The 57671-nt window shown below is 38.7% G+C and carries 57 protein-coding genes, 4 tRNA genes, 2 pseudogenes and 1 other annotated feature (2 of these 64 only partly in view); of the genes and pseudogenes, 54 read left to right on the top strand and 9 right to left on the bottom strand.

Annotated elements, in window-relative coordinates; translation table 11 throughout:
* On the bottom strand, window positions 1-290 hold the 5' portion of the coding sequence (locus tag NSQ64_RS20605; RefSeq protein ID WP_039170410.1) for a peroxiredoxin family protein. Its footprint begins 235 nt before the window's first position; only the first 290 of its 525 coding nucleotides appear in the window; it begins with the start codon at window positions 288-290; the stop codon falls past the left edge of the window.
* A gap of 334 nt (window positions 291-624) precedes the next feature.
* Here NSQ64_RS20605 and NSQ64_RS20600 point away from each other — a divergent pair.
* From NSQ64_RS20600 to NSQ64_RS20550, 11 genes are all read left to right on the top strand, one after another.
* Window positions 625-700: transfer RNA gene (locus NSQ64_RS20600), tRNA-Lys, on the top strand.
* A gap of 6 nt (window positions 701-706) precedes the next feature.
* Window positions 707-778: transfer RNA gene (locus tag NSQ64_RS20595), tRNA-Glu, on the top strand.
* Window positions 779-860: 82 nt separating this feature from the next.
* Window positions 861-937, top strand: a tRNA-Asp gene (locus tag NSQ64_RS20590).
* A 27-nt stretch (window positions 938-964) separates the two neighbouring features.
* Window positions 965-1037, top strand: a tRNA-Phe gene (locus tag NSQ64_RS20585).
* Window positions 1038-1384: 347 nt separating this feature from the next.
* The gene (gene yycF / locus NSQ64_RS20580) at window positions 1385-2092 is read left to right on the top strand and encodes a response regulator YycF (RefSeq protein WP_017359978.1); all 708 of its coding nucleotides are present in this window, start codon (window positions 1385-1387) and stop codon (window positions 2090-2092) included.
* A gap of 7 nt (window positions 2093-2099) precedes the next feature.
* Window positions 2100-3938, top strand: coding sequence for a cell wall metabolism sensor histidine kinase WalK (gene walK / locus NSQ64_RS20575; protein ID WP_024718465.1), 1839 nt, complete (start codon window positions 2100-2102; stop codon window positions 3936-3938).
* The gene (gene yycH, locus NSQ64_RS20570; protein ID WP_024718466.1) at window positions 3928-5307 is read left to right on the top strand and encodes a two-component system activity regulator YycH; all 1380 of its coding nucleotides are present in this window, start codon (window positions 3928-3930) and stop codon (window positions 5305-5307) included. The genes walK and yycH overlap by 11 nt, the downstream gene beginning before the upstream one ends.
* The gene (locus NSQ64_RS20565) at window positions 5294-6157 is read left to right on the top strand and encodes a two-component system regulatory protein YycI (RefSeq protein ID WP_024718467.1); all 864 of its coding nucleotides are present in this window, start codon (window positions 5294-5296) and stop codon (window positions 6155-6157) included. The genes yycH and NSQ64_RS20565 overlap by 14 nt, the downstream gene beginning before the upstream one ends.
* A gap of 6 nt (window positions 6158-6163) precedes the next feature.
* Complete coding sequence (locus NSQ64_RS20560; RefSeq protein WP_007497388.1) at window positions 6164-6958, top strand: MBL fold metallo-hydrolase; 795 nt, start codon at window positions 6164-6166, stop codon at window positions 6956-6958.
* 81 nt (window positions 6959-7039) lie between these two features.
* Window positions 7040-8227: a S1C family serine protease gene (locus NSQ64_RS20555; protein WP_035704177.1), complete on the top strand. Its 1188-nt coding sequence runs from the start codon at window positions 7040-7042 to the stop codon at window positions 8225-8227.
* A 68-nt stretch (window positions 8228-8295) separates the two neighbouring features.
* Complete coding sequence (locus NSQ64_RS20550; RefSeq protein ID WP_017368440.1) at window positions 8296-8760, top strand: GNAT family N-acetyltransferase; 465 nt, start codon at window positions 8296-8298, stop codon at window positions 8758-8760.
* A 39-nt stretch (window positions 8761-8799) separates the two neighbouring features.
* On the opposite strand, the gene NSQ64_RS20545 is transcribed toward NSQ64_RS20550, so the two are convergent.
* Together NSQ64_RS20545 and NSQ64_RS20540 are read right to left on the bottom strand one after the other, a co-directional pair.
* Complete coding sequence (locus tag NSQ64_RS20545) at window positions 8800-9681, bottom strand: ABC transporter ATP-binding protein (RefSeq protein WP_341018138.1); 882 nt, start codon at window positions 9679-9681, stop codon at window positions 8800-8802.
* The gene (locus NSQ64_RS20540) at window positions 9682-10371 is read right to left on the bottom strand and encodes an ABC transporter permease (protein ID WP_008347476.1); all 690 of its coding nucleotides are present in this window, start codon (window positions 10369-10371) and stop codon (window positions 9682-9684) included. It abuts the gene before it with no gap.
* 192 nt (window positions 10372-10563) lie between these two features.
* Window positions 10564-10834, top strand: a binding site (T-box leader).
* Window positions 10835-10946: 112 nt separating this feature from the next.
* Between NSQ64_RS20540 and NSQ64_RS20535 the strand changes: the two genes are divergently transcribed.
* The 10 genes from NSQ64_RS20535 (at window position 10947) to NSQ64_RS20490 (ending at window position 19923) form a co-directional block, all read left to right on the top strand.
* Window positions 10947-11807: an SAM hydrolase/SAM-dependent halogenase family protein gene (locus NSQ64_RS20535; RefSeq protein WP_007497378.1), complete on the top strand. Its 861-nt coding sequence runs from the start codon at window positions 10947-10949 to the stop codon at window positions 11805-11807.
* A gap of 14 nt (window positions 11808-11821) precedes the next feature.
* Window positions 11822-12379, top strand: a complete 558-nt coding sequence (locus NSQ64_RS20530; protein ID WP_041508071.1) for an ECF-type riboflavin transporter substrate-binding protein — start codon at window positions 11822-11824, stop codon at window positions 12377-12379.
* 19 nt (window positions 12380-12398) lie between these two features.
* Entirely contained in the window at window positions 12399-14114 is a 1716-nt protein-coding gene (locus tag NSQ64_RS20525) for an ABC transporter ATP-binding protein (RefSeq protein WP_341018135.1), read from the top strand.
* Window positions 14105-14932, top strand: coding sequence for an energy-coupling factor transporter transmembrane component T family protein (locus tag NSQ64_RS20520; RefSeq protein ID WP_024718473.1), 828 nt, complete (start codon window positions 14105-14107; stop codon window positions 14930-14932). The genes NSQ64_RS20525 and NSQ64_RS20520 overlap by 10 nt, the downstream gene beginning before the upstream one ends.
* Before the next feature lie 164 nt (window positions 14933-15096).
* A complete protein-coding gene (locus NSQ64_RS20515; RefSeq protein WP_008360116.1) occupies window positions 15097-15267 on the top strand; it encodes a CxxH/CxxC protein in 171 nt (56 codons plus the stop codon).
* Between the two features lie 80 nt (window positions 15268-15347).
* Window positions 15348-15827, top strand: coding sequence for a 23S rRNA (pseudouridine(1915)-N(3))-methyltransferase RlmH (gene rlmH, locus NSQ64_RS20510; protein ID WP_041508068.1), 480 nt, complete (start codon window positions 15348-15350; stop codon window positions 15825-15827).
* A gap of 263 nt (window positions 15828-16090) precedes the next feature.
* Window positions 16091-17254, top strand: coding sequence for a hypothetical protein (locus NSQ64_RS20505; RefSeq protein ID WP_341018132.1), 1164 nt, complete (start codon window positions 16091-16093; stop codon window positions 17252-17254).
* 115 nt (window positions 17255-17369) lie between these two features.
* Window positions 17370-19010, top strand: a complete 1641-nt coding sequence (locus NSQ64_RS20500) for a class I SAM-dependent methyltransferase (RefSeq protein ID WP_341018130.1) — start codon at window positions 17370-17372, stop codon at window positions 19008-19010.
* A gap of 101 nt (window positions 19011-19111) precedes the next feature.
* Entirely contained in the window at window positions 19112-19621 is a 510-nt protein-coding gene (locus NSQ64_RS20495; protein ID WP_341018128.1) for a DUF1643 domain-containing protein, read from the top strand.
* Between the two features lie 5 nt (window positions 19622-19626).
* Window positions 19627-19923, top strand: a complete 297-nt coding sequence (locus NSQ64_RS20490; protein WP_235673264.1) for a hypothetical protein — start codon at window positions 19627-19629, stop codon at window positions 19921-19923.
* 40 nt (window positions 19924-19963) lie between these two features.
* Here the strand turns inward: NSQ64_RS20490 and NSQ64_RS20485 are convergent, their stop codons facing one another.
* Entirely contained in the window at window positions 19964-20416 is a 453-nt protein-coding gene (locus NSQ64_RS20485; protein ID WP_341018125.1) for a helix-turn-helix domain-containing protein, read from the bottom strand.
* Between the two features lie 172 nt (window positions 20417-20588).
* On the opposite strand from NSQ64_RS20485, the gene NSQ64_RS20480 reads away from it, so the two are divergent.
* The 10 genes from NSQ64_RS20480 to NSQ64_RS20435 all read left to right on the top strand — a co-directional run bounded on the left by NSQ64_RS20480 (window position 20589) and on the right by NSQ64_RS20435 (window position 31273).
* A complete protein-coding gene (locus NSQ64_RS20480; protein WP_341018123.1) occupies window positions 20589-22301 on the top strand; it encodes a DUF927 domain-containing protein in 1713 nt (570 codons plus the stop codon).
* A 96-nt stretch (window positions 22302-22397) separates the two neighbouring features.
* Window positions 22398-22523: a hypothetical protein gene (locus tag NSQ64_RS20475; RefSeq protein ID WP_260775064.1), complete on the top strand. Its 126-nt coding sequence runs from the start codon at window positions 22398-22400 to the stop codon at window positions 22521-22523.
* Complete coding sequence (locus NSQ64_RS20470; RefSeq protein ID WP_341018120.1) at window positions 22520-24208, top strand: recombinase family protein; 1689 nt, start codon at window positions 22520-22522, stop codon at window positions 24206-24208. Before NSQ64_RS20475 ends, NSQ64_RS20470 begins: the two co-directional genes overlap by 4 nt.
* Window positions 24209-24359: 151 nt before the next feature.
* Window positions 24360-25058, top strand: a complete 699-nt coding sequence (locus NSQ64_RS20465) for a helix-turn-helix transcriptional regulator (RefSeq protein WP_341018118.1) — start codon at window positions 24360-24362, stop codon at window positions 25056-25058.
* A 21-nt stretch (window positions 25059-25079) separates the two neighbouring features.
* Window positions 25080-25745, top strand: a complete 666-nt coding sequence (locus NSQ64_RS20460; RefSeq protein ID WP_144626521.1) for an EcsC family protein — start codon at window positions 25080-25082, stop codon at window positions 25743-25745.
* Window positions 25739-26605: a flagellar hook-basal body complex protein gene (locus NSQ64_RS20455; RefSeq protein WP_341018114.1), complete on the top strand. Its 867-nt coding sequence runs from the start codon at window positions 25739-25741 to the stop codon at window positions 26603-26605. The genes NSQ64_RS20460 and NSQ64_RS20455 overlap by 7 nt, the downstream gene beginning before the upstream one ends.
* A 210-nt stretch (window positions 26606-26815) precedes the next feature.
* Entirely contained in the window at window positions 26816-28420 is a 1605-nt protein-coding gene (locus tag NSQ64_RS20450; protein ID WP_445684652.1) for a ribonuclease YeeF family protein, read from the top strand.
* A 2-nt stretch (window positions 28421-28422) separates the two neighbouring features.
* A complete protein-coding gene (locus tag NSQ64_RS20445) occupies window positions 28423-28674 on the top strand; it encodes a hypothetical protein (RefSeq protein WP_058336409.1) in 252 nt (83 codons plus the stop codon).
* Window positions 28675-28723: 49 nt separating this feature from the next.
* Complete coding sequence (locus NSQ64_RS20440) at window positions 28724-29230, top strand: DNA polymerase III (protein WP_341018111.1); 507 nt, start codon at window positions 28724-28726, stop codon at window positions 29228-29230.
* A gap of 738 nt (window positions 29231-29968) precedes the next feature.
* Complete coding sequence (locus NSQ64_RS20435) at window positions 29969-31273, top strand: GTPase (RefSeq protein ID WP_341018109.1); 1305 nt, start codon at window positions 29969-29971, stop codon at window positions 31271-31273.
* 40 nt (window positions 31274-31313) lie between these two features.
* Here NSQ64_RS20435 and NSQ64_RS20430 read toward each other — a convergent pair.
* Window positions 31314-32169: pseudogene (locus NSQ64_RS20430) on the bottom strand (IS3 family transposase); the annotation flags it as partial.
* A 607-nt stretch (window positions 32170-32776) separates the two neighbouring features.
* Between NSQ64_RS20430 and NSQ64_RS20425 the strand changes: the two are divergent.
* From NSQ64_RS20425 to NSQ64_RS20395, 7 genes are all read left to right on the top strand, one after another.
* A complete protein-coding gene (locus NSQ64_RS20425) occupies window positions 32777-33319 on the top strand; it encodes a hypothetical protein (RefSeq protein WP_341018107.1) in 543 nt (180 codons plus the stop codon).
* Window positions 33320-33326: 7 nt separating this feature from the next.
* Window positions 33327-34016: an RNA-directed DNA polymerase gene (locus tag NSQ64_RS20420; RefSeq protein ID WP_341018105.1), complete on the top strand. Its 690-nt coding sequence runs from the start codon at window positions 33327-33329 to the stop codon at window positions 34014-34016.
* A gap of 570 nt (window positions 34017-34586) precedes the next feature.
* Window positions 34587-36416 (top strand): hypothetical protein, encoded by a 1830-nt coding sequence (locus NSQ64_RS20415; protein WP_341018103.1) that lies wholly within the window; start codon window positions 34587-34589, stop codon window positions 36414-36416.
* A 59-nt stretch (window positions 36417-36475) separates the two neighbouring features.
* Window positions 36476-37342 (top strand): MBL fold metallo-hydrolase, encoded by an 867-nt coding sequence (locus NSQ64_RS20410; RefSeq protein ID WP_340938802.1) that lies wholly within the window; start codon window positions 36476-36478, stop codon window positions 37340-37342.
* Between the two features lie 106 nt (window positions 37343-37448).
* Window positions 37449-39563, top strand: coding sequence for an MMPL family transporter (locus tag NSQ64_RS20405; protein WP_341018100.1), 2115 nt, complete (start codon window positions 37449-37451; stop codon window positions 39561-39563).
* On the top strand, window positions 39564-40235 hold the full coding sequence (locus tag NSQ64_RS20400; RefSeq protein WP_341018098.1) for a response regulator transcription factor: 672 nt from the start codon (window positions 39564-39566) through the stop codon (window positions 40233-40235).
* Entirely contained in the window at window positions 40232-41605 is a 1374-nt protein-coding gene (locus NSQ64_RS20395; protein ID WP_047947095.1) for a sensor histidine kinase, read from the top strand. Before NSQ64_RS20400 ends, NSQ64_RS20395 begins: the two co-directional genes overlap by 4 nt.
* 54 nt (window positions 41606-41659) lie before the next feature.
* On the opposite strand, the gene NSQ64_RS20390 is transcribed toward NSQ64_RS20395, so the two are convergent.
* Together NSQ64_RS20390 and NSQ64_RS20385 are read right to left on the bottom strand one after the other, a co-directional pair.
* Window positions 41660-41902 carry a hypothetical protein gene (locus tag NSQ64_RS20390; protein WP_024718482.1) on the bottom strand — a complete coding sequence of 81 codons (243 nt, stop codon included), beginning with the start codon at window positions 41900-41902 and terminating at the stop codon, window positions 41660-41662.
* A 14-nt stretch (window positions 41903-41916) separates the two neighbouring features.
* Entirely contained in the window at window positions 41917-42165 is a 249-nt protein-coding gene (locus NSQ64_RS20385) for a hypothetical protein (RefSeq protein WP_341018094.1), read from the bottom strand.
* Between the two features lie 100 nt (window positions 42166-42265).
* On the opposite strand from NSQ64_RS20385, the gene NSQ64_RS20380 reads away from it, so the two are divergent.
* The 5 genes from NSQ64_RS20380 to NSQ64_RS20360 all read left to right on the top strand — a co-directional run bounded on the left by NSQ64_RS20380 (window position 42266) and on the right by NSQ64_RS20360 (window position 45277).
* Entirely contained in the window at window positions 42266-42856 is a 591-nt protein-coding gene (locus NSQ64_RS20380) for a Crp/Fnr family transcriptional regulator (protein WP_212362113.1), read from the top strand.
* Between the two features lie 71 nt (window positions 42857-42927).
* Window positions 42928-43269, top strand: coding sequence for a darcynin family protein (locus NSQ64_RS20375; protein WP_039165381.1), 342 nt, complete (start codon window positions 42928-42930; stop codon window positions 43267-43269).
* 105 nt (window positions 43270-43374) lie between these two features.
* On the top strand, window positions 43375-43881 hold the full coding sequence (locus tag NSQ64_RS20370) for an LURP-one-related/scramblase family protein (protein WP_341018090.1): 507 nt from the start codon (window positions 43375-43377) through the stop codon (window positions 43879-43881).
* A 15-nt stretch (window positions 43882-43896) separates the two neighbouring features.
* Entirely contained in the window at window positions 43897-44403 is a 507-nt protein-coding gene (locus NSQ64_RS20365; protein ID WP_341018088.1) for a hypothetical protein, read from the top strand.
* A gap of 13 nt (window positions 44404-44416) precedes the next feature.
* Window positions 44417-45277, top strand: a complete 861-nt coding sequence (locus NSQ64_RS20360) for a LysR family transcriptional regulator (RefSeq protein ID WP_341018086.1) — start codon at window positions 44417-44419, stop codon at window positions 45275-45277.
* A gap of 39 nt (window positions 45278-45316) precedes the next feature.
* On the opposite strand, the gene NSQ64_RS20355 is transcribed toward NSQ64_RS20360, so the two are convergent.
* A complete protein-coding gene (locus NSQ64_RS20355) occupies window positions 45317-46213 on the bottom strand; it encodes a PhzF family phenazine biosynthesis protein (protein ID WP_341018084.1) in 897 nt (298 codons plus the stop codon).
* A gap of 322 nt (window positions 46214-46535) precedes the next feature.
* Here NSQ64_RS20355 and NSQ64_RS20350 point away from each other — a divergent pair, with 322 nt between their 5' ends.
* Entirely contained in the window at window positions 46536-47099 is a 564-nt protein-coding gene (locus NSQ64_RS20350) for an Imm64 family immunity protein (RefSeq protein ID WP_284725921.1), read from the top strand.
* Window positions 47100-47137: 38 nt separating this feature from the next.
* Here the strand turns inward: NSQ64_RS20350 and NSQ64_RS20345 are convergent, their stop codons facing one another.
* A complete protein-coding gene (locus tag NSQ64_RS20345; protein ID WP_052321090.1) occupies window positions 47138-47848 on the bottom strand; it encodes a GntR family transcriptional regulator in 711 nt (236 codons plus the stop codon).
* 154 nt (window positions 47849-48002) lie between these two features.
* Here NSQ64_RS20345 and NSQ64_RS20340 point away from each other — a divergent pair, with 154 nt between their 5' ends.
* From NSQ64_RS20340 to NSQ64_RS20290, 10 genes and pseudogenes are all read left to right on the top strand, one after another.
* A complete protein-coding gene (locus NSQ64_RS20340; RefSeq protein ID WP_341018081.1) occupies window positions 48003-49901 on the top strand; it encodes a beta-glucoside-specific PTS transporter subunit IIABC in 1899 nt (632 codons plus the stop codon).
* Window positions 49902-49910: 9 nt separating this feature from the next.
* Window positions 49911-51350: a 6-phospho-beta-glucosidase BglA gene (gene bglA / locus NSQ64_RS20335; protein ID WP_341018385.1), complete on the top strand. Its 1440-nt coding sequence runs from the start codon at window positions 49911-49913 to the stop codon at window positions 51348-51350.
* A 373-nt stretch (window positions 51351-51723) separates the two neighbouring features.
* Window positions 51724-52959 (top strand): TerD family protein, encoded by a 1236-nt coding sequence (locus tag NSQ64_RS20325; RefSeq protein ID WP_159145268.1) that lies wholly within the window; start codon window positions 51724-51726, stop codon window positions 52957-52959.
* A 240-nt stretch (window positions 52960-53199) separates the two neighbouring features.
* Window positions 53200-54924, top strand: a complete 1725-nt coding sequence (locus NSQ64_RS20320; RefSeq protein WP_445684651.1) for a T7SS effector LXG polymorphic toxin — start codon at window positions 53200-53202, stop codon at window positions 54922-54924.
* Between the two features lie 5 nt (window positions 54925-54929).
* Window positions 54930-55403, top strand: coding sequence for an immunity protein YezG family protein (locus tag NSQ64_RS20315; RefSeq protein WP_171465959.1), 474 nt, complete (start codon window positions 54930-54932; stop codon window positions 55401-55403).
* A gap of 69 nt (window positions 55404-55472) precedes the next feature.
* Window positions 55473-55865, top strand: coding sequence for a hypothetical protein (locus tag NSQ64_RS20310; RefSeq protein WP_341018073.1), 393 nt, complete (start codon window positions 55473-55475; stop codon window positions 55863-55865).
* Between the two features lie 129 nt (window positions 55866-55994).
* A pseudogene (locus NSQ64_RS20305) lies at window positions 55995-56581 on the top strand (pre-toxin TG domain-containing protein); the annotation flags it as partial.
* A complete protein-coding gene (locus tag NSQ64_RS20300; RefSeq protein ID WP_201779067.1) occupies window positions 56563-57003 on the top strand; it encodes a hypothetical protein in 441 nt (146 codons plus the stop codon). The pseudogene NSQ64_RS20305 and the gene NSQ64_RS20300, both read left to right, overlap by 19 nt.
* Window positions 57004-57007: 4 nt before the next feature.
* On the top strand, window positions 57008-57391 hold the full coding sequence (locus NSQ64_RS20295; protein ID WP_135010081.1) for an immunity 22 family protein: 384 nt from the start codon (window positions 57008-57010) through the stop codon (window positions 57389-57391).
* 146 nt (window positions 57392-57537) lie between these two features.
* On the top strand, window positions 57538-57671 hold the beginning of the coding sequence (locus NSQ64_RS20290) for an EndoU domain-containing protein (RefSeq protein WP_341018070.1). 586 nt of this gene lie beyond the right edge of the window; only the first 134 of its 720 coding nucleotides appear in the window; it begins with the start codon at window positions 57538-57540; the stop codon falls past the right edge of the window.

The following is a 57671-nucleotide window of genomic DNA, read 5'->3' as shown; positions in this document are numbered from 1 at the left end:
TCAGACATGATGGGGAAAGAAAGTCCCTCTTTGTCTGCAAATTCTTTTAAGTCTTCAGGATTATCCGTTGAGATTGTCATTAAGTGAATATCCTTTTCTTGAAAATAGGATTGCTGTTTTTCCAGCTCTTTTAATTCCTCGACACATACTGGGCACCATGATCCTCTAAAGAAAACGATAAGGTGCCAGCTTTGATGCTCCTCTAAATGTTTGTAAAACTCAATGTGATCGCCCTGCACTGTTGGCAGTGAAAAATCGGGCATTTTATCTCCTAATTTAAATGAACTCATCCTATGCTTCCTCCTTTTTCAATCACCATGCTGTTTGTTTCTTGTATAACCAATATTGGTCGGAATCAAACGTTTCTGTGTGCTGGATTGGACAGTAGCCATTAATTAAATGAAGGCGCTTTCGGATTTAGGCGATGTAACAGAAGATATCAAATCCGACATTTTTTTTAAAAAAATGTCGAAAAACGTATTGCCATATGTAATTATTCTATGATATTATAAATCTCGTTGTTGCAAAGGTCTCTGAAACTTGTTAAGATGCGATGTTCCAGCTTTTTTAAAGCGATTGGTTTGACGCAATACAGCTTCTTCAGATTCACTTTTCACAAACCGAGAGCCATTAGCTCAGTTGGTAGAGCATCTGACTTTTAATCAGAGGGTCGAAGGTTCGAGTCCTTCATGGCTCACCATATATTGGCCCGTTGGTCAAGCGGTTAAGACACCGCCCTTTCACGGCGGTAACACGGGTTCGAATCCCGTACGGGTCATTGATTTACTTTAGCGTTAAGCTAATTTTTTCCTCACTTGCTTGAAGGAGCACCACGATTGCTTTTTCGGGCAAGTTACTGAGGTCCGGTAGTTCAGTTGGTTAGAATGCCTGCCTGTCACGCAGGAGGTCGCGGGTTCGAGTCCCGTCCGGACCGCCATTTATACATATTCATCTTTTTGATGATGGCTCGGTAGCTCAGTTGGTAGAGCAACGGACTGAAAATCCGTGTGTCGGCGGTTCGATTCCGTCCCGAGCCACTTCCAAACGCATCTGCAATCGCAGGTGCGTTTTTATTATGAAAAGAAGGCATAAAAAGGGAGAAGCCGGACCTAGGTAGGGCCCGGCTCCATAAGAAGAAGACGTTACATGTATATAGACGTTTGGTGACTGGAAAAGTTTCAATAAAAAAGGAAAAAGTCATCAAATCTTTTGGGTGAAGTTCTTCTATCCAACGTTTACTAGCAAAGAAAGCCGTTATTATTTTTATCTTTGCCTCGTAAAACGTTATAATAGACAGTGAGCCTTTTTTTCGTAAATGAAAAAGGTGTAATGAGACATGCAAAATGGAATGACATAGATGCTAAAAATGCAGGAGGAAATCACAATGGAAAAAAAGATTCTTGTCGTAGATGATGAAAAGCCGATTGCGGATATATTGGAATTTAATTTAAGGAAAGAGGGCTATGAGGTTCATTGTGCATATGATGGAAACGAAGCCCTTGAAATGGTAGAAGAAATCAAGCCGGACATTATTCTGCTCGACATTATGCTGCCGAATAAAGATGGTGTTGAAGTATGCCGTGAAGTGAGAAAGAAATATGACATGCCGATTATCATGCTGACAGCAAAAGACTCTGAAATCGATAAAGTCATTGGTCTTGAGCTTGGCGCAGACGATTATGTCACAAAGCCATTCAGTACACGCGAGCTGCTTGCACGTGTAAAAGCAAATTTAAGAAGACAGACGGCTGCTCCGCAATCAGAGGAAGAATCTGAATCAAATGATATCGAGATTGGTTCACTTGTGATCTACCCAGATGCGTATGTCGTGTCTAAGCGTGACGAGACGATTGAGTTAACGCATCGTGAGTTCGAATTGCTTCATTACTTAGCGAAACATATTGGACAAGTCATGACACGTGAGCACTTACTGCAAACGGTTTGGGGCTACGATTACTTCGGAGATGTCCGGACAGTAGACGTGACAGTCCGCCGTCTTCGTGAAAAAATTGAAGACAACCCTAGCCACCCGAGCTGGATCGTAACAAGACGAGGCGTCGGCTACTATTTAAGAAACCCAGAGCAGGACTAAGATTCTTATGAGTAAAGTAGGTTTTTTTCGCTCGATTCACTTTAAATTGACCTTGATTTATGTGCTGCTGATCATTGTCGCCATGCAGATTATTGGCGTGTACTTTGTGAAGCAGCTAGAGCAGTCCTTAATTAATTCCTATGATAATTCCTTGAATCAGCGAATCTACTCGTTATCGTATTACCTAGAACAAGATTCATCGAAAAGCAAGGCAGAATTAAAAGAGGATGCTCAAAAGATATTAAACGATTTTAACAACAAAGATGAGTCTAATGAAATTTCTGAAGTCAGCTATATTGACGAAAGCAGAGAGGTCATTGCCTCTGTGAATAACGGCAGTCAAGAGATTGCCGGGAAGAAAATCACAGATCAAATCATTAGCCGTATTTTCGCGGTTGGCAAAGACTACGAGAAAAAATTCTATGACCCAGAATCGAATAAACGAGTCCGCATATCAGCGACAGCCGTGAAAAATGAGAACCAAGAAACCGTTGGTGTCATTTATGTGGTCTCATCCATGGAAAGTGTTTTTAACCAAATGCGAACGATCAACACCATTTTGGCGACGGGTACACTCATCGCACTTGGGACGACCGCTCTACTTGGTATATTCATATTCAGAACCATTACACACCCAATTTCGGATATGAGAAAGCAAGCGATCGAGCTCGCCAAAGGGAACTTTTCCAGAAAGGTCCGAAAGTATGGACATGATGAGATTGGTCAGCTAGCGACGACATTTAACCATCTGACGAGAGAGCTGGAGGAAGCGCAGCTGATGACAGAGGGTGAGAGGAAAAAGCTTTCTTCTGTTATCGCCTATATGACCGATGGCGTCATTGCCACGAATCAAAACGGGGCCATTATTCTATTAAACAGCCCGGCACTAGAGCTTTTGAATGTTTCACGTGAAACAGCTCTAGAGATGCCGATCACATCCTTGCTTGGCTTAGAAGAAACTCATACATTTGAAGATCTAGTCGAAAATCAAGACTCCATGCTGTTAGAAATTGAACGTGAAGATCAACTGTCTGTTTTGCGTGTCAATTTCTCAGTGATTCAGAAAGAGCATGGGAAAATTGATGGTTTAATTGCAGTCATTTATGACGTAACCGAGCAGGAAAAAATTGATGCGGAACGTCGTGAATTCGTGGCGAACGTATCGCATGAGCTGCGCACACCGCTTACGACGATGCGAAGCTATCTTGAGGCACTCGCTGAAGGTGCGATTGGTGATAAAGAGCTTGCGCCAAGGTTCCTCAGTGTCACGCAAAATGAAACAGAGCGCATGATTAGACTTGTGAATGACCTGCTTCAGCTGTCTAAATTCGACAGCAAGGATTATCAATTCAATCGTGAGTGGACGAATTTTATCAGGTTTATCTCGCTCGTCATTGATCGTTTTGAAATGACGAAGGAGCAGCATGTCGATTTCATCCGCAACTTGCCGCAGCGTGAAATATATGTGGAAATTGATCAAGATAAAATCACTCAGGTGCTCGATAATATCATTTCCAATGCTATGAAATACTCGCCAGAGGGTGGACACATTACGTTCACTGTCGATTTGGATGAGGAGCAAAGTCTTGTGTTATTCAGTGTCAAAGATGAAGGAATCGGTATTCCGAAGAAGGATATGGATAAAATCTTTGAACGTTTTTATCGAGTGGATAAGGCAAGAACAAGAAAGCTTGGCGGAACCGGCCTAGGTCTTGCGATTGCAAAAGAAATGGTTCAGGCTCATGGCGGAGATATTTGGGCTGACAGCATTGAAGGAAAAGGAACAACGGTAACCTTTACCCTTCCGTACAATGAAGAACAAGAGGATGATTGGGATGAAGCGTGAGACCTTTAAAACCATTATATTGACAATCCTAATTGCGATCAGTCTTGTGTTTACGTGGAATATTTGGATGTTCCAGCCCGTCATGCAGGATCAGGCGGATGCCGGCACACAGGTCGTGGAAACGAAGAAGATTTCAAGCGACGAGCCTCGGAGTCTCATTGATGTCGTGAAGCCGCGTGAGATGTTCATCCATTCCAATGGAGAGCATTTCAAAGTGGATCAAAAGGAACTCTTCCAAAACTTTTGGAATGATGTGAGCCTGTGGGATGTCAAAGAGATTGCTGATGTGTCGGACCAATATTCCGAGCAGAAATTTAAGAATTTCTTCTATGGACGCGAGGGGCAAGGCAAAACATTGGATCTTGTGTTCAATGATCCGATTCCGATTGATATTTTCCAAGCGCTGTTTAAATGGCCGAATAAATCCATTGAATACAACTCGTTTGACCGGATGATTGTGCCGTTCGCTCAGCCGGATAAGGCCAATAAGAAAGTCTATTTGGTTTCATACAGCAAGGAATCGGTGCTTGAGCTAACGATTGAATCAGCCAACTATCGTAATCTGATGGATAGTATTGCAGCCGCTCAAAACGAGATGCCGCGCTATGATCTATATACTTTCTCTACGAATTCAAAACGAGATTTCCTTCTGCCGCAGAAGCAAAAGCAGCTTGAAGCGAAAATGTTCTTTATCGAAACGATTAAGACAAGCAAATTCAAGGACGCTTTGTTTACAGACCCAAGTCTAGTTGGGGAGGAGTCTAATTTAAACCGGACGGTGTATACAGATGGAACGAGTCGTCTTGAAGCAAATCAAAAAGACCACCGCATCCAATATCAGCATCGTAATATCAATTCTAGTACCGTATTCCAAACGGGGGATTTGATCAAGCGAAGCGTGAAGTATTTCAATGATACCGGAAGTTTTACCGATAATTATCAATACTTCGGCATTAACAGCAACCAGCAGCTGTCCTTTAATATGTTTATGGATGGACTGCCGATCGTCAACAGCACAAAACATCCATTTGGTATGACATCACTTGAAGTACAATGGGCGAATGATGACATCTTAAGTTATAAGCGTCCAAACTACATTCTCGGCAACAAAGCGAGTCAGAGTGAACAGGTCAAACTGATGAATGGGACAGAGCTGAAAAACTTGATCATCAAGCAGACGAAGTATGATGACTTAGAGAAAATTGAACAGATTTTCCCTGCCTATCAAGCGACATCCACGGCATCAGATCAGGATCAAGCGATGTTTGTCTGGCTAGAGCCGGTATGGTGTATGAAATATAACGGAAAAACCGTCATTTTATCGAATGATTTGCTGACAGAGGGGAGCGAGAATCATGGAGTGGAATAAGACCAAAACGATCTTTATCCTAGCCTTTCTCGTTCTCGATATCTTTCTAGGTTTTCAATACTTTGAAAAGCGATCAACCGATCATTTTGCGATTATCGAAAAAACAGATACGCTGGAAGAAATGAAGGCAGACGGAATCAAATATGGCAATCTATCAGATGAAGCGAAGATTGGATACCGCATTACAGCTGAGAAAAAGCAATATACGAAAAAGGATGTCGACGGATTAGCTGATCAAAAGACGAAAAGTACATTCCCGAAAACCGAGAAAGATGATCCTGTCACCCTGCTTGAAATGACCTTCAATAAACCAGTCGCATTGCCGAAAAAAGATATGAAAACAGCAGCGACCAATCTTGTGAGCCAGCGTTTACTGGATGGCAAGAATTATAAGCTCTGGAGCATCGATGAAGAAACAGGTGAAATCGTCTTTTTCCAAACGTATAAAGGAAAATACATCTTCCAAGAAGGTCTTGATGACACCGAAACCATCGGGAAGATCACATTGGATGTGAACGATCAAAACGAGGTCGTATCGTATCGGCAGTCGATGGTGACATCGATTAATGAAGTGAGAAAAGAAACCCTTGTCCCGGCGCTTGAAACGGTGAAGGACTTATATACACAAAATATGCTGAGCCAAAACACGACAGTGAAAAAAGTGGAGCTTGGCTACTACACGCAATACCCAGGTGCAAGCACTCAAGTAATGGTTCCTGTATGGCGAGTAGAGATTGAAGGCGTGGCAACTGGTTCAAAGAAAAAGACAGAAGAAGAATATTTGATCAATGCCATTGATGGCTCAACACTTGATCATATAGAGAAAGAAGACAAATCTTCATTGGAGTGAGAGAACATGAGCTTGCAGTTCAGTGTACTAGCGAGCGGAAGTACGGGGAACGCTTTTTATTTAGAAACCGATGAGCATGCTTTTTTAGTAGATGCAGGCTTAAGCGGCAAACAGATGGTGGAGCTGCTTGGTCAAATCGATCGCAAGCCGGAAGACTTGGACGGAATTTTTGTCACACACGAGCACTCAGATCATATTAAAGGACTCGGTGTGATGGCAAGAAAGTACAAGCTTCCTGTCTATGCAAATGCAAAAACATGGAAGGCGATGGAGTCACATATTGGGAAAGTGGATACGGAGCAGAAATTCCACTTTGATATGGAGACGGTTCAATCATTCGGCGGTCTCGATGTTGAATCATTTGGCGTATCACATGATGCGGCAGAGCCCATGTTTTACGTATTCCATTATGGCGGGCGTAAACTTGCCCTTATGACGGATACAGGCTATGTGAGTGACCGGATGAAAGGGATTATTAAATCAGCCAATACGTTCGTATTTGAGAGCAACCATGATGTCGGCATGCTGCAAATGGGGCGCTACCCATGGAGTATTAAACGCAGAATTTTGAGCGATGTCGGACACGTATCCAATGAAGATGCAGCTCTTGCTATGACAGACGTGATTGGAGACGCCACCTCACGCATTTATTTGGCCCACTTGAGTCAAGACAACAACATGAAGGACTTAGCCCGTATGGCGGTCCAGCAGACGCTTGAAATGAAGGGCTTTGTTGTAGGGGACGGCTTTGATTTATATGATACGGACCCGAAAAAAGCAACCCCGCTTTGCGCCGTATGATTTTTACAATCGTATGATTAAGATAAGAGCTTCTTACCAACACTATATACATCATCTATTCACTGAAAGGAAGGAAACATAGTGGATTATCGCGATGTAGAGTGGAAGCCGAGACGAAGCAGAAAAGGATATTTCCTATCTGGTCTGATCGGTGTATTGGTAGGAGCTTTTTTAATGGGATTCTTTTTCCCCTATGTGTCAGGACAAAGCGGCAGCCCCTTTGGCTGGCAGTCAGCTGGAGATCAGCAGGCATCAGATGGCCCTTTAAAGACCGTCAATGTGAACGTGAATGATGCGGTCACAAAAGTGGTATCGAGTATGTCGGATACGGTTGTCGGCGTCATTAACATTCAAAAGTCGAGCTTTTGGGAAGAAGGCGGTGAAGCAGGCAGCGGGTCAGGTGTGATTTATAAAAAAAAGGGTGACACCTTTTATATCGTGACCAACCATCATGTCATCAAAGGCGCAAACCAGCTTGAAGTGAGCCTTCAGGACGGGACAAGGATCGGGGCAAATCTTGTCGGCAGTGATCAGCTTATGGATTTAGCGGTACTCACGGTCAAAAGTGATAAGATCAAGAAAACCGCCGCCTTCGGCAATTCAGACCATGTCAAACCAGGTGAGCCTGTCATCGCCATTGGAAATCCATTAGGCCTTGAATTTGCTGGCTCCGTCACACAAGGTGTGATTTCTGGAACGGAGCGTGCGATCCCTGTTGATTCTAATGGGGATGGACAGACGGATTGGAATGCAGAAGTTTTGCAAACGGATGCCGCCATTAATCCTGGGAACAGCGGCGGAGCCTTGATCAATATGGACGGCAAAGTGATCGGCATCAATTCAATGAAGATTGCTGAGTCAGAGGTGGAAGGGATTGGGCTGTCTATTCCTGCGAACCTGGTGATCCCTGTCATAGAGGATTTAGAGCGCTATGGAGAGGTGAAGCGTCCGTACCTTGGTGTTGGGATGAAATCACTAGCAGATATTGCGAGCTATCATTGGCAGGAAACGTTAAAACTGCCATCAAAGGTCACAACCGGAGTCGTCGTGATGAGTGTCGAGCCTTTGTCTCCAGCAGGGAAAGCAGGGTTAAAAGAGCTGGATGTCGTGACGTCGTTTGACGGCAAGGAAGTACAAAATATCGTCGATCTGCGTAAATATCTTTATCAAAAGAAAGTCGGCGACAAGGTAAAGGTGCAATTTTACCGAAGCGGAAAGAAAAAATCAGTCGAGATCAAACTCTCCCAAACCGATCAGTTCGGTGGCTAGCCAGTTCCTATAAGGGACTGGCTTTTTTTACATGCCCGGCATATGATAAAGAAAAGGGGGAGATACGATTGGTCACATTACTACCAATGTCGCAAACAGATTATGACGTCTTGATAGAGAAGGCCATTAAGCGGTACGCAGAAGAAAAGGTACACGCAGGGACATGGAATCAGGAAGAAGCGCAAAAGAACGCAGAGGAACAATTTGACCGGCTGCTTCCTGAAGGACTTCAGACAGAAGATCATGAGTTGTGGAACATCTTACATGGAGAAGAAGCCATTGGATGGGTATGGCTTTGCTATGATCCAGATCATCCCCAGCATGAAGGATTTATTTATAATTTTATTTTGTTTGAAGCGTATCGAGGAAAAGGATTGGCAAAACAGGCCATGACGGCATTAGAAGAGCAGGCAAAGTCATTAGGTGTGAAGAAACTATCGCTGCATGTCTTTGCCCATAATCAAATCGCCCGCTCACTTTATGAGAAAACGGGATTTGCTGAGACTGGGATTTACATGAGCAAGCCTTTATAAAAAAAGAGAAGTACCGTGCAGTGAGCGTACGGTACTTTTTTATGTGGACATCATGGCATCTTGCGCCGTGACTCGGTATAGGTCGACTTTGCATTTCACAAACGCACGGATGATGGCTGGGACTTGAGCTTCTGAACGAATCAACAATGAGGTCTCGTCATCACTGATCACAAGGTCTGTTCCCACACTTTGTAAGTACTGCGTGAGAACAGGTTTCACCTCATCATCAATCCATGCATGCTTGAAGGTGGCACGAATGGTTGAGGACGTGATGGTTTTCTCTTGAGGATGAGTACTTGAGGACACGACTTTTCCTTCAGATATGAAAGCTGTTTTGGTACAAATAGGTTGGGTGAACCTTGGCTCGTCTGCTGTTAAAAAGACGGTTTTTCCTTCGAATTTTAACGAGTCAATCACCCGCTGGATATGTAAGATAGAATCTGCATCAATATCCGCAAAAGGCTCATCAAGTAAAATAAAGTCAGGCTGATGAGCGATGGCCTGAGCCATTCCGAGCCGCTTCTTCATCCCAGGTGTAAAGGCACCGACTTTCTCTTGATGATAACGATGTAAGCCAACAAATTCGAGTAATTCTTCATAATAGCTCGTTTTCTGGCGAGTACCCGTAATTTTCGATAAATAGGCAATATGCTCAATAGCAGTCAGCCCTTCATATAAATCTGTATATTCAGGCAGAACACCGATATGATGACGTACTTTTTTTAACGACGTCATGTTCATCATGATAAACGTGCCAGAGGTGGGGCGGGAGATCCCTGTAATGATATTAAAGAAGGTTGTCTTACCAGCACCCTTCGGTCCAATGAGGCCGAAGATATCCCCTTGATGGATATCAAGATCAATATGATCTATTGCGACTTTTGTCCGATATTTTTTTGTGAGCCCTTTTGTGTGAAGCACTTAGACATCCCTCCTCTGAAACAGTAGTGCAGTTCCAACGAGTAAGACAACAGTCAATGCGGCATTCATCAGCACATAGGTCAGCGGTTCACTCCAGCGCGCATAATAATAAGGCGTCACGTATTGGAACCAGTGAATCAACCGTTCTGAAGAAAGAACAGACATCATGCTCATGATTGGAAATAGAAAGGAAAACAACATGCCAACAAACATCGATTTCTGTGGTGTTGGAAAGAGCATGGACAAAAACAAAGCACAGGAGATGCCGACACTGATAAACGTTAATATTTTTAAGGCATCAGAGAACAGAAAACGATGTGAAATCACCATATTTAATATATATGTGGTCATAATGCAACTGAGCCAAAACAGCATCAGCCCAAGATATTTCCCGATGACAATGTTTAAACGGGTCGTTTTGCTGACGAGAAAACGAATGGTTTTCAAATGAATTTCGCGGCTCAAAATATCATGAGATAATAAAAAAATAAGGAAGAAACCAAATAACGAAATCACTAGTTCATTCCCAATGGAATAAGGGTCCTTTGCCTGTTCCCACTTTCCTTGATAAGCAGCTATAAATGGAAGACTTGATACAAAAGTAGATAAAATGAAAATAATAACAATTGTTAAGATGGATTTTGTGCTTTTGAAGAGCTGCTTAAATTCATTCATACAGATGGTCCACACACACTGTACCTCCCTTCATCTTTATTATACCGCTAGAAAAGAAAGACACCATATCTCGCTCTTTAACATTTGCTTAAATTTTATAAAAAAGAAGACTCTTCCAGAACAGTTAACTCATTTTTAAAAATGTTCAGAAAAATATCTTGATTTATCAAAAAACATCATGTATGATAGCTTTAATTCAAGATAGTTAAACAGGCAATGACGAGAGAAAGTACAATCATCAATTTTTCCACAGAGAGCTTCGGCAGCTGAAAAGAAGCAAAAATAATGATTCGAAAAATGGTCTCTGAGCCTCGTGCTGAACATATCCATGATATTAGTAGGCGACGACGAGAGTTGGTACTCGTTATCAAAACCACAGTATATGAGCCAAATTGGAGCTTTGTACTTGTAGAGGCTGTTTAGCGCGAGCAAACAGTAAATAAAGGTGGTACCACGAGACAAATACCTCGTCCTTATGATTCATAGATAAGGATGGGGTATTTTTTATTGTCCACTTTTTTTTCATACAAATGTTCAAATGTTCCACGTGAAACACCACAACCATTTTTTCAAATGAAAGGGAGATTAACATGAGTGAACATGCATTGGTTTTACAATCAGATTTCGGTATTGATGATGGAGCGGTCAGCGCAATGTACGGCGTAGCCAATACAGTGAGCAGCGGCATCCGCATTTTTGATTTAACTCACAACATTCCCCAATATGACATTTGGGAAGCGTCTTATCGCTTGCTTCAGACGGTTACATATTGGCCGGAAGAAACGGTATTTGTCTCCGTTGTTGATCCAGGCGTTGGATCAGAGCGAAAGAGCCTTGTCGTCAAAACAACAAGCTCACACTACATCATCACACCTGATAATGGGACACTTACGCATGTCGCACAGGATATTGGCATCGTGGAGGCTCGGTATTTAGATGAAACCATCAATCGTCTGCCGAAGTCAGGAAAATCACATACATTCCATGGTAGAGACATTTACGCCTATACAGGCGCGAGAATTGCTTCAGGTGTGATTTCTTTTGAAGAGGTCGGGCCAAAGGCGAATATAGAGGACATTATTCACCTTCCAGTCGTACAAGCTTATGCGGAAGAAGAAGTGATCACAGGGACGATTGATATTTTAGATGTTCGGTTCGGAAACCTATGGACAAACATTCATCATACGTTATTTGAACAGCTTTCAATCAATTATGGGGATGCAATAGAAGTTACCATTGCCAACGGGCCAAAAAATGTGTATAAAAATATCATGACCTATGGACGATCTTTTGCCGATTTAAAGGTAGGCGAACCACTCGTATATGTCAATTCACTCGATCATTTAGGCGTGGCGATCAATCAAGGGTCATTTGCAAAGGCTTATAACATCGGTACAGGCACAGGCTGGCGCCTTTCGATTCGCAAAGCTCCGCGCATTATATATGAATAAGAGGAGGAAACATCATGGCAGGTAAACAACTTTCAACGAAAACTGTCGTTGCCATCGGAATTGGCGCAGCCGTCTTTGTCATTTTAGGACGCTTCGTCTCCATTCCAACTGGGATTCCGAATACACAAATTGAAACATCGTACGCGTTCCTTGCATTAATGGCCGTGCTATTTGGTCCTGTTGCAGGCGCATTGATTGGATTTATTGGCCATCTCATTAAAGATGCCACCACATTTGGACCTTGGTGGAGCTGGATTATCGTTTCGGGTGTTGTTGGTTTATTGATCGGCCTTATTTCGAACCGTTTAAAAGTAGAAGAGGGCGACTTTGGCTGGAAAAAAATCACGCTCTTCAACGCCGTCCAAGCTGGCGCACAAGCATTAGGCTGGTTTGTCATTGCGCCGGTACTCGACATTGTGATCTATGCAGAACCTGCAAATAAAGTGTTTGTTCAAGGCATCGTAGCAGGAATCTCAAACATCATCACAGTCGGTGTACTAGGCACCATCATTATTGCGGCTTATGCGAAAACAAGAAGCAAAAGCGGCAGTCTATCGAAAGAAACATCATGAAGCAAGGTGGAACACATAAATGAAGAAACCGATGATTCAATTCGAACATTTCGGATTCAAGTATCGCAGTCAGGCAGAACCAACATTGAAAGATATCAACCTGACCATCTATGAAGGAGAAAAAGTCCTCATCGCAGGCCCGTCTGGATCGGGAAAAAGCACACTAGCCCATTGTATCAATGGGCTAGTTCCTGCGTCTTATAAAGGTTCTATGGAAGGAAGTCTTCACATCGGCGGGAAAAATGCAGAGAAAGAGAACATTTTCTCCCTCTCACAGCTCGTCGGAACGGTGCTGCAAGATCCTGATGGACAATTTATCGGGCTGACCGTTGGAGAAGATATCGCGTTCACACTAGAAAATGATCAAGTCACACGCGAAGAAATGAAAACACGTGTCGAGAAAGCGGCAAAATTAACAGAGGTAGACGGCAAACTGGCATCATCCGTGCATGAGCTGTCAGGCGGTCAAAAACAACGTGTCGCTATCGCAGGCGTACTTGTCAACGATGTCGACATTTTGCTGTTTGATGAACCACTGGCAAGCCTTGATCCCGCAACAGGCAAAGAAGTGATCGATCTCATTGACCGTCTGCAAAAAGAAACGAAAAAAACGGTCGTGATGGTGGAACATCGATTGGAAGACGTCCTCTTCCGCCATGTCGACCGCATCATCGTTGTCAATGACGGCACGATTGCAGCGGATATGACACCAGATGAATTGCTCGCCTCAAATGTATTAGAAGCGGCGTATTTACGTGAGCCTTTATATGTGAGAGCGATGAAATATGCAGGAATTCCGATTGCAGCAGGAGATCAGATCGCTAATTTACAGCATCTCACCTTAAATGACGAGGCAAAAGAGAAAATCGAACAATGGATGGAAGCATCTGAGCCATCAGTCGAGCAGAATGAAGCGCCGGATTTACTAGAAGTGCGTGAGCTGAGCTTTGATTATCCGACAAGACCAAACACGCTGAGCAACATCTCTTTTACCGTCAAAAAAGGAGAAATGATTAGCATCGCCGGTGCCAATGGCGCAGGCAAGACGACACTATCCAAGGTGCTCTGCGCATTTGAAAAGCCAACAAAAGGGACAATCCTTTTAAATGGCGATGACATCACCGGAGACACCATCAAACAGCGCTCCGAACGAATCGGTGTCGTCATGCAAAACCCAAATCAAATGATTTCGAAACAAATGATTTTTGATGAAGTCGCCCTCGGGCTCGTTTTAAGAGGTGTGAAGGAAGACGACATCAAGGAACGAGTGGAGCGAGTCCTGAAAGTGTGCGGGCTGTATCCATTTCGGAACTGGCCGATCTCAGCCCTCAGCTTTGGACAGAAAAAGCGCGTCACCATTGCATCCATTCTTGTGTTAGAACCAGAAATCATCATTTTAGATGAGCCAACGGCCGGTCAAGATTTTAGACATTACACAGAGATGATGACGTTTTTAGAGCAATTAAATCAGCAGGGCGTCACGATTTTGATGATCACCCATGATATGCATTTGATGCTCGAATACACAACAAGAACCATTGTCATTTCAAATGGAGAAAAAATCGCAGATGATACACCAGCCAAAGTGCTGACAGATCAGCTGCTAGTCCAAAAGGCGAGCTTAAAAGAAACGTCGCTCTATGAACTGGCGCTAAAAGCAGACTGGCCAAATCCAAATGAACTCGTGGATCGCTTCATTGAGGTTGACAGAAAGGAACGAATGACATGGCTGTAGACATGCTGTCTTATATCGATCGCCCGTCGCCAATTCACCGGCTGACAGGGGCAACCAAACTCATTTGCTTTATCCTCTGGTCATCCGCAGCGATGCTCACATATGATACAGGCGTATTAGTGTTTATGCTAGTTGCCAGTATCGTGTTCTTTCAGCTATCAAACGTACGATTTCGTGATATCTCTTTCGTAGTGATTGTCTTGGCGATTTTTCTTGTCATCAATAACATCGCCATTTACGTCTTTGCGCCTCAGCAAGGTGTCGCCATCTATGGAGCGAAGCACGAGCTGTTTCACATTGCAGGCTGGTACAATGTCACGCTTGAACAGCTTTTCTATCAATTGAACATTACACTGAAATACGTGACTGTGATGCCAGCAGCGCTTTTGTTTATCGTGACAACAAATCCAAGTGAATTCGCCTCATCGCTCAGCCGAATCGGGGTCAGCTACCGGATTTCGTATGCGGTAGCGATTGCTCTGCGCTATATTCCAGATATTCAGCGTGATTTTCGAACGATCGCGATTTCTCAGCAAGCAAGAGGCATTGATTTATCGAAGAATGAAAAACTGGGAAAACGGATTAAAAATGCGCTGTCGATTGTGATGCCGCTGATTTTCTCCAGCCTAGAGCGGATTGAAACGATCAGCAATGCGATGGAACTGCGCGGGTTTGGAAAGCATAAAAAGCGCACATGGTTTACGGCGAAAGACTTTCAAAAAGCAGATTATGCGGCGTTAATCTTTGTTGGAGCGGTACTGATTGTGTCGCTAGTGATTACATTTGTTAGAGGAACGAGATTTTATAATCCGTTTTGATAGAAGGAAGCCTTCACAGGAGTGGAGGCTTTTTTATTTGGTTTGTGGATAAAAGGTGTGGAAAATGGTAAAAGACTATTAACATGTGAATAAATCGGTTATATTGAACAATGAGCGAAACACTTGTGAATAACCAAACAACATATTGGAGGAATTAGAAACTTATGAACAAATCACTTTATGCTTGTGCAGAACATATAGAAACCGTACTAGACATGTACATAGATGATCACGAAACACCGCCAGAATTCAGAAAAATCGAACATACACACAGCTTATCCACAACCTGTGAATTGTGCGATGAACCTGCAATATATATAGTGGGGAACGAATGATCGGACACAAAATACACAAATTTTATCCACAATTGTTGATAACTTATATGAATAACTTGTTCTTAAGGTGGGGATGACCTGTGAATATATCAATTATCACAGTAGGAAAATTAAAAGAGAAGTATTTAAAGCAAGGCATAGCCGAATACACAAAACGATTACAGGCATACGCAAAAATCGAGATCATTGAGCTCGCAGACGAAAAAGCACCCGAGAATCTCAGCGAGCAAGACATGAAAATCATCAAAGACAAAGAAGGCGAACGCATCCTAAGCAAAATCAACCCAGACGCCCACGTCATCGCCCTCGCCATCGAAGGAAAAATGAAAAGTTCCGAAGAATTAGCCGATACAATAGATAAGCTGGCAACATACGGAAAAAGTAAGGTGTGTTTCGTCATAGGCGGATCCCTTGGGTTAAGCGATGCTGTGATGCAGCGGGCGAATGAGAAACTATCGTTTTCGAGGATGACGTTCCCGCATCAGTTGATGAGGTTGGTGTTGGTGGAGCAGATTTATCGGGCGTTTCGGATTGTGCGGGGGGAACCGTACCATAAGTAAATGAGGTTTAAAAATTAAAGTATGATTTTCTTAAATGAAGATGGATAGTTTGTGGCATATCTTCGTTATCAGCTACCTATTTCGGTTCATATTCTACAGTGATAAACAATGAGGATTCATTTTATTTCTACAGTGATCATAATTATTTTTTGTGAAAAACCTTATTTATTAAGCATCTTTGTTTATTTTTTCTGCAGTAATTATTGACTTTATTTCGTTTGTGTTTTATTATTTCTACAGAAAACGAAATGGAGTGATTACTGATGGCAAAAGTTAAATATTTGATGCAGGGTTTAAGTAAAAGAGAGAATCATAGAAATTACCTTGAAACGCTAATTGGTTTAGAGGATGCCAATGAGATAATTTTAAGTGTGGCATTTTTAACGAGCGAAGGTGTCTATGTACTTGAAGAATCTTTGAAAAAAAACAGAGAAAAAATTACCTTCTATGTTGGCTGCAGAAATGGTGTAACTTCTCTACAGGGTATTATCAGCCTACTTAATATTGGTATAAATCCTATTTTAGTGGATACAGGAAGCAACAATTTTATATTCCATCCCAAAGTCTTTTTTGCACAGTCTAATAATCAAGCTTTATCGATTGTTGGCAGTGCAAATTTTACTTATGGAGGACTCATAAAAAATCTTGAATCAAGTGCTCTATTAGAATTAGATTTTAGCGTAATTGAAGATAAGGTCTATGTTGATGACCTATTATCAACTTTTAATACACTTTCTTCTTCCTTCCCTGAAAATGTATTTCAGATCAAAACAGTTGATGAGGCACAATTGCTTTTTGAAGAAGGACGTTTAATTAACGAGAAGACCTCCAAAGTTGTAGTAAAAGGAAAAAGTAAAGGCAGTAAACGTGTGGCACCTTCAATGCAATTAGAACATGATCATGTCAATGTTCCAAAAAGAGAAAAAACTTCACTTGTTGGCTCTAAGGATGATGAAAAGTCAGAGACTGTAATTGTACAAGATAAGGGCTTGAATTTAGTGGAAGTATGGAAAAGTAAAGAGTTGACTAAGAGAGACTTGAATATTCAAACAGGCGGTAAGACTAATGTTACTGGGTCGATGTTATTGAAGAAAGGTACCTATAAAGTAGATCAACAAGTTTATTTTAGAGAAAAGGTATTTGCTGATTTAGAATGGCAGCCAAAAGAAGGGAAACCTTCATATTTCCATTATGCTAATGCAACATTTTATTTTATAGTTGAGGGTGTTGATTTTGGTAGTTACTTGCTTGAAATGAAACATGATACTCGAACTAACACAAAAACGTACCATCAGAGACAACCTATGACACATCTATTCTGGGGAGAATCTAGACATTTGATTTCAAACCCTCATTTGTTGGGGAAAACCTTGAGATTAATGAAAGTAAGAAACTCAAAATCGGAGTTCTTACTCGAAATTAATTAATAAAAAGCTCACTTCGCTAGCAACAAGCGAGGTGAGCTTTTTAAAATGAAAAATAAAACACCCAATATGAACGTATGTTCCACGTTATGTGGTAGAATATAAAAAGGTGATTAATATGAAATTAAAAGAAAATGCAACTGCTGAAAAATTAAGAGGTGCTTACTATACCCCTCCTGAGCTCGCTAAGTTTATTGTGGAATGGGGTATGGATAATAATATAAACAAAGTCTTGGAACCGAGTTGTGGCGATGGAGTTTTTTTAGACCAATTAAGACAAAAGAAGGCTGACTTTAATTGTCTAGCCGTAGAATTGTTCCAATCAGAAGCGGAAAAGGCAATTGATTCTGTAAAAGATGATAAGCGTTTTAATATTATAATTAATGATTTTTATGCAGAATATCATGACAACCTAAGAAATTCTGAGTTTGATTTAATTATTGGAAATCCACCATATATTAGATATCAGTATTTAACTAGTGAGCAGAGAGATGAACAAGCTCGAATTTTAACATCTAATGACATGAATTCAAATAGATTAATAAATGCTTGGGTTTCGTTTACTGTAGCTTGTGTACAAATGTTAAATGAAAATGGGAAAATAGGATTTGTAATACCAGCTGAATTGCTGCAGGTAAAGTATGCTGAAAATTTAAGAATGTATTTAATGGAGCATCTGAATAAAATTACAGTTGTGACATTTAAAACTCTTATATTTCCTGGTGTAGAGCAAGAAGTTGTTGTATTACTTGGTGAAAAAGATGAAAGACATGAAGGAGAGCACCTTATAAAAATTCTTGAATTCAATGATATACAGGAATTGTTAATGAAATTTGATGATGAAAACAGACAAGTTCCTTATAAAGAAATAGATTTCACCACAAGTAAGTGGACGAGATATTTTTTAACACAAACCCAAAATGAAGCTATTAACTTAATAAACGAAGACAACAGGTTTTATAACTTTGGTAATATAGCAGAAGTCGATGTGGGTATTACAACAGGTAATAATAAGTTTTTTAGTGTCAACAAAGAAACAATTGATCAGTATCAACTTCAAGATGTAAGTATCCCATTAATTGCAAGAAGTGTAAATATTCCCGGTATTTTATTTAATAAAGAAGATTGGATTAATAACGTTCGATCAGGCGCAAGGACATATTTATTGAACTTTAATCTAAAAGAAGATGATCAGTTAACGGAACTAGAAAAAAGATATATAAGAGAGGGAGAAGAGAGAGGAGAACATAAGGGTTATAAATGTAGGTTGAGAAACAGATGGTACAAAATCCCATCAATATGGGAACCTGATGCTTTTTTCTTAAGGCGTAACCATCTTTATCCAAAATTTGTGTTGAATAATATAAATGCTGTCAGCACTGATACAATGCATAGAATATCTTTTTCTATGTTGGTTGATAGACGAAAAGCAATAATAGCTTACTATAATAGTATTGGACTAGCTTATACTGAACTCGAAGCACGAAGTTACGGGGGCGGCGTCTTAGAAATACTACCAAGAGAATTAGAAGGTGTTGTAATCCCAAACCTTGAAGAAATAGATATTAGTGATGAATTAATTAATGAATTAATCTCAGAGATAGATAAAATTACTAGAAAAAGTACAGATATTGTCGAAGTATTAAATTTAGTAGATAAGCGAATTCTCATTAATATTCTTGGTATGTCTCCAGAGTTGGTTAAGACGTTTAATGAAATTTGGCTTACTCTTAGAAATCGAAGACTTGGACGAGCGTAATTAAAACTTTGTTGAAAAATATATTATTAATTAGAGCCTCGGAGTATATTACTTCGAGGTTTTTCTGTAGTTAACATAATGAAAACCAATAGGAGTGGAAAATGAGAATAAAAAAAAGCACAATTGTGACAGAAGTCGTTTTTGATAATGAAATGAACAATAAGTTTTTATTAAGGAAGGAATGGAATCTTAATAAGAAAAAGGCACTTGTCATCATGAAAAAGGCAGGACAAGCTAATGAAATATTGTTAGATCGCACAACCATGTATGTTATGAATAATCTTTCCAGGTTGGGATATGGTGGTGTGAATATAGTGAATCTTTTCCCCACTGTTAAAGGAAAAGAAACAAAAGAAGCTATCAGAGGCAATTTAAAATGCATCCAAGAAGCATTCGAAAGTTCGGATGATGTAATTATTGCTGTTGGGAAAGGGGTAGAAACAAATATAAAGGCCATTAAACGTCTCAAATCAATTCTAGGTAAACTACTAGATAAGAAAGCTAAGATTTTTGAAATAGAATCGAATTCTGGAAGAAAAGGTTTTCATCCTCTATATCCAGAATTACAGAATCAATGGAAGTTAGTTCCCTATAGTAGAGAGAAGGAATAAGTACATTGTATACAGAGCAATTAATTAATTTATTTAAAAAGAAGTTTGGAGTCAAAATGGAATCAAATAATTTAGGAAATGAGACGGTTTTGCTGTATCATGACGAACTTGATACTGCCCTTTTTCCAAATCATTTGTTAGAATTATTTCCGAATCCTGTTTTGATTCACACATATACTTATAAAGAAGACTCAGAGTGGTTGATTGGTATTGCATTAAAGGCAATAACAAATCAGCCACTCTATTTTATTTGCTTAAAAGATGGGAAGAAAGTTGATGAGCAAATATTCAACACAGATTAACAAGTATTAATGGATGTTCTAAAGTTGATCACTAATGAAATCAGAGTCCATTTTCATGAATGTTACTTTTCATTTTTCTGACAATTTTATAAAAATAATCAAGAGAGAAGTCCGTAATAATATTGGACTTCTCTTTATGAAGTGATTGGAATTGTGCAAAGAGTTCTTTAATGTTTAATCCGTCAATTGATCCAATTCTATTAAGTTTCTCGTTATGAATAACTAACTCTTCAATAGCGCATAAAGTATCTTCATTTAATTTATAAGGTTTTCGTTTTCTGTGTATTGTGGAGCTTACATCAATCATATTTATGTATTCTGATAGATCAGCATCTACATTTAGATTGAGTTCAAGAATTTTTTTCTGATACCTTTTGATAATTTTTTGAACCGTTCCTCGACTAATCCTCAACTGGCGACTAATTTCCCGCTGTGTTAAGCGTTTAATAAACCATAAGTTATAAATTTCTTTTTTTTTGTCTATTGAAATCAAAATATATCCTCCTTCTCAGCATCATTATTTAATTGTAAAGTGGATCAATTTAAAAGTACAATATGGCATTCATCTAATTATATTGATTATAAAAGAACAATATATTATAGGCACCTTTCTAGAATTATGATTTTGAGTATGGTGTTTTTGATTTTATTAAGGAGGGATTTTAGTGATACGTAAAGATTGTGAACCAGTTATACTAGTACCACCCAGTGAGGACATTGAATTATTCCCTTATCGTGTTCAAGGGAATCAGTTATGTAAATTTGATAAAAAAACGGAGGAATATAAATATATCTCTAAAGCAGCTAAAATTAAATCCATAGAACGCTGTTTAGAGACAGGCGAATTAAAAATGAAAATCATTTTTTGGTCAATTGATCGTTATATCACAATGGATATTGAAAGAGCGGATTTAGATGGAAAAAGCATAAAGAAATTCTTGAATCAAGGCATGGATATTATTGGTGATAAAAAGACAAAAGAAGTCTTTTCATTCCTTAGTGAGCATGAGAAGAGCATCCATCCAAGTAATTTCCATACAGGATTAGGATGGGATCGAATAAACGGATTTATGAACTATAAAAGCCATTCACTTATCAATAATAATGGAATTGAATCAAGATATTCGGGTGAAATCAATTTACAACCAAAGGGATCTCTTGAAGGGTATGAAGATTTATTAAAAGAGTACGTTTTAGGACATGCTCCTCTCGAGCTAATGTTTTGCATAGGTCTCTCTGCTTCATTGTTAGGATTTCTTAATCAGTCAGGTGAATCATTATGGGATTGGTCGCTTATGTGTCACATCCATGGGTTCTCATCTACTGGCAAGACTACCGCTAGTATGCTTGCAGTATCACCTTTTGGTAATCCAAACAGTAGTCATCAAGGTCTTATCCGTTCTTTTAATGGAACAAAAAATGCTCTCATCTCCTCGTTAAATGGCAACTTTGGAATGCCAATTGTCTTCGATGAAACAACGATGAATGAAATGGAAAGGAAGGAATTAAGCTCCCTTCTTTATGAATTTTCACAAAATCAAGAGCGAACACGCCTTAATCAAGATTCCACCATGAAGAAAAGTGGCACGTGGTGTACAACGATTATAACCACTGGAGAGCAATCCATTATTAATAGAGCAGAAAAAAATGCTGGGCTTCGGGTTCGTTTGTTTGAATTTGAAGGGATCAACTGGTTTAAAGATGCCAATCATGCAGAAAATGTGAAAAAGGCAGTGAATCAAAACTATGGATTCTTTGGAGAAGCATTTGCAAGACTCCTTAATCGTTATCCATCTAGGGAATTGGAAGAGTTGCTAGAAAGAAATAAAGAAGAATTAAAAAAAGAGATGCCTGTTAGTCATTTAGTTGACCGCATTTCTGGAAAAATGTCTCTTATATTAACAACTGTTGATCTTTTAGAAAAAGGATTTGGATATAAATTATGTCGTAATCAGATTAAGAGTATGCTAATTGATCAAGAGAAAAAATCTTGTGAAGATCGAAATATTGGTGAAAATTTTCATAGACAGTTTATGGACCATGTCATTCAACATAGTAGAAAATATTATCAAAAAGGATCTAGTGGAGGTGTCTCTGAAGTTTGGGGCACAATTGAATACGAAAAAGGTAAAACATACGTATACACTTTGTCCAACGTATTTAAAGAAGCTGTAACTCATTTGGGGTATCCAAATGACAAATCGGTACTACTTGCATTAAAAGAAAAAGGTGTGCTACATCACGAAAATAACAAATTGAAAATTCGGAAAAATATCAAGGGAGCGAGTAATCAATCAAAAAATGGTGTTTATACGATCTGTATTGTTTTTTCTGAGGATATTTTATCTTTAGAAAAGCCATATGAGAATTTTATATGAGAAGCAGCAGGGGGGATTTTCCCCCATTCCCCCGTTTATTTAACTGAATGAATTAATATATTGTTCAAATATATATCATAAAAAAGGATGAGGATAATGGATTTATTTTACGAAGATAAGAATAAAGATTTTGATATTGTTATAGAAATGATGACTCATGTTGTAAGAGAAGCGATTAGTGATATTGACAAAGAATCAAAGAAAAGTGAGGAAGGAAGATGAATAATTCGACAAAAGAAATAATGGATCTAAATACGACATTAGAACGGAAAAAGGCTGCGTTATATGTGAGAGTATCAACAACAGAGCAAGCGGAGGAAGGCTATAGTATTGAAGAACAAATTAGAGTTTTGAAAGAAATGTGTGATCGTGAAGGATATGAAGTTTTCAAAATTTATGATGATAGAGGTATAAGTGGCAAATCAATAAAAGGCAGACCTGCATTACAGCAATTACTTAGAGATGCAAATGAACATGCCTTTGATATGGTTCTTGTTTGGAAAATGAATCGATTTTCAAGGAAAACGTTAGATTTGTTAACTATCGTTGATTTGTTGAAGAAGAAGCATATTTCATTTCGTTCTTTAACAGAGCGTCATGAAACCGAAACGCCATCTGGTGTTATGCAATTCCAAATGATGGCGATTATAGCCGAGTTTGAAAGAGCAAACATAGCAGAGAACGTAAAGATGGGAATGATTGCAAGAGCAAGAGAAGGATCATGGAACGGTGGACAGGTTCTTGGCTACGATGTGGTTGGTCATTTTGATGATAACCGTAAAAGAAAACAATCTAAATTGGTCATCAATGAGGAAGAAGCGTCAATAGTAAGAGAAATATTTCACATGTATACCACAGGTCATGGCTATAAATCTATTGCTAATCATTTGAATAAAAAAGGTTTCACAACTAAAAAGAATAAATCATTTTCAATATCAGCGATAAAAACAATTTTAACAAATCCATTATATGTAGGCATGATTCGTTTTAATGTAAGAAGAGATTGGGAAGAAAAGAGACGCAATAATATTAATCCTCATCCAGTCATAGAGAAAGGCAAACATCAGCCAATCATTACCGAAGAAACATGGGAAAAGACAAAATCTATTATGAAAAGTAAATCGGGAAAACCAAATCGAATCCATAATGGCAAATTCCCTTTAACGGGCATTATGAAATGTCCTGTTTGCGGGTCAGGAATGGTTATAGGAAGAACAACCAATAAGAGAAAAGATGGAACAAAAAGAATATTAGAATATTATGTTTGTGGTGCGTGGGAGAATAAAGGGTCTACTGTATGTCAATCAAATGGAGTGCGTGCTGATTATGCAGACAAATATGTTTTGAATCAGATTTCTAAAGTGGCGAATAATGAGAAGGTTATTAATGCTATTCTTTCTAAACTCAATAATAGTGAAAAGAATGAAATGCCTGAATTAGAGAAACAATATAGACAGTTGAAAATTGATCTATCAAACCTGCAATCAAAGAAACAAAAAGTAATTGGGATTTACGAGGACGGGACAATTACTAAATTAGATTTGCAAAATCGATTGAAAAACATCAATTCTGAACAAGAAAAGCTAGAGGAAAGAATGCGCCTCATTACAGAGAAGTTAGGTGAAAGCCACACGAAACCAATAGATTATAATGTTGTAGCAGCTATAATGAAAGAGTTTCATAAGAGATTAAAAAAACAATTGACCAACGAACAAATGAAACAGTTAATGAGGTTGATGATTGATCAAATCACAATATCTGATAAAAGGGAAATTGAAAGTATTCAAATAACGTTGAATCATCGAGTCTTAAAATATTTTCATAACGAAAAAGGAGTAGCGGAGTCATCCAATGAGGATGATTTTGCTACTCCTTTTTCTATTTGTTTTGATATCTGTCATTTGTGAGAGGAAGTGATGTTTGAAGGTATGTTTCAGAATCATAGGGGGAATGGGGGAATTTTAAACAGTCTAATGATTTTTTGGAATGGACATGTTGTGTCCATGTATTTGGTTATAGTAAAAAACAACCAACATAATTGCAGAAAAGGTGTATGTGTTGAAATTTGAAAGAAACAAAACTAATCGGATGCTGTTCTTGTATGAAAAACTTTTAAACAAAGAAGTGATTAAAAAGCAAGTAGAATCAGATCGTTTTCAAGTGACGCTCAAGACGATACAAAGAGACGTTGCTGATCTGAAATATTATATTGAAAGGTTCCATTATCAATTAGAACTCATCTATGATCGGCGTTTAGGAGGCTATACTCTGTCAATCAACGAGAGTATGCAATTACATAAAGGTGAAATGATGGCTCTTTTTAAAATTTTATTAGAGAGTAGCAGCTTAACATCAAATGAATCAAGAAAATTATTAGAAAAGATTCTCTTCTTAATCCCTAGCCAAGATCAACAAACAACTCAATTTTTCTCAAAGTACTTGCATGAATGTGATACTGAAAAAGATGCAACGTCAGTATTGAACACCTTAAAATTGTTGACTGAGGCAATTGAAAAGAAAAAATGGATACAATTATCAAGCACAGAAAAGGGAAAGATAGTCTTTGCACCAGTAGATATTCTATTACACCAAAACTCTTTCTATCTTACAGGATTTTTGAAAGAAAAAATAACAAAAGAGCGTTTACCAAATGTTTTTCTCATACAGAAGGAGATGAAGATTGATGTATTATCGGAAAAATTTCAGGTCCCTTCTCATTTTAGAGTTGATGGAGAAATGCTAAAGAAAATGATTTAGATATAGAAAGGTGTAAATTCTATGGGGAAAGAATTAACTCAACACAAAATGGTGCAGCTACTTGACTGGTGTTTTGAGAAATCATTGAATGGTTTTTCAACCTCACTTTCTGCAAAGCAGTTAGCGGAGGATTATTTGAAAAAGCATCGATCTAGAGAAGATGCAGTAAACGCTTTAATACGTTGGCAGACCGCAAAAGTCGGTGCAACTGGGTTTTTAACTGGTGTGGGTGGTGTAATGACTCTGCCTGTTGCTGTCCCAACAGATATGGTAACTAATTTATATAATCAAATTCGTATGATTGCGTGTATTGCTTATTTAAGAGGATACGACTTGCAAGACGATAAAGTGAAAACATTTGTATACATTTGTTTAATTGGAAAGAGTGGAATAGAACTAATCGAAAAATTGAGTTTAACTATAGGAGGAAAATTGGTTGTAACTACAATACACAAAGTCCCTAGACAACTACTAGTGAAGATTAATCAAAAAGTTGGTTTTAGACTTGTAACAAAGTTCGGATCAAAAGGTGCTGTAAACTTAATTAAACTTGTCCCAATTGCTGGTGGTGTGATTAATGGTTCGTTTAATGCTAGTGGAAATATGATCATTGCAAAGGTAGCAAAAGAAGTATTTGTTCCTTTTGACACATTACGAGAAAAAGCAGAGGGGGAAGAGACGTGTTAAGGTCAATGTATTCTGGTGTTTCTGGTTTAAAAGCCTTTCAAACAAAACTTGATGTTATAAGTAATAATGTTGCCAATGTAAACACTGTATCTTATAAGAAAGATCAGGTTACTTTTAAAGATATAATGAGCCAAACACTGGAAACTGCTTCATTAAACAAGAATTCTAAACAAGTTGGATTAGGTGTATCTGTAGGTGCAATTCATACTAAACATGCTCCAAACAGTCTTGAAACCACGGGAAGAACACTAGATGTATCTATCCAAGGAGAAGGGTATTTTATAGTTCAAAAAGGAGCGGATGATACAAGAACATTTACAAGAGCAGGTAACTTCTATATTGGAGCTGATGGTGTACTTGTGAATCAAGATGGTGTTCCGATTAAAGGATTAGCTAGAAATAATCAAACAGGTGAAATATTGCCACCATTTAATAACACGATTCTTCTAGAATCTATTATAATTCCAAAGCCATCTGATTGGGATGCTACTTCTGGAGAGGAACGCCCAAATGTTAATATTCAATCAATTGGGAAAGATGGAACGGTTTATTATACGATTGTCGGTGATGAAGGTACATTAAGAGAAGCAGGACCTATTGTTCTAGCAACCTTCAATAATCCAGCAGGACTGGACAAGATCGGTGGAAACCTATATCGTAAAACTGCAAGTTCTGGTGATGAGCAATATGATCCAAATGATGATAGCAAATTGAGATCAGGTACATTAGAAATGTCTAATGTAGATTTATCGGATGAGATGACCGAGATGATTATCTCTCAACGGGGGTTTCAATCAAACGCAAGAACACTGACAACCTCTGATGATGTATTGGCTGAACTTATGCAGCTTAAGAGATGATGTGAAGTAGGACAAAGTCGAATCCAGTGAAAACCTAAAAGTCACAAAAGGCTGCACAGCTTTAGCGTGTGGCTTTTTGCTATTTTTGTTAATGAACTCGAAATATTTCCAATTAATAGATAGAGATAGTAAAATAATACATGTGAATTAAATAAAGGGTGGTGACTTTCCCTGAATAAAATACTTGATGCAAAAGCACTTACAAAAGCCATGGATACAAGAGCAAAACACTATCAGGAACTTCGCGAACAAATGGTCGATTTAAAAAAGGCATTACAAGGTGTCGCAAACCTCGGTGATGACTTCACTGGGAAAGGTGCAGATAACATTAAAAGCTTTTATAAAGAGCTTGCTGGAAATGTAGACATGTTTATTAGCTTCATTGATAAGCAAAAAGCCTTTCATGAAGGTGTTTCTGGGACACTTGATGATACGAGCTTTGGCGGCGATACCTTTGTAGAAGAACACTTTTTAGACAACGCAGTACATATGGGCATCAAGAATGCCAAAAGCATTGTAAAGGATCAGAAAAAAGCACTCAAAACAATTTTTGAAGACATTGATGATCTCATTTCTCTAGAGGTATTTGATAGCCAAACCTTTGATGAAAAGATTGCAGATGCGGAAGACGAGCGAAAAAAGACGGTTAAGGATTTAATAGAGCTTGATCAAAATTTAAAAGATGAATATGCTTTGTCAGAAACGGAACAGCAAGCTACAATGGCATTGTACGCTGAAATGATCAATGCGACAAATGACGGAAAAGCGATTTCGCCTATGAATTTTGACAAAAAAGCGTTTCAAGATAGTGAAATCTACAAGGAAAAAAGCGATATTGAAAAGCAAACTTCTGAATATCTGAAAATCAAAAAAGAACAAGGAGAAGCACGCAAGATAGCAAAGGAACAAGAAGCACTCGCCAACCGTCCTTGGTATGAAAAAGCCCTGGACTATGGAGGAAACATCGTGAATGAACTGACTGGCGTGAACGATGCAAAACGTGCCGCAACAGGCGTTGACCCAATCACAGGTGAAGAGCTCACCGCAGGACAGCGAGTCGCTGCAGGCGGCATGGCAGCAGCGGGTTATATCCCAATCGTCGGTTGGGCAGGACGCATTTTCAAAGGCGGGAAAGCTGTCTATAAAACCACCCAAGCCACATCAGCCGCAGTTAGGGCAGTCGACATCTACAAGACGTCCCAAAAGTCCTTTGATACCTTAAAAACATCTCAAAAAGGTTTATATGGCCTTACCGCCACGAACGGCTTCAGCGAAGCGATTACAGGGAGAGACATGTTTGGAAATAAGATCTCGAAAGAACAGCAGGAAGCGAGTATGAATGCGGCGCTTGGAATGCTTTTGCCGTTTGGGACGAAAGGGTTTCAGGGGAAGATGGGGACTAAGGGTACAAGTGGGATTCAAACTGGTGGTAGGGAAATTTCAATCGATGATTATCTAAAACAACTTGATAGAGCAGAAGAAATGTATGCTAATTTTAGAAAATCTAAAATTGATGTTCAGTTAATTTCTAAAAATACAGGAATGACTAAAGAAAGAGTTCAAAGAATTAAAGAGCATTTATTTATTAAGGAACACATAAAGGAGCATGGTGTCGGACGCTTTGATCCTGATTATGAAATTGCACAGGCATGGGACAGGCTACAAAAAGGAAGTTATAATAAGAATGATATTGCACTATTAAATCATGAAATATTTGAATCAAAGTTCGAGGGGATTTTTAAAACTAATTATAGGACAGCACATGATAAAACAGTAGAGTCTGGTCGTCCTTGGTATCCATTAAAGGAGGAATGAAGATGGCTTCATACGTCTTGTTACTAAAAGAATTTGAAAGTAAAGATGCAGTCATATATAGATTTGGTCCAAATGAAAATAGTATGGGGAAAATTGAATTGAATAAATTGACGAGAAAAGTTTCAGAAATAGAAGCTATACCAGATGAGAATATTCCCTCAAAATTTTATTTTGATAGAGCTGCTCAAAGGTTAGCAGTTTGCCTAATCAGAGAGGGAGGAGTATTCCCAGAAAGAACTGCTTTTGAGTCATAAAAAAGGTTCAATCAAAACTCATATATCAAGAAATAAGAAGATGAGATACATGAGTGACTTACTATACCATGCATATTTTCCCGAGAGTCATGAGTTTCATGTTTCACAGCAGGATGTCATGAACAGTGGAATTAAATATTCCACGAAGTCTAATCATAGATATAGTAATGGTGGAAGAGTGAAATTAGAGATAACAGAAAACTTAAGACCTTCGGATATTCCTAAATGGATTAATTTCAAAGAAGCAATAGGCGCTGATATAAACAATCGTTTTTCCGAGTCTTTTTGTTTCCCTATATTTACGGACAAGATATTTGTATTTGATAGTGAAATTTCACTTTCTATTTATGATCAAGCATTCTATGAAGATATGAAAGAGTTTGATGAGGAAGCTTTAAATTTTGACACTGGAGAGACGATTGATTATTGGATTGAGCAGTACTGGAAAAGTATGATCCCACTCAAAGATTATTTGAGGAAAAGGCCTTATCCAGAGCCAGAGGTATTAATATTTGAACCTGTACCGAAGGAAATCATTAGTTTTTGTGAAGAGTGATAAGCACTTTCTAATTTAAATGTAGTTCTAGAGATCTTCTAACATAAAATAATATTTTAGAACCTTGGTAGAGGTTGGTCTCCACCAAGGTTTTTTAATAACCTCATTTAAAGGCATCACGGTGAGCCTTATCATAAGTGAGAATAAAATAGAAAGGAACTTAAACGTCTCCCTTATCTATTTATTCGTTTGTTTTTGTGTATCCTAGGTAGATAAGTCAACGTTCTGATCAAAAGCATAGCTTTCTATTTTCCTTATAGGATCTTTTGTTGACTTTTTTACACCAGCTGTCGTGAAATCAAATTTAAGTATATCTTGTCTATTTGTCTCCCTTCATTTCGAGAGGGAGACGTAGGTGTGATTTCGATTTCTTACGAAGTAAATCAGAATCATCAAGTTTATTGGTTTACTTGTTATATCGGCTAACTTTTCTACTGTTTTTTCTAGTTGCTGCTGATTAGCAAGTTTGACTTGTTGTTCTTCTAATTTTTCAGCGATGGTAGTCATCAAATCAGGATCTTTCATTAATTTGTCAGTGATATTTGTGATATACCTTTTCCATTTTTTTAATTCAGATTCTAAGTGTTTCTTTTTTCCTCCATTACTAAGTTTGAGCAGAAAAGAAGCATCTGCCTAATTTCTGACCTATCCAACAAAAGTATGTTGACTAAAAAAATTATTTAGAGGTAATTATTGTGTGGTAATATTGATCTATAAAAATGTGGAGGATGAATGTGAATGATAGATAAGAAACTTTTTGAAACAAGATTAAATAGAATAATAAACCTATATGACGATCTAGATAATCTTATAAAAACACTTCCTATAAAGCTTCCTAAAGGCGCTAAAGAACAGGTGAAGGAAATCATTTTTAGCAATAAAGAAATAAACGACGTTATTGCTGGATTTAAAGAAAGAAGACCTCCGAGACTTATTCTAGTAGGTAGAACGGGAGTTGGGAAAAGTAGCTTAATTAATGCGTTATTTGGAAAATACATTGCTAAAACTAGCCCGGTAGAAATTGGAACGAATCAATTGAGTAGATATAACTATCAAATTGATGGGGATATACTTTTTGAAGTTATAGATACAAGGGGGATTGCCGAATCTACTAATATAAAAGAAACTACGGCAGAGGAAGATTTCAAAAATGCAATCGAGGGGTTTGACCCAGATGCTGTTCTTTTTATATCGGATGCCACAGAGCGGGCGAGAATGGATGAAGATGTAGATTATATTAAAAAGCTATATAAAGAAATCGGTACAGAAATCCCATTGGTTACTGTGCTCACTCACGTTGATGACTTAGAACCATCAAGGATAAAAGAACCCGAAAAATACACAAAATCGAAATTAAGAAATATACAAGATAAAAAAGTACAGATGGAAAACTTACTCAAGAACTTAAATGTTGTTTGTTCAACGGTAATACCTGTATCGACTTATATAGAATGGAACAAAGAAGACCCCCATTTATTAAGCATCCAAGAACAACAAGAACTTACAATTGAATTTGATGGAAGGTACAATATTGGAAAATTAATAGATTTTTTGGAAAATAATATAGATTTCCGTGCTTCCATTTATTTAATGATGACAACAAGAATTGATACCGCAATTAGAAAAATATCTAATCTAATTATCAATGGTTTTGCTATCGCAAGCTCAACTATAGCACTTACTCCAATTCCATTTAGTGATATCGCAATACTAGTGCCACTACAATTAATACTAGTAATATTTATTGCATATTTAAGTGGAACCGATATTGATAAGGATGCTGCAAAGGAATTTTTACTTAGTATTGGTGGTGTCGGTGCTCTTGGTTACGGATTGAGAACATTTGCTCAACAAGGAGGAAAGTTCCTTAACCTAGTTATACCAGGGTCGGGTAGTGCAGTGAGCGGCACACTGGCTTTTTCAGGTACTTATGCAATTGGAAAAACAGCACAGTCATATTATATTGATAAAAAAGGGGCAGACGAGTTAGATACAATTATGAAAAAAGCAAATGAGGAAGGTAAAGATAAAGCATTTGAATAAGGGACTGACCCCCGTTTTTGAGACAGTAATCAAAACACCTTTATACAGCCAATTGCCGATAGTTTATCGGTGATTGGTTGTTTAGTTTCGTTTGAATACGAATGTTGTTATAATAATAAATGTATTCTTTGACAGTGCGTTCTACGATGGTGGTCGTAGTGCGATCAATCCTGTTAAGATAGAACGTTTCAGACTTTAGTGAGGAATGAAACGATTCGATGGAGGCATTATCAGCGGGCGTCCCTTTACGGGACATGCTCATGGTAATGCCTTTTATATGAACAGCTTTCTGATACTCGTAAGATGTATACACAGAACCTTGATCGCTATGTAACACGCAATTCTCAGGAAGTGCTGGGAGCTGATTAAGTGTGTTTAAGATAAAGTCTGTGTCCTGCTTATCACCAATTGTAAAAGCAATCACTTCTCCATTATATAAATCCAATATACTGGAAAGGTACAATTGTTTCTGTCCATAAGGCAAATACGTGATGTCCGTGACTAGTTTTTCAAGAGGGCGATCAGACTGAAAATTCCGATCCAGTATATTACCAGCCACGGCATAGGGCTGCCCATTCTTCTTACGCCTAAGTCAAATCCTTTTTCCATCTATAATACGAAGTACGTGAGATGCCTAAATGGACACAGATGTCCTGTACCGTCATCGTTTTGCGCAATTCTTCTACCAGTTTGATTGTCGTTTCCTTATCAACTTCCTTTCCAATTCACTTTTTTAAAACTTCATTCTGTTGACTCAAATAGCGATTTTCTGCCTGTAGTCTCTCTAATTCAGAAGAATACTCGGAGCCCTTTCCATAGGTATATTGTTTTCCAAAAGGTTGTTCGAACTTGTGTGTATCCCCAGCTTTATGCCACCTTACCCATGTCAGTATTCTACGAAGTCAAATCATAGATATAGTAATGGTGGAAGAGTGGAATTAGAGATAACAGAAAACAGAAAACTTATGACCTTCTGATATTTCTAAATGGATTAATTTCAAAGAAGCAATCGGCGCTGATATAATCAATCGTTTTCCGAGTCTTTTTGTTTCCCTATATTTACGGAGAAGATATTTGTATTAAATCATGGAATTTCGCTTTCTATTTATGATCAAGCATTTTATGAAGATATGAAAGAGTTTGATGAGGAATCCTTAAATTTTGACACTGGAGAAACGATAGAATATTGGATTGAGCAGTACTGGAAAAGTATGATCCCACTCAAAGATTATTTGAGGAAAAGACCTTATCCAAAGCCAGAGGTATTAATTTGAACCTGTACCGAAGGAAATCATTAGTTTTTGTGAAAAGTGATAAGCAATTTCTAAATAGTTCTAGAGATCTTCCAACATAAAATAATAATTTAAGAACCTTGGTAGAGGTTGGTCTCCACCAAGGTTTTTTAATAACCTCATTTAAAGGCATCACGGTGAGCCTTATCATAAGTAATAGTGAAATTACGATTTAATCATGAACTCTTAGAGGAAAAGGGGGGGTTCTTAATTGAGTTATGCGGTAAGTGATGACGTTCTAGAGAAGGTAATTCTTGACCTGAAATTTAAAGGGTTATTTTCAGAGTATCTCCCCAGTAACTTTAATTTAAAAAGTGAGACATACAATATATTTAAGGACTTCCCGGTGCCTCCCAGTATTGATTACATAGAACCTTATAAATTTACTATGAGTCGGTCTAAAGATAGTGGGCTTCGAAGAGTAATTCAACTTCCAGAAATAACTGCTTATGTCTCAGCGGTTAACTATATGGAGGAAAACGGAATAATTAAAGAGTTGATTAACTTCTCAGCTGAAAGCGAAAACTCATTTTCTAAAATAATAAGAGAAGATGGTGAAATTCTTAAGCACGAAACAATATATGGAAATGCTGAAGAGGAGGGATTTTTCAATAGAGATATAAAATCAAATTATATACCGAATGTAATTGAAAAGGTTAAGCGAGCTCAAGGGGCGAAGGGAATTTTATACTTAGATATATCTAATTTTTATGGTAGCGTTTATACTCATATCTTTCCTGCTATTTGGTTATGAGGAGGCAATGAACCAATATAAATACTTTTTAAGTGATAGTACCGATACACGGGTTACACATACTTACAAGAAATATGAGGTTTTAGATAAAAAGGTAAGAGGATTAAATTCTAATAGAACTAACGGTTTACTTACGGGTCCTCTACTTTCATTTTTCCTTGCTGAAGCTATATTAACGCGTATCGATAAAGAGATAAAGGGTGCTGGAGTTAGCTTTGTAAGATTTGTAGATGACTTCGAAATTTTTATTTATGAAGAGAGTGATATAGAACGAAGTAAAAGAATAATTTCTGATATACTAGGAAACTATTATCTAACAATTAATAGTGAGAAATCTAAATTTGTAAAATTCCCATATTATGTTGTTGAAAACCTTCAAGATATTTATGAGGAGTATATAAAAGGAAGTACCAATTCTGTTGATTTAATTAAGCTCTTCAATAATTATTTTAATTTAGAGAATAATGGTACTAAGGGTGCTATTAGTTACCTTGTAAAATCCATTGATAGTAAATTTAAGGTGAGTGATCCTGAACTTTATGCCTCTTATTTGTTTAATATCCTAGTTAATGATGGTCGGTCATTGATTAAAGTGTATGAATTGATAATAAAGAAGAAGATCGATTTTAATATCGATCAGGTGGATATGATGAAGAAATTGTTAATCCAATGCATAAGGGATGAAAAGGACTTATAGGTTATTTGGTTGGTATATCTACTGAAAAACATAGGAGTAAATAATCTCGGAAAAGATATCATAAAGAAAATAGTACATAGTAGGAATGATTTAGCAATTATTATAATAATTAACGAGTATGAGGAAGAGATAGACGGAGATATTTTTGAAGAAATCACCTTATCAGCGAATTCATGGATACTGCTATACCAATTGTTTCTTAAGAATTTTATTATTGAAGATGATTTAGTAAGACGTGTTAGCTTAAAAAGGAGCAAAAGTTTCTATAGTAAGCTAAAGTATGAGAAATTCACCTTTTATAAACCGATTAGCGAAGAGGGATAATTACCCTTTTAAAAGAGTACTTATCAATATCTTATTCAGGCGTCTCTTCGTTTACTCAGTATTTTGAAGATACAAAGCAAAAAGAATATTTAAATAGTAAAAGGTATGGGAATTTATTAATTTCCCATACTTTTTTTATGTAAGAAGAAAAGAAGACTCTTTGTAATAAATATCGTATTATATATAATGGAAACTTTGTTCAAAACGATCACATAATCAATCTACAATTACTTAAAGGAGACTTCCATGAGTTTTAAAGATGACTTTAAACGTGAAATGCGTAACATAGTAAAAGACGTAGAAAAAGAAATAAATAAAACATGGAAAATTGAATATAAAGGGCATTCTATAGAAATTACAAACCAAATAAAAGAAGAGCAACTAATCATTGATGGTGTGACAGTTGATAAAAAACAACGAAAAAGTTTATTGACTCATATGATCCCTTATTCAAAATTGTCAGGGATATTGGAGCTTCAAGATGGTACAAAACACAAAGTGTCCGTTAAACTTGGTGGGTATGTACGATTTCGTTGTATGGTGAAAGTAGATCATGAAACGGTTTTAGATGAATCAATGAAGATAGACTTTCTCCCATGGGATCATAAAGAGAAAATCGTTCCCTTTATTCAACGACAAATTCAAGCACATCATAAAATAGTAGATGATCGTTTACCTGATGAAGATTATTTATTTGACGAAAATGAACCACGATTGGCTCCCGGTTTATCTGATTATTATGTAGATGAACGACCTGCCCCTTTTTATGTGAAGAAACTATTGAAGCTTTTTGAAATACAACTGAATCATCCTACAAACGAAACTAGAAAAAAAACATATGAAAAAATCATTTCTAACAATATGGCGAGTCGCAACAGTGAGTTAATTGACCGATTTCAACAAACACAATGGGATGAGTCTCTTGTACAGCAAGAAGCGTTATGGCTTCTTGAGCATGCAGCGCATCGGGAGGTCGTCAAATTTGCAGTCATGATACTGGGATGTACGAACTGTGAAAAATACAAAGAGCTTTTATTCACAATAGGTATGCATGAAGAATTTACTTCTTATGTCGTGTTTGCATTGAAGAATGGCACAATTCAAGGAAACGAACATGTTTGGCGTCTTGCAAAGTCCGTCGATGGATGGGGAAAAATTTCGGCTGTTGAGCAATTGGAAGCTTCGACGCCAGAAATAAAACGTTGGTTACTAACAAAGGGCTGCGAAAATACAATCATGAATGAATACTTAGCCTATACTTGCGCTCTTAATGGTGATCTGGAAACAGCTTTATCAGAAGATGAAATTTCCAAAGAATTATATGATGGAGCGAGTCTCATCATTCAAGCATTATTAGAAGATGAGGTTTCTATCTACGGAATCGATGAGTATTCAAATGCAAGCTCAGTTCTCTGCCGATTTATTCACCATGCTCATAAGCACTGCCAAACAATTGAGGATTTTTATCCAATATTGGAAATAAATGAGTTTTTAAATGATGAACAAGAGATTTGGGAAGACCGATTGAATGATTCATGGAAACAGGACGATTATAAGGCTATCCAGGAAGCTGTTCAACCGTTTATCAATGACAGTAGATGGCCAAAGCTTGCAACCGATTCGTTACAACAGGGTTTTAGCTCCCAAGCACTTGAGATCGCTCTCTTTTATCGTTTAGATGTGACTGAGCATCTATTTGCTTTACTTGAGAAAGATCCGACAAATAGTGAAATATACTTTGCTGTGATGGACACAAATCATCACCAGCATATTAGAGAGCTTTGTACATTTGCAGAAACACATTTATCGTTATCAAACCTCTCAGATGATGAAGTGGCTTGTCTACAATATATTGTGCAAGATTTATATGAACACGAAGGTGTAGGATTGCCATTGATTCAAGCTGCACTTAGATCAGATGATGGAAATTTACAGTATCATGCTTTAAGTGTATTAAACGAATGGTCTCCTTCGTATTCGCAGCAAGCGGCCACAAGAGAATTGATTAAACATATTGCCGTGAAGACAAAGGATAAGGAAGATCGAAAGTTATCCAAATACTTATTAAAGAAATAGGATTCGGTTTACCTTCGCCCTACGAGAATAAAATCTAAATATTAGAAAGCAGGCACACCATGCACACAATCAAAAAAATAGGCAAAACCTTCTCTTACATCACACCAGTATCACTCACCGACCGCCCCATCCTAGGCATGGTCGTAGGCAATAACAAAACATTAATGATCGATGCCGGTAATTCAGAAGATCATGCGAACTATTTTATCCAAAAGACCTTAAAACAAGAGAACGCCACGCCCGATCTCGTTGTCCTCACGCATTGGCATTGGGATCATATTTTTGGTCTGCCGGCGCTTCCTGATTCGGTTTCAATTGCTTCTGCAAGAACCAGAAAGGAAATGGAGAAGCTTCTTCCGTTTTCTTGGTCAGATGAGGCGATTGATGAGCGGGTGAGGGAAGGAACGGAGATTGAGTTTTGCGCGAAGGCCATCAAAGAAGAATATAAGAATCATCGAGAGATTCAGGTGGTTTTACCGGATGTCACATTTGACCGTCGGATGGAGATTGATCTTGGCGGGGTCACTTGTGTTGTGCAGCATGTTGGGGGCGATCATGCTGCTGATTCAGTGATCGTGTATGTGAAAGAAGAGAAAATCCTTTTTCTTGGTGATTGCATTTATCCGAAAATGTATGCAGAAAAAGTACATTTTACGGTAAAAGAAATTGTGCGTCTTTTAGATGAGTTAGATGCTTTTGATGCGGAGACGTATATTCCATCGCACCAAAGACCGTGGACAAAAGAGGAGTTTCGTCAAGAAAGAGACAAGCTTCGGATGATGGCGAAATACACTGATCTTTATGGGGGAGATCAGAAGAGAATCAAGAGTGAATATCAAACACATGTGAACAGAGAACTAAAAGAAGATGAGTTAGAGACGATCGCTTATTTTGTAAATGGTTATGAAGGATTAGCAGAGGGATAAACCTCTGCTTTTTTTATTTTCATGGCTCGTCCTTTTCCCTGAGTTTATATCAAGTTTATATACAGGCGATATACTCGAACCGGTGAGAAAAGGAGGAGAACGATTAATGAAAGTATTCAGATCATTTATTGATAAAATGTCTACAAAAAAAGGAGCTTGGCTGACTGTTATCATTTGGCTTGTTTTCATGATCGGGTTGAGTGCTGGGCCTAAATTGGGCGATCATAAAGTGAGCAATTTTCAATCTTTACCTAGTGATGCTCAGTCCATCGTGACACAAAAGAAGTTAGATCAGTATTTCCCAAATGATAAAGGGACTCCGGGATTATATGTGTTCCATAACCCTAATGGAAAGCTGGTTATTCAAGATGTAAAAACGATCATTCAAGGAATCAAAGAGGCAAAGATTGAGGGGATTGAAGATATTGTCGATGTGTCCGCATTGCCTCCTCAAGCGTTATCCGCTTTTTTATCAGAAGATGAAACGACCATGATTGTGCCAATGAATTTGAAAGCGGGATTAGGCAATGCTGATTATGCAAAGATTAATGATGAGACAACGGATGTCGGTACAAACATAGCGAAAGGGCTAGATGCTGATTTTTATATTACGGGTCCAGCAGGTATAGCGGGGGATACGGTGAAGCTGTTTGAATCTGCCGACTTGAAACTGCTATTAGCTACTGTTGCAATCATTTTGGTTTTATTGATCGTCATTTACCGTTCTCCGCTATTAGCGATCATTCCATTGTTCGCAACGGTCATTGTCTATCAAGTGGTGAATCAAGTTGTGGCTTTACTTGGCGTGGGTGGACTTGAAATCAATAACTCAACCACCTCGATTATGAGTATTTTGTTATTTGCTGCTGTGATTGATTATTCATTGTTTGTTTTCTCGCGTTATCGTGAGGAGTTACAACATCATGAAAATCAATTTGAAGCGATGAAAGTAGCGATGCGTTCAACAGCCAAACCGGTATTATTTGCAGGCGGTACAGTATTTGCGGCGATGATCATATTATTTGTGGCGGATTTCCGTGATTATCAAAACTTTGCGCCAATCTTTGGTGCTGCGATGGTGGTCATTATGATGGCTTCTGTCACACTGATTCCAGCCTTGTTTGCATTATTTGGCCGCAAAGCATTTTGGCCGAAAGTGCCGACATATGGTGAAGCAAAAGAAGCAAAACATGGCATATGGGGACCTCTTGCCAAATTCGTGGTTAGAAAACCAGGATTAATTGGTGGTGCGGTCTTGCTATTTTTACTTGTGACAGGTGCGAATATTTTCAATTTACATTATGAATTTAACTCGGTGAAAAATTTCCCGAAGGATTTACCTTCTCGTGTTGCATTTGAAATCGTCGAGGAAAAATTTAATAAAGGTGATCTAGCCCAGACAACAGTACTTGTGACTGGTCAAAAGCTAACTCAGGAACATTTACAAGAAATCTCCGCCCAATTCTCAGGAAATGAAGAGATAGGATCGGCTCGTCCTTCGGGGGTAACCAAAGATGGAGAGCACGGCAAAATGACGATATCATTAAAAGTGAATCCATACAGTATAGAGGCCATTGAATTTTTAGGAGATTTCCGTACAGATCAAGCCATCTATCGATTATCAGATGGTCAAAAGGTTCAGTTATCTTTTGCTGGCACAACAGCTAAATTAGTGGATGAGCAACAAGTGAATCAATCCGATATTAAAAAGATCGTATTACTGGAAACATTACTCATTCTGATCTTATTACTCGTTTTGACACGCTCCATGAAAATGTCGATTTATATGATGGCGACGATTTTAATCTCATTTGTATCTGCATTAGGCTTAGGTATTTTCTTAGTCGATGTGTTATTTGGATATGATGCGATTTCAACTCGTGCCCCTGTGTATGCCTTTATCTTTCTCGTGGCATTAGGAATTGATTATAACATCATCCTTGTGAGCCGTTTCTTAGAAGAACGCCAAACGTTACACGTCAAAGCTGCATTAGAAGTAGCGATACGAAATACAGGCGGGGTGATTTCTTCAGCGGGGATCATTCTTGCTGCAACATTTGCCGCATTAATGACCATGCCGATTACGGATTTATTTATCTTTGGATTTATTGTCGCTATTGGGATTATCATCGATACATTTTTCGTGCGAGGAATGTTGCTGCCGTCACTCATATTATTCTTTGAAAAAGACAAAGCTAAGGAAATAAAGGAGGAAGGATAATTGCATGTATTGGTTGTGGATGATGATGAAGCCATTTTGCAATTAGTGTCCATCCATTTAGAGCAGGCGGGGTACCAAGTGAAAAAAGCAAGCAATGCTGAGGCAGCGCTTGCTTTTTTGCAACAACAGTCATTTGATCTCATGATTATTGATGTGATGATGCCTGGGATGGATGGCTTTCAGCTGGCGAACATTGTGACGAAACAATATGAACTGCCTGTCATTATGCTGACAGCGAAAGGGCAGATTGAAGATAAGCAACAAGGATTTGAACAAGGGATTGATGATTATATCGTCAAACCATTTGAAACGAAAGAACTGCTATTTCGTGTAAATGCGATTTTACGACGATATCGTAAATCTATAGAAGCTATAACGACTGCGGGAAATGTTCAAATTGATACGAACCGTTGGGAATTAACGATTGCGAATCAGCAATATATCTGGCCCATGCGGGAATTAGAAATTCTGTATTATCTGCTGCAGCGGGCAAACCGCAATGTAAGCCGCTGGGATTTAATTGATGACATTTGGGGGGATACGTTAGATCAACCCGAATTCACATTAAACACGCATATTAACCGCATACGAGAACGTTTAAAAAGGGCGGAAGCGACGGTTGAAATTGTCACAATACGTGGTTTCGGCTATCAACTTGAGGTAAAAGAATGAAACTACAACAACGTTTTATGCTATATACGTGTTTGATTGTTTTGATTAGTATCTTCATTGGATTTATTTGTTCTAACTTGATTTACAATCATGTTGTCAAAGAGCAAATGAATGATCGATATTTAGCCATTGCCGAGCAGTTATCTAAACAAATCAAAGAACATGAAATTACCTTGCGGGCCTCTTCTGATTTTTTGCAAACCATGAGCGATCTAGGGTACCAAATCGCTTTGGTTAAAGAAGATGGGGAGATGAAGATGTTTGGCGAACCATTTAAAACGAAAAAATGGAATGGCCAAATGCATGCCTTATTTGAAGGCGGTAAAGCGTACAACGGGATCAAATCCTTTAAAAATTCATACTTAATCATGAGTCATTTCGCAAATGATATACAAAATACAGTGGGGACGAAAATAGAAATTGACGGGGAAGAATGGGGCTTATTTTTACGCCCGAATAATATCAGTTTCTTTACAGAGTTCCATCTGATTATTTTTGGATTTATCTTCGCCGTTTTTGTGAGCAGTATCATTGGCATTTTATTCATGTCTCGAAAGGTCACCCAATCTCTTTCAGAATTGACGAGTGCGACGCAAGAGATGGCAAACCATAATTTTCAGTATCCATTAATGATCAATCGAAAAGATGAAATTGGTCAGCTTGCTGATCGTTTTCGGATGATGCAGCAGAAATTAGAGAATACCGATCAAGCAAGGAAGAAATTTGTGAATAACGTCTCGCACGATTTTCAGTCACCACTATTAAATATACGAGGGTATTCTGAATTACTAAATGAGGAGATTTCATCAAGCGAAGGGAAAAAATACAACCACATTATTCAAACAGAAGCAAAGCGATTATCTAACTTAACGAAACAACTTCTCATTTTAACCTCTATTGATCAAGGGACATATCCAACGAATAAACAAATCGTCAGGGTGGATGAGCAGCTTCATCAAGTGGTCCATTCGATGCTATGGCGGATAGAAGAGAAAGGTCTAGAAATTAAGTTGGATCTACAGCCTGTTTCGGTATATGCGGATCGGACTTTGTTGATCAATGTTTGGGAGAATTTAATTGGCAATGCCATTAAGTACAACAAAGAGTTTGGGGAAATCAGTATTCATTGTAATGAAAATCAATCGGAAGCGGTCGTGACAATTAGAGATACGGGGATTGGCATAGAACAACACACATTAGAAAAAATATTTGAACGTTTTTACCGGGTAGATCAGGCACGAAATAAAGAGGGAATGGGTCTTGGATTATCCATTGTGCAAGAAGTACTGTCATATCACAATGCTTCTATTGAAGTAGAAAGCAATGAAAAAGAAGGAACGACTTTTACGACGGTTTTTCCAAAGAAATAGTATTTGAGAAAAGTCTCGTTTGCGTGTGTCAAATGAGACTTTTCTTTTTAATGTTTATGGTAAACCTACAAAGTCTTCTGCATCACGAACTGTGATAGACATCTGTTTTGCATTTACAATAATGACACAATCCCATGTCGGCTTTATTTGCAGTTCATCATTTTCATCAATACGGATCATTCCTTTAAATTCAACCGTTTGTTCTAGAAAAACCATTTTCTTTTCTGTATCATCTTTGACTGCTGTTAAATGGTCAGGATAGTGAATCGTCCAATCATAAAAAGCGGTTTTCTTCATAGTTCCTCCTATTTTCATTCGTACACATCTCCGAATACTTCTTTTGTTTGCCGAATTGTCAGTGATTTATTGGTTGGATCAATTGAAATGACACAATCCCAAGTAGGTTTGATTTGTAGCTCGTTGTTGTCATCCATCCAGATGATGCTATTTAGTTCAATGGATGGCTCTAAAATGACCATTTTCTTTTCATAATGATCGGTAATCGCTGTTAAGTCCGCTTGTAAATGGACGGTCCAGTCAAAAAAAGTGATTCTTTTCATTGTTTCTCCTCTCATCATCGCTTATATTTCCATTATAACTTGAGTGTTTCCTGATACAATTTTTTATCAAGTCTTCCATTACTAGAGAGGTAACTTACAGATGGATAAAATAACTAACCCATACGACACGTTCAAAACCAAAATATCGAAATATCTTATTGAACATAAGCATTGGCAAGCCTTTAAAGATGGAACAACGATTAAACAATTAAAAGCGGGTACATGCATAATCAAGGCTGGCGATCCAGTGAAGCATGCCTATTTCTGCATAACAGGTCTCTTCCGTCTCTTCTATTTGTTACCGGATGGAAGGGAGTACAACGTGGCTTTTACGTTGGAAGATGATTTTGCTACTTCTTATGCAAGTATGATCAATGGGCAGCCTTCTCCTTATTCGATTGAAGCGATGGAGGATTCTATTGTGATTGAAATTCCGTATGATCTACTTCAAATGTTGATGGACAGCAGTCATATGTGGGAGCGGTTTGTTCGGGTGAGTGTAGAAAGGCTGTATACGAGAAAGGAAGAGCGTGAGAGGGAACTGCTATATTTGCCAGCCATTGAGCGATATCAGGCGTTTTTATTGAAATATCCCGGGTTACATCAACGTATCGCTCAATATCATATTGCCTCATATATCGGTATTTCTCCAGTTTCGCTGAGCAGGCTGCTGCATCCTGCTGAACATTAACCTATGTTAATGCGCATTCTCTAGATCTGGCGTACAATCATCACATCATAGAAGAATCGAGGGGCTTGATGATGAAATATATGATGGTTGTTTTATTAGAGTTCTATCCATCTTGGCTTGCTTTACCACGAGAGGAGCGCAGAACCCATGCGGCTTCGCTGCAAGAGTTGATGCAGAAATATGAGGAACATGTGACGGTGCGCTTTTTTGATGCTGAGGCTCTTCCAGGTAAGGATTACACAGATTTTGTGATGTGTGAAACAGATGACCTGAAGTTCTATCATTTTATGTGGGAAGAGATTAGAGATTCTATTCCTTACACAAGTGGTTATGTCAAAATGAAAGAGGTCATCATGGGAATGGAAGATGCTTTTCAAACATATGAAAAAGAATCTCTGAAAATGGATCAGTAATCGAAAACCACCTGATAGCAGGTGGTTTTTTGCACATTCTATTATTTGGTATAATCAGGGGTAAGGTAAGAACGGATAAATTTTTGAACTGAATCGGAGGTACTTATGAAGCAGCTGTATATGAAGCAAAAGGTATTTAGTCTGAGCGGCAGGTTTACGGTAAAGGACCAACAGGAGAATGATGTATATGTGGTCGAAGGCAGCTTTATGAAGGTGCCAAAGACGTTCACCATTTTGAATACAGAACGAGACGTCATCGCTGTAATTACGAAGAAAATGTTTAGCTTTTTACCAAATTTTTTAGTAGAAGTCGGTGGGCAAGAGGTATTGACGATCAAAAAAGAGTTTACGTTCTTCAAAGCAAAATATTCAATTGATGCTGCTGGTATCGAAGTACAAGGAAACTGGTGGGATATGAATTTCCAAGTGCTGCAAAGCGGCGAAGTAATCGGTCAGGTAAAGAAGGAATGGTTTACTTGGGGGGATAGTTACAAGGTGGATATTTTGAAAGAAGAGATGGAGCCTGTGATGATTGCATTGGTTGTTGCGATTGATTGTGTGAAAGCGGATGAAGCGGCGTCTAGGTCTTCGTCGACGACGATGAATAATTAATTGGAGGGTTTAAAGTTGGACAATCTCACCCGCATTTTAAGATTAAGAGATGCAGAGATATGGGAGTATGAATTTCTCGATAATAAAGACATCATCGTCTATTTCTCGATTACAGATTTAAATAGAAAAGCAACGATTCATGATAACCCTCTAGCCACTCAAGAAGAACTGGATGAAAGAGATAATTACATATCAATGGATGTGCACAGCCATCTAGATCTCAAGAAAACGCTAGAAGAAGATATATTTGATGACTTTATCACCAATATCTCAGCTTTAGTAGAGCATATGAATGATTTTCACAATGCGCATGTTTTTATTCATATGCATGTTCATGACAAAATCGATTTAACAGATTTTCAGTTAGAAAAAGATGAAGAGATGCATGGCGATGAAAAAGAACAACTCTATACATTTAAACGTTTATGGATTCAGCAGGCATGTTTTCAATTGGTCGAACAACAATTAAATCGAAAAATCACAGACATGTCTAACAGTAGGTTTTGCCAAGATCTAAAGTGAGGTGAGCAAACGAATGACATTCCCATACAAAGTATTTCAAACAGTCGTCGAATGCGGCAGTTTTACAAAAGCCGGTGAGAAGCTTGGGCTGACGCAGTCTGGGGTGAGTCATAATATGGCGAAGCTTGAGTCAGAGCTTGGGATTGTGCTGCTTCATCGGAATCGAAACGGGCTGTCGCTGACAGATGCAGGTGAGCGATTGATGCCCCATATTCGCCAAATCATTCATCATGCGTCATTGCTTGAGCAGGAGGCGGCGTTGATTCAAGGGATGGAAGTGGGGAGTATCAAGATCGGCACGTTCTCTAGTTTTTCTTCAAAAATGCTTCCGCAGCTCATTCATCGTTTTACGAAAAGTTATCCCAATATCCAATTGGAATTATATGAAGGCGGCTATGAAGAGATTGAAGAGTGGATCGCATCTGGCACAGTTGATCTTGGGTTTTTAACACAGCCATCTAGAGATTTGGAAACTGTTCCACTGTTTCAAGATGAATTGGTGGTGCTCATGCAAGAGAGTCATCGTTTCCATACAAAGAAGGTGATGGAAGTGGCTTCGTTCCAAGATGAACCATTTATTATGCCAAAAGCGGGCTGTGATCGACTCATTAAGAAATTATTAAAAGAAAGAGGCGTAAAACCCCATGTTTTATTTGAGATTGGGGACAACAATACGATTATCTCTATGGTTCAGGAAGGCCTTGGGCTCACGATCATTCCGAAGTTGATTTTGCCGCCTCAGGTGCCTCATGCGAACGTAATTCCACTTGAGACCCGTGTTTATCGCGAAATCAATATGGCGTTTAAATCTTTTAACGCAGCCTCTCCCTCTACTAAAAGATGGATTGAAGCGGTCAAAGATCATTTTAAATAGATTCAGCTTGAACGAGAGTCTCTATTCAAGCTGATCAATTTATAGCGTGATCACCCCACGAATGGTAATAATCGCTGCACCAGCTACTTTAATGATCGGCTTTGCTTCATTCGGAATGACCGTGATACGAAGCAATCCTGGTCTGCCGATTGCATCACCTTGGGCAATGCGCAGATGAGTGGTTTCTTGCTGAGGAATGATCCCTTCCAAATACAGATATCCGGCCAATGCCCCGTTTGCTGCTCCCGTTACAGGATCTTCGGGTATGCCAATGCCAGGTGCAAAATCCCTTGTATAAAGATCACAGTCTTTTGTGGATTGAAACGTATAAAGATGAGTCGTTGTGATATCCTGCTCTTTATTCATTTTTCCTAAAGCTGCTAGGTTTGGTGCTGCTTGATCAATGTCATGCTGGTGTTTCAGCGGAACCAGGAGATGCCAGTTTCCGGTGTTTGCTAATTTTATAGGATAGGATGGATCAATCCTGTCACTGCTTATACCGAGAATATCACTAAGCTCTTCTACATCGATGATAAAATCTCGCGTCTTTGGCGTGACCTGTGTCATCTCGACATCCACAACTTTGCCATTCTCTTCGTGCCATACAACGGGAACATGGCCGATCTTTGTTTCTAACACCACCCCTGATTTTTCTTTAGCCATCCCTAGCTCCGTCGCTAAAAGCCAAGTCAACCCAACCGTCGCATGCCCGCAGAAATTGACCTCTTCCGTTGGAGTGAAATATTTCACTCGATAATCGGCTTTCTCATCATGTGCCGGCAGCAAGAAAACGGACTCGGGTAAGTTCAACTCCTTGGCGATATTCTGCATCTCATCCTCCGTTAACCATTCCCCATCCAACACCACCCCAGCGGCATTACCTCCAAATTTCTCAGTTGTAAACGCATCGACATGATACACCCTAATATCTTTCATCTGACGAATCCTCCTAAACATGTTGTTATGTTCATCATAAGTGTGTAGGATGCATTCGTAAAATGAATCTTTTTGATGTGATGAATTGGAATTGTTCATGCAATACAATATCAAACAACTAGGCACTAAGGGCGGGAAAGTCTTACCGTTACAGGAAAAGGAATGTCAGAGAGTGGTAAGACGGTAAAGATGTTTAAGGGAAAAAATAATGATGGATCAAAAGGGAGGTACGAAGGAACCTGCTTTTTTGTAGTATGCTTGAACAAAACAAAAAGAAGGCGAGGGATTCAGCATAGCTTTAGGAGGATATATCAATATTGGATTGGTATTCTATGATGACATTCATTTAATAACCACTTTTCACAAACTGACTGACTATTTAACAAAAAAAGGAATGTCAATAACGAAAGTAAAGTTTAGTCAAGACGCTAATGGCGATGCATGGATCGAACATGATGTAAAAGAGAATAAAATCAAAAACAATTACTTGGAAGGTTTTTATACAGAATTTGAATTGGAGGGGACATGTCTAAAACATACAACCATGAACATACAAAAAGAAGCTGGTTTTGTTGGGTTCGTGCTGTGTTTAAATTGGACAGAGGTTTTTTCACATGATGTCGTTCGTATTCAACAGGAGATCGTACAGTGTCTTGTAGAACTTTATCATACTCTTCCGTTTGAGTATGCATTCATTGGTCATGAAATGGAAGTCGAGCTTCATCCAGATGATGTTGAAAAGAGTATGCAAGAACATCATGCTTTTCCAGTTGTTCTTATAGGTAAAGGGGATTATTTAGTCATTTTTTATGGTGATACTCTCATTGACGGGCTAACTACTCAAGAGAGAGGGAAGAAATATTTAAAGGTTAAAAGAGAACAGTAGAAAAGCCTCCTGAATGTATCAGGGGCTTTTTCCTTTCATCACCCATAATAATTATTCGCCTGAATAAAAAATTGGGATTGCATGTAGTTATATGTGATTTTCGAGAAGTCGAAGGGCTGTCCGTTTGTGAGATGGAAAACGGTCTCGACGCGGAGGGCAGGATCGTCTTGTTTAAGTCCGAGGTGCTTCGCTTCAGTTTCGTTTAGTTTGCCAACTTGCAGGTACATGTCAGAAAAGCCCACTTTAAGACCAAGGCCTTCACTAATGAATTTAAATACAGAATCGGCTGCAATTTCTGTGTTGAGGTAAGGAATAATGGTTTTCCGGTAATAGGACTCTTCTAAACATAAAGTTTGTCCATTGATGTAACGAATGCGTTTAAGGTAGAAAACATCCTCATCTAGTTCAATGTTTAAATTCAGCGCAGCTTCTTCTGGCGGTTTGACGGTATCTAACGTGAGAACTTCTGATGTCAGTTGAAATTCCTCTAAATCTTTTTTAAACCCTTGGTTGGATAATAGGCTAATATAGCCTTTGCGCCTATGCCTTCTCACAAAGATGCCGCTGCCCCTCACCTGATAGACAATCCCTTTTCTTTCGAGTAAATCTAATGATTTGATAATTGTACTTTTGCTCACAGCAAATTGATTCATGAGCGTCTCAAGCACAGGGAGTTTGTCTCCTTGCTGCAGCTCATGTGTGACAATATATTTTTCAATATCGCTCGCAATTTGTTGATACTTTAACATAGCCATTCCTCTTTGTTTTCACGATTTATTGTCTTTGTATTATAGCACATCCCGATTTCTCTTTGACATGCAAACTCAAATTATATATGTATTGATAAATTGTACCGGTATAATTATAATGTACATATACTAGTAGCGATAAAGGGGGGGTTATATGTCAAAAGTGAGGGATTATCAAAAGCTTGCAGAAGACATCTTAGAAGCAGTTGGCGGAGAAGAAAATGTGGTGAGTGCCGCTAGATGCGCCACGAGGCTGCGTTTGGTGCTGAAGCGTTCTAATCCAAAGGCAAAAGAAGCAGTCAACGCCATGCCTGGCGTCATTACAGTGGTGGAAAACGGTGGTCAGTTTCAGGTTGTGATCGGTCAGCATGTAGGTGAGGTATATGAGCATTTTTCCAACCTTGTTCAGCTCCAAACGTCGGATGATGACCAGCCGAATGAAAACAAAGGAACGATACTGAATCGGGTCATTGCGACCATGTCCGCTGTGTTTGCGCCATTTGTGTATATTTTAGCCGCAGCTGGTATTTTGCAAGGTGCACTTATCTTAATAAATTTGATATTTCCAAGCTTCTCGAAAACAGGCACTTATGAAGTGTTTAGCTTTATTTCTTGGGCACCGTTTACGTTCTTGCCCATTTTTATTGCGATAACTGCAGCCAAGCATTTCAAAACGAATATGTATATTGCGGTTGCTTGTACAGCAGCGCTTGTCAGTCCTTCTTGGACAGAGATTGCTGGACGTGTAGCATCAGGGGAAGGTGTGACCTTTTTAGGGATTGCGTTATCTGAAACGGTTTATACATCATCCGTCTTGCCACCGCTTTTCTTAGTATGGATTCTTTCCTATGTAGAAAAATTCTTAAACAAACGAATTCATGAGGTCGTCAAACCGCTATTTGTCCCATTTTTATGTATGGTCGTCATGGTTCCGTTAACCATTCTATTAATCGGTCCTCTTTCGACAGCAGGTGCAAATGGGATTGCAAACGGATACAATGTTTTAGCTGAAAATGTACCAGCTCTGGCAGGGGCCATTATCGGCGGTTTCTGGCAAGTACTCGTGATTTTCGGTGTTCACTGGGGCATCACGCCAATGGTACTTGCGAACTTTGAACAATATGGACGTGACTCCTTTCAGGCATATCAAACCATCGCTGTTATCGCTCAAGTCGGTGCGGTGCTGGGAGTTATTTTAAAAGCAAGAAATCGGGAAACACGGAAAGTTGGGGTTTCAGCTGGAATTACAGGACTCTTCGGTATTACGGAGCCTGCGATTTACGGTGTCACCTTACGTTTTAAAAAGCCGTTTATTTTTGGGTGTATTTCTGGAGCGGTCGGTGCCGTTGTAGCCAGCTTCTTTACGCCTTATTACTTTGCATATGCAGGGCTGCCTGGCCCGCTGACCATTGTGAACGGAATCAGTGCAGAATATCCAACGTCTATCATTGGTATTTTGATTGGTGTGGCCATTGCGCTCATTTTACCAGTTGTGCTTATTCAAATGTTCGGATATGGAGAAGATACAGTAGAACAGTCAGCTGGTGAAACACCTGTTAAAGATCAAGACGGAGAAACGCCAAATACTTCTATAAACAATGAAGAAATGATCACGGCTCCACTTACAGGAAAGGTGCTTTCGTTATCTGAAGTGCCAGATGCCGTATTTAGCTCTGGGGCGATGGGGAAAGGTTTTGCCATTCATCCGACCGATAACAAACTGTTTGCACCGTTTGACGGCAGTATCGTCATGCTTGCACCAACAAAACATGCGATTGGTCTGCGTTCTGAATTTGGTGTAGAGTTACTTGTTCATGTAGGAATTGATACGGTTTCTCTAGATGGATCGGCATTTACACTCAATATCAAAGAAGGCGACAAGGTGAAAAAGGGTGACTTGTTGATGACATTTGATCAGGAAGCAATTGAAAGCAAAGGATTACAAACAATCACACCTGTTATCCTTACCAATACCCAAGCATACGAAGATGTGATTGTAGAGAAACGTTCGACATGTCAGCCAACTGACGTGATGATGACAATTGTGAAATAGGAGGAATAGATAATGACTTTACCAAAAGATTTCTTATGGGGCGGGGCATTAGCCGCTCATCAATTCGAAGGTGGATGGAATGCAGCTGGCAAAGGGCCGAGTGTTGTAGATGTGATGACAGCAGGTGCTCATGGTGTACCAAGACAGATCACGGAAACGATAGAAGAAGGAACTTTTTATCCAAACCATGAAGCCATTGATTTCTACCATCGTTACAAAGAAGATATCGCCATGTTTGCTGAAATGGGATTAAAATGCTTGCGAACATCGATCGGCTGGAGCCGAATTTTCCCTAAAGGGGATGAAGAAGAGCCGAATGAAGCAGGCTTACAGTTTTATGATGATGTGTTTGATGAACTGGTTAAACATGGAATCGAGCCTGTCATTACGTTGTCTCACTTTGAAATGCCCCTTCATTTGGCAAGAGAATACGGCGGATTCCGAAGCAGAAAAGTCGCTGAATATTTCGCGAAATTCGCGGAAGTATGCTTCAATCGTTACAAGAACAAGGTCACGTACTGGATGACATTTAATGAAATCAATAACAAAATGGACGTCAACAACCCGTTGTTCCTTTGGACAAATTCAGGGGTATCTGTCAAAGAAGGCGAAAATGCCAAAGAAGTCATGTATCAAGCGGGCCATCATGAATTGCTTGCAAGTGCATGGGCAGTGGCAAAAGGAAAAGAGATCAATCCGTCCTTTCAAATTGGAGCGATGGTGTCCCACGTGCCAATTTATCCTTATTCCTCAAACCCAGAGGATGTCATGCTGGCAGAAGAATATATGAGACAGCGCTATTTCTTCCCAGATGTCCAAGTGCGTGGCTACTATCCAAGCTACGCGTTAAAAGAATTTGAACGCGAAGGCTATCACATTCCATTTGAAGAAGGCGATGAAGAAAGTTTAAGAAAAGGAAAAGTAGATTACCTTGGCTTTAGCTACTACATGTCTACAACGGTCAAAAGCGATGCAGTATCTGATCACAACGGAGACATTGTCAATGGAGCACTGCCACATGGTGTAGAAAATCCGTATATCAATTCAAGCGACTGGGGCTGGTCCATTGATCCGACAGGCTTAAGATATACATTGAATCGTTTTTACGATCGCTATCAAATCCCGCTATTCATTGTGGAAAATGGCTTTGGTGCCATTGATCAAGTGGAAGAAGACGGCTCTATTCATGACCCAGAGCGAATTCAATATCTCGCTTCTCATATTCAAGCACTGAAAAAAGCGGTTGAATATGACGGTGTGGACCTCATCGGCTACACACCTTGGGGCATCATTGATATCGTGTCATTCACAACCGGTGAAATGAAAAAACGCTACGGCATGATTTATGTTGACCGCGATAACGAAGGTAATGGTTCAATGAATCGTCTTAAAAAAGATTCGTTTACTTGGTATCAAAACGTCATCGCAACGAATGGTGAAGAAGTGTAATAAAGAAATGACTGGCCCGGATGAGCGTGGGATTCGCTTGTTCGGGTTTTTTTATTTCCTATGCTTCAATGTAGCCTGAATACAAAGAAAAAAGAGAGTGATCACAATAAAATAATTCATTGGATTGTGGAAGACATTGATACTAAATGCTAATTGAAGAAGAATCCAAAAACCGAATATCACTGTAACAGCTGGGATGATTTTTTTATACACATTGATTCTCCTTTCGAGAGTAGTTTGTTTTTAGGTGGCATTGTCTCATATCATTGCAGAGATGAAAAGAGAGAAAGATATTAATAGGTTCTATTGCACTATTTGGTATAATTGGTCTATAAAAACGATAAATGGTAGATAAAGAATAGGAGTTGTTGAAATGAATCAAACTCTGCAAATGGGTGCCAATACCGTACTAAACTCTCCAAAGGGGCAATTATCCATCAGTTATGAAGTGTCATCTGCAATTGATATTTCTTTAACGGCGTTTCTCTTAACAGATTCAAATCTAGTTCAAGGAGATAATGGCATTATTTTTTACAATCAGCCGGAGAGTGCTACGGGTGTCGCGACACTTTTACCAGCAGAGATATCAGATCAGTTGAAAAGACATCAATTGAATTTTGATATGAGCAAAGTGCCTGTCGGAATCACAAAGATGGCTATTACACTAACAGAGGATCGAGGAATCGGCTTTTCTCATGTGAAGAATCTGCAAGCAGAAATTCGAACAGGTGATGAGGTCCTATACCTAACACCAGTAAGCTTTACAAATGAAAAGGGCATTGTCGTAGTAGAGCTATACATAAGAAATAGTGAAACGAAAGCACGATCCATCTGGCGTGGCTTCGATTCTGGATTGGAAGGGCTATGCAAGCTTTATGGGGTGGAGGTTGAACCTGATGAACAGGATGTTTCTACACCTCCTCCAATGGTTTCTGAAAAACAAATTAATGAGCCTGCTCCAATGAACACAGCCGCTAAAGAGAAAGTCGCTGCACCTATTAGCTTAGAGAAAGTTCAAGGTAAAATTAGTCTAGACAAAGGTCATAAACCGATCATCATTGAAAAAACACCAGAGATTACGGCTACAGTATCTTGGGAGTCTGGAACCGATTATGATATTTACGCATTGGTCTATACGAAGTCAGGAAAACAAATAGATGTGGCCATGTTTGGCGCAAAAGGTGTTCCCGCTCTCAAAAGTTACGGTAACGGGGCAGTTGAGCATATGGGAGATGTCGGTAGAGATCGTGAATCAATGAAAACAGAAGTCATTAAACTAAGGTTAAATGATGATATCCTTGCGGTGGTACCCGTTGTTTACTCTGCTCAATCAAATGGAACAGGTTCTTTCTATAGATATAGAGTGTCTATGAGTATCGATAATCATCAAGGAACGTCTGTCACGATTCACGCGAAACATGCAAATGACAATGATCGAATTTATTCTTGTGTTCCAGGTATACTTCAAAACACAAATGATGGCGTGATCATCCGTCCACTAGAGCTTTACAGTAAACCAAACTCTGAGCGTAGACCGAAGTTAAAAATGAAATATTCAAATGAGATCGATGTTTTGATGGATAAAGGACCAATCAATGATTATAAGTAACGTGAACATGTGGCTAGACAGAGTATAATGGACTGTCTGGCCTTTTCTATATCTCTACAATGGATAAACTCGTTTATCCAAATGAGAGGGTAAATTGAATAGAGAGTTCATTCCATTTTTTATGTCATTTAGCCTATTTTTCCGTTTTGGAGGTCACGGTAAAATAGACTTTATGATCAATAATGGAGGGAGTGGCTTAATCTGGGCAAGATACTTGATGCAAAAGCACTAACCAGTGCCATGGATACAAGGGCAAAACACTATCAGGAACTCCGTGAACAAATGATAGATTTAAAAAAGGCATTACAAGGTGTTGCCAACCTCGGTGACGACTTCACTGGAAAAGGTGCCGATAACATTAAAAGCTTCTACAAAGAACTCGCCGGAAATGTGGACATGTTTATTAGCTTCATTGATAAACAAAAAGCCTTTCATGAAGGTGTTTCTGGGACACTCGATGATACAAATTTTGGCGGCGACACCTTTGTAGAAGAACACTTTTTAGACAACGCTGTACATATGGGAATCAAGAATGCCAAAAGCATCGTGAAGGATCAAAAAAAGGCACTCAAAACGATTTTTCAAGATATTGATGACCTCATTTCTCTGGAGGTATTTGATAGTAAAACTTTTGACGAAAAGATTGCAGATGCGGAAGATGAACGGAAGAAAACGGTTAAAGATTTAATAGAACTTGATCAAAATCTAAAAGATGAATATGCTTTGTCAGAGACTGAGGAGAAGGCTACAATGGCATTGTACGCAGAAATGATCAATGCCACAAATGACGGAAAATCCATTTCGCCTATGAATTTTGACAAGAAAGCGTATCAAAATAGCGAAATCTACAAGGCAAAAAGCGATATTGAGAAGCAAACTTCTGAATATCTAAAAATCAAAAAAGATCAAGAAGAAGCCCGCAAGATCGCAAAGGAACAAGAAGCGCTCGCCAACCGTCCGTGGTATGAAAAAGCTCTTGATTACGGAGGAAATATCGTCAATGAACTGACAGGCGTGAACGATGCAAAACGTGCCGCAACAGGTGTCGATCCGATCACAGGTGAAGAACTCACCGCAGGCCAGCGAGTCGCCGCAGGCGGCATGGCAGCAGCAGGATACATCCCAATCGTCGGCTGGGCAGGACGCATTTTTAAAGGCGGTAAAGCCGTCTATAAAACGACTCAAGCCACGTCCGCCGCATTCAGAGCGGTCGACATTTACAAGACATCACAGAAGTCTTTCGATGCGTTGAAAACATCGCAAAAAGGTTTATACGGCATCACCGCAACCAATGGCTTCAGCGAAGCGATCACAGGCCGAGATATGTTTGGAAATAAGATCTCGAAAGAACAGCAGGAAGCGAGTATGAATGCGGCGCTGGGGATGCTTTTGCCATTTGGGGCGAAAGGATTTCATGGGAAGATGGGAGTTAAGGGTACGGTAAAAGGGAATAAACTTAAAGAAGTTAAGGAAATTGACTTTGGAAGGCATATAGTAAAAGGTCAAAATGGCAAGAAGCAACTTATCCCAAATACAAAGTATGTAACCAACGATAACTACAAATATACTACTGATGAACTTGGACGTATTAAAAATGTAAATGCTCCCGAACTTGTATTGAAAAAGGCTGATAGAAATAAATATGCTCAGGCAAATGTAGGAGGAAGAGACAGATTACCGGATGATGATGGTGGACATTTGATAGGAGCTCAATTTAACGGTCCACCTGATATCGACAATCTTGTTCCACAAAATAGCCAGATTAATAGGAGGGGTGGGGTTTGGTATGAAATGGAGACTGAGTGGGCTAATGCATTGAAAGAGGTACCGCCCAAAAAGGTCTCTGTTAATATTGACCCGAACTATTCTAATAAATCAATGCGACCTGATTCATTTATGGTCGAATATGAAATTGAAGGGCAATTCCCAGTTATTCGCGAGATTGCAAACAAACCAGGAGGCTGATATTAATGAGTTTTGAAACAGAATTAAACCGGTTATATAAAGAAATTGCACAACAGGTTAATGATATGATTCCAACTGAATGGGATAACTTCTGGTTTAATGGTGAGGTTAAGGATGAAGAAGGAGGAGTTTTCTTCTTTTTCAAGCCTAAAGGTGAGGAACAGCACATTTATTCACATTATATTCCGAAACTATACAGTGTAGACAAGAGGGCATATAATAATGAGTTACATAGACTATTCCAACTTACTGTTGAACTTCAAAAAGTTTTTATTGATAATGACCAAGAACCATGGTTTTCAGTAACATTAATTTTAGATCATACAGGTAAATTAAACGTACATTTTGATTATACAAACTGGCATGAAAGTGGATTTGGACCAACAGATAGAATTAAGTATTTTGAATATAAATATATAAACCAAAATGAAGCACAGCAAGATTTAATAGAAAGAATGCAGAAATTTGAAGAAGAGTAAGCAGAAAGCACTTGGTTGCCGATAGGCAACAGGTGCTTTTTGACGTTTTTTCTATAGGGAGGAAAACTCATGATTGTATACAATGGACCAGTTGAAAACCCAGGAGAAGAATTTATTAAAAATATTTTCTTTGAAAAAGAAGCGGATTATTGGAAACAAGGAAGTGGAGATTCTTGTTTTGAGGTAGAAGGAGAAGATGAATGGCTTATTTTCTTTTATGATGAGCCATATGGATTCTTTATCATGAGACATCCTGATTATTTAGTCCCTTTGAAAAAGGATGTTGAAATAGAAACAATAGAGCATTTGGTTGGTGGAGAACCAATGAAAGTACCATCATGCAGTTATGTAAGTCGAGAAGAAGCATATAGAATTGTTCACCACTTTTTAAGTACAAAAACTATGCCTGATTTTGTTGAATGGGTTGATTTATATGACATCGATTTTGAATATGATTTTTAAAACTAGAGTGTCCATCTTTATGGGCACTTTTTTATTTGCATTGCAGAGAAAGAGCCGAGAAAAAGCCGACAAAAAGGGGATTTTTTTTCCTGAGTGGATCATCGTATGATAGAGACAAGCAAAACGAACGCATTGAGCACTATTGAGAAGCAAACTTCTGAATATCTAAAAATCAAAAAAGATCAAGAAGAAGCCCGCAAGATCGCAAAGGAACAAGAAGCGCTCGCCAACCGTCCTTGGTATGAAAAAGCTCTTGATTACGGAGGAAATATCGTCAATGAGCTGACAGGCGTGAACGATGCAAAACGTGCCGCAACAGGTGTCGATCCGATCACAGGTGAAGAACTCACCGCAGGCCAACGAGTCGCCGCAGGCGGCATGGCAGCCAGGCTACATTCCAATCGTCGGCTGGGCAGGACGCATTTTCAAAGGCGGGAAAGCCGTCTATAAAACGACTCAAGCCACCTCAGCCGCAGTCAGAGCAGTAGACATTTACAAGACATCACAGAAGTCTTTCGATGCGTTGAAAACATCACAAAAAGGTTTATATGGCCTCACCGCGACCAACGGCTTCAGCGAAGCGATCACAGGCCGAGATATGTTTGGAAATAAGGTCTCGAAAGAACAGCAGGAAGCGAGTATGAATGCAGCGCTTACAATGCTTTTACCGTTTGGATCGAAAGGTTTTCAGGGGAAAATGGGGGTAAAGGGTGCTGGCAAGAGCACTGATATCCCTTCTGTTAGAAATAAAGAATTTAATAAGTGGTTTGATAAATTATCAGTCGATGAATTTGAGAAAGCGTGGAATGTTCCTGCTTTGAGAAGTAAAATTGAGGATAGAATCAGACAACCAGGAGGCTACCACGAGTGGCATCTTGTAGCAAGAACACCTCAATTTAAAAAGTGGGATGTGAGTATGGATCGCATAAAAGAATTGAGGACGCTAACTAAAGATGTTGAATTTGTCAATCCTCCTGGACGGCATGGAGGACGGGGCTCTACTAAAGCACATAATGAAATATTAAAAATTATTGATAATGCTCCTGATTATGAAAGTTTTGTTAGAGAGTTAAATGAATGGGCGAGTAAACGAATGAAAAATGGAGTTCAGGATTTACCGGAAGGGCTAAGGAGGTAATACAATGAAAAATGATGTTTCTTTGTGGTTGGGAAACTTTAGTGATTTTGATGAGGTGGAAAATTACACAAAAGTTATGTATAACGATGATGGTGATAGCATTCCATCTGTTTTTGAGAAAGAATTTAAACTGGGTTACTATGATAGGAGTTTAATTGAAAAGGATTGGATTCCAGAAGCTGAAGATGATTTAAAAGAACTTCTGGTTGATTTCTCATATGATGATCAATTGATAAAACAATTTAATGATATCCAATTAAACTCTAAGTATAATACCATTATTTTAATTTATAATTATAATTATGAGAAAGACGGTTTGGCTGTTAATTCAGTAAATAAAGGTGAGTACACACTACAGTTTATTGGTACAGCAGAATACGTAGATTGATTAATATAAAGCACTTACTTGCTCAGATGGCAATGGATGCTTTTTGACGTTCTTTCTCTAGGGGGAAAAGCTCATGATTGTATACATTGGACCAGTTGAAGAATCAGTTGAAAACCCAGAAGAAGAATTTATTAAAAATATTTTCTTTGAAAAAGAAGCGGATTATTGGAAACAATGAAAAAGAAATTCCCTATAAATTGGAGAGAAAGGAACGCCATCCTTCGGTCCATGGAATAAATGATGTGTACTATAAAATAGCAAAACAAGAGCGTGGTATGTA

The organism is Bacillus sp. FSL W8-0183 (genome assembly GCF_038006825.1).
GTDB classification, from domain to species: domain Bacteria; phylum Bacillota; class Bacilli; order Bacillales; family Bacillaceae; genus Bacillus; species Bacillus altitudinis.
The sequence above is the reverse complement of the archived record's forward strand: the minus strand, read 5'-3'. Positions and strand labels throughout refer to the sequence as shown.

Coding starts and splice junctions, on each gene's coding strand:
- yycF (WP_017359978.1), top strand. CDS start 1,385: ATGGAAAAAAAGATTCTTGTCGTAGATGATGAAAAGCCGATTGCGGAT.
- walK (WP_024718465.1), top strand. CDS start 2,100: ATGAGTAAAGTAGGTTTTTTTCGCTCGATTCACTTTAAATTGACCTTG.
- yycH (WP_024718466.1), top strand. CDS start 3,928: ATGAAGCGTGAGACCTTTAAAACCATTATATTGACAATCCTAATTGCG.
- NSQ64_RS20565 (WP_024718467.1), top strand. CDS start 5,294: ATGGAGTGGAATAAGACCAAAACGATCTTTATCCTAGCCTTTCTCGTT.
- NSQ64_RS20560 (WP_007497388.1), top strand. CDS start 6,164: ATGAGCTTGCAGTTCAGTGTACTAGCGAGCGGAAGTACGGGGAACGCT.
- NSQ64_RS20535 (WP_007497378.1), top strand. CDS start 10,947: ATGAGTGAACATGCATTGGTTTTACAATCAGATTTCGGTATTGATGAT.
- NSQ64_RS20530 (WP_041508071.1), top strand. CDS start 11,822: ATGGCAGGTAAACAACTTTCAACGAAAACTGTCGTTGCCATCGGAATT.
- NSQ64_RS20525 (WP_341018135.1), top strand. CDS start 12,399: ATGAAGAAACCGATGATTCAATTCGAACATTTCGGATTCAAGTATCGC.
- NSQ64_RS20520 (WP_024718473.1), top strand. CDS start 14,105: ATGGCTGTAGACATGCTGTCTTATATCGATCGCCCGTCGCCAATTCAC.
- NSQ64_RS20515 (WP_008360116.1), top strand. CDS start 15,097: ATGAACAAATCACTTTATGCTTGTGCAGAACATATAGAAACCGTACTA.
- NSQ64_RS20505 (WP_341018132.1), top strand. CDS start 16,091: ATGGCAAAAGTTAAATATTTGATGCAGGGTTTAAGTAAAAGAGAGAAT.
- NSQ64_RS20500 (WP_341018130.1), top strand. CDS start 17,370: ATGAAATTAAAAGAAAATGCAACTGCTGAAAAATTAAGAGGTGCTTAC.
- NSQ64_RS20495 (WP_341018128.1), top strand. CDS start 19,112: ATGAGAATAAAAAAAAGCACAATTGTGACAGAAGTCGTTTTTGATAAT.
- NSQ64_RS20475 (WP_260775064.1), top strand. CDS start 22,398: ATGGATTTATTTTACGAAGATAAGAATAAAGATTTTGATATTGTTATA.
- NSQ64_RS20470 (WP_341018120.1), top strand. CDS start 22,520: ATGAATAATTCGACAAAAGAAATAATGGATCTAAATACGACATTAGAA.
- NSQ64_RS20460 (WP_144626521.1), top strand. CDS start 25,080: ATGGGGAAAGAATTAACTCAACACAAAATGGTGCAGCTACTTGACTGG.
- NSQ64_RS20450 (WP_445684652.1), top strand. CDS start 26,816: ATGGATACAAGAGCAAAACACTATCAGGAACTTCGCGAACAAATGGTC.
- NSQ64_RS20445 (WP_058336409.1), top strand. CDS start 28,423: ATGGCTTCATACGTCTTGTTACTAAAAGAATTTGAAAGTAAAGATGCA.
- NSQ64_RS20440 (WP_341018111.1), top strand. CDS start 28,724: ATGAGTGACTTACTATACCATGCATATTTTCCCGAGAGTCATGAGTTT.
- NSQ64_RS20435 (WP_341018109.1), top strand. CDS start 29,969: ATGATAGATAAGAAACTTTTTGAAACAAGATTAAATAGAATAATAAAC.
- NSQ64_RS20420 (WP_341018105.1), top strand. CDS start 33,327: ATGAACCAATATAAATACTTTTTAAGTGATAGTACCGATACACGGGTT.
- NSQ64_RS20415 (WP_341018103.1), top strand. CDS start 34,587: ATGAGTTTTAAAGATGACTTTAAACGTGAAATGCGTAACATAGTAAAA.
- NSQ64_RS20410 (WP_340938802.1), top strand. CDS start 36,476: ATGCACACAATCAAAAAAATAGGCAAAACCTTCTCTTACATCACACCA.
- NSQ64_RS20405 (WP_341018100.1), top strand. CDS start 37,449: ATGAAAGTATTCAGATCATTTATTGATAAAATGTCTACAAAAAAAGGA.
- NSQ64_RS20395 (WP_047947095.1), top strand. CDS start 40,232: ATGAAACTACAACAACGTTTTATGCTATATACGTGTTTGATTGTTTTG.
- NSQ64_RS20390 (WP_024718482.1), bottom strand. CDS start 41,902: ATGAAGAAAACCGCTTTTTATGATTGGACGATTCACTATCCTGACCAT.
- NSQ64_RS20385 (WP_341018094.1), bottom strand. CDS start 42,165: ATGAAAAGAATCACTTTTTTTGACTGGACCGTCCATTTACAAGCGGAC.
- NSQ64_RS20380 (WP_212362113.1), top strand. CDS start 42,266: ATGGATAAAATAACTAACCCATACGACACGTTCAAAACCAAAATATCG.
- NSQ64_RS20375 (WP_039165381.1), top strand. CDS start 42,928: ATGAAATATATGATGGTTGTTTTATTAGAGTTCTATCCATCTTGGCTT.
- NSQ64_RS20370 (WP_341018090.1), top strand. CDS start 43,375: ATGAAGCAGCTGTATATGAAGCAAAAGGTATTTAGTCTGAGCGGCAGG.
- NSQ64_RS20360 (WP_341018086.1), top strand. CDS start 44,417: ATGACATTCCCATACAAAGTATTTCAAACAGTCGTCGAATGCGGCAGT.
- NSQ64_RS20355 (WP_341018084.1), bottom strand. CDS start 46,213: ATGAAAGATATTAGGGTGTATCATGTCGATGCGTTTACAACTGAGAAA.
- NSQ64_RS20345 (WP_052321090.1), bottom strand. CDS start 47,848: ATGTTAAAGTATCAACAAATTGCGAGCGATATTGAAAAATATATTGTC.
- NSQ64_RS20340 (WP_341018081.1), top strand. CDS start 48,003: ATGTCAAAAGTGAGGGATTATCAAAAGCTTGCAGAAGACATCTTAGAA.
- NSQ64_RS20325 (WP_159145268.1), top strand. CDS start 51,724: ATGAATCAAACTCTGCAAATGGGTGCCAATACCGTACTAAACTCTCCA.
- NSQ64_RS20320 (WP_445684651.1), top strand. CDS start 53,200: ATGGATACAAGGGCAAAACACTATCAGGAACTCCGTGAACAAATGATA.
- NSQ64_RS20315 (WP_171465959.1), top strand. CDS start 54,930: ATGAGTTTTGAAACAGAATTAAACCGGTTATATAAAGAAATTGCACAA.
- NSQ64_RS20310 (WP_341018073.1), top strand. CDS start 55,473: ATGATTGTATACAATGGACCAGTTGAAAACCCAGGAGAAGAATTTATT.
- NSQ64_RS20300 (WP_201779067.1), top strand. CDS start 56,563: ATGGGGGTAAAGGGTGCTGGCAAGAGCACTGATATCCCTTCTGTTAGA.
- NSQ64_RS20295 (WP_135010081.1), top strand. CDS start 57,008: ATGAAAAATGATGTTTCTTTGTGGTTGGGAAACTTTAGTGATTTTGAT.